Below are 56,265 nucleotides of genomic sequence, written 5' to 3' on the forward strand. Positions count from 1 at the left end.
CTAAGGCCCCCAATGCGTGGCTAAGTGGGAAACGAAGTGGGAAGGCTAAGACAGCTAGGAGGTTGGCTTAGAAGCAGCCACCCTTTAAAGAAAGCGTAATAGCTCACTAGTCGAGTCGTCCTGCGCGGAAGATGTAACGGGGCTCAAGCCACGAGCCGAAGCTGCGGATGCACACAGCAATGTGTGCGTGGTAGGGGAGCGTTCGGTAAGCCTGCGAAGGCGTGTCGAGAGGCACGCTGGAGGTATCCGAAGTGCGAATGCTGACATGAGTAGCGATAAAAGGGGTGAAAAGCCCCTTCGCCGAAAGCCCAAGGTTTCCGACGCAACGTTCATCGGCGTCGGGTTAGTCGGCCCCTAAGGCGAGGCCGAAAGGCGTAGTCGATGGGAAACGGGTCAATATTCCCGTACCACCTTGCAATGCGATGGGGGGACGAAGAAGGGTAGCGCCGCCAGGTGTTGGACGTCCTGGTCTAAGCCGGTAGTCAGGCTGGGTAGGCAAATCCGCCCGGCAACGACGAGAGGTGACGGGGCGAAGAGCTTCGGTTCTTCGCCAGGCGCGATCCCAAGCTTCCAGGAAAAGCCTCTAAGCTTCAGTTGCAAGGTGACCGTACCGCAAACCGACACAGGTGGGCTGGTGTCAAAGCACCAAGGCGCTTGAGAGAACCCAGCAGAAGGAACTCGGCAAATTGACACCGTAACTTCGGGAGAAGGTGTGCCCCTGAGCGTGTAAGGGCTTGCCCCTGAAGCGCTTGGGGGTCGCAGAGAATCGGGGGCTGCGACTGTTTACTAAAAACACAGCACTCTGCAAAGACGAAAGTCGACGTATAGGGTGTGACGCCTGCCCGGTGCCGGAAGGTTAAGTGATGGGGTGCAAGCTCCTGATCGAAGCCCCGGTAAACGGCGGCCGTAACTATAACGGTCCTAAGGTAGCGAAATTCCTTGTCGGGTAAGTTCCGACCTGCACGAATGGCGTAACGGTGGCCCCACTGTCTCCTGCTGGGACTCAGCGAAATTGAAGTGGTTGTGAAGATGCAATCTACCCGCGGCTAGACGGAAAGACCCCATGAACCTTTACTGCAGCTTTGCATTGGACTTTGATGTGGCCTGTGTAGGATAGGTGGGAGGCAAAGAAGCCGAGGCGCCAGCTTCGGTGGAGCCGTCCTTGAAATACCACCCTGGCCCCATCGAGGTTCTAACCGCGGTGGGTGCATCCCCACCCGGGACCGTGCATGGCAGGCAGTTTGACTGGGGCGGTCTCCTCCCAAAAGGTAACGGAGGAGCACGAAGGTACGCTTGGCGCGGTCGGAAATCGCGCTGTACGTGCAAGGGCATAAGCGTGCTTGACTGCAAGGCCCACAAGCCGAGCAGGTGCGAAAGCAGGTCCTAGTGATCCGGTGGTCCCGCATGGAAGGGCCATCGCTCAACGGATAAAAGGTACTCTGGGGATAACAGGCTGATACCGCCCAAGAGTTCACATCGACGGCGGTGTTTGGCACCTCGATGTCGGCTCATCTCATCCTGGGGCTGTAGTCGGTCCCAAGGGTATGGCTGTTCGCCATTTAAAGAGGTACGTGAGCTGGGTTTAAAACGTCGTGAGACAGTTTGGTCCCTATCTGCCGTGGGCGTAGGAAGTTTGAGGGGAGCTGCTCCTAGTACGAGAGGACCGGAGTGGACGCACCTCTGGTGTACCGGTTGTCACGCCAGTGGCACCGCCGGGTAGCTAAGTGCGGAAGAGATAAGCGCTGAAAGCATCTAAGCGCGAAACTCGCCCCAAGATAAGACTTCCCGATCAGGGCCGTGGAAGACCACCACGTTGATAGGCGGCATGTGTAAGCGCTGCAAGGCGTTGAGCTGAGCCGTACTAATTGCCCGACCGGCTTGATCCTATGGCCGTAACGCCACATAAACCCACACAGACATCACCCAAAACGCACCCCCTACCTAAAACCCACACGCCGTTCCAAAGCGTCACACCAGCTTCGAGTCTGACGACCATAGCGCCTTGGCACCACGCCTTCCCATCCCGAACAGGACCGTGAAACAAGGCAGCGCCGATGATACTGAGGAACACTCCTCGGGAAAGTAGGTCATCGTCAGACTCAACCCAACAACCCAAACCAGTCAAACCCAAACACCAAACGCCCATCCCAAAAGATGGGCGCTTGACGTTTACGCTTCGTGGGCCGGAAAGCCTTCACGTATAATTCATCGCGGTTTTCTTTTTGTTGTGAGGGGCTCGTGCACTACCTATCGACACGTGGTCAAGCACCACAACGACGATTTACCGATATTCTTCTCGAAGGGCTTGCCAGCGACGGTGGCCTTTACGTTCCGGAGTACTATCCGCAATTTTCCCTTGCGGCGCTCGAGCAGATGGCTGTAATGCCGTATGCGGAGTTGGCCTATACCATCCTATCGGCATTTGCGCCCGAAATTCCTTCCGATGATTTGGCGAAACTCGTTTTGGAAACCTATCACGCAGCGCGCTATCCCTATGCGCGGGAATCGGTGCGTGCTGCCCGTGTTGCGCCGCTGACTTGGTTGGAGCCCGGGCGCTTCGGGATTCTCGAGCTTTCGAATGGCCCGACCCTTGCGTTCAAGGATATGGCGATGCAGCTGTTGGGCGCGCTGTTCGAATATGTTCTGACCCAACGCGACACCTATCTCAATATTTTGGGTGCAACCTCCGGTGATACTGGTTCCGCCGCGGAACATGCAATGCGAGGGCGTGCACGCATCCGCGTCTTCATGCTTTCGCCGGCGGGGCGGATGAGCCCGTTTCAACGGGCACAGATGTATAGCCTCCAGGATGAAAACATCCACAACATTGCGATTCGCGGCGCGTTCGACGATGCGCAGGATGTGGTCAAGGCGCTGGGTGCGGATCAGGCATTCAAGTCCCAATACCGTTTGGGCGCGGTCAATTCGATCAACTGGGCACGTATTGCGGCACAGGTGGTCTATTATTTTGCCGGTTACTTCCAGGCTGTCGGTCGCGTCGGCGATCCCATGAGTTTTGCCGTTCCCAGCGGCAATTTTGGCAATATTCTGGCCGGTCATATCGCCCGGATGATGGGGTTGCCGATTGCACAACTCATTTTGGCGACAAACGAAAACAACGTTCTGGACGAATTTTTCCGCACTGGCGTTTATCGCCCCCGCCGATCGGACGAGACTTTTGTCACTTCGAGCCCGTCGATGGACATTTCGAAAGCGTCTAATTTCGAACGGTTCGTTTTCGATCTGGTCGGGCGCGATTCCCAAGCACTCACAACATTGTGGCGTCAATTGGCGGAAAAAGGGGCGTTCGATCTTAAAACGACCCCGTATTGGGCGACGAGCGGCCGCTTCGGATTTGTCTCTGGTGCCAACAGCCACGAAGGGCGTGTGGCAACGATCCGCTCGATCTGGAAGCGCTACCGTGTATTGATCGATCCGCACACAGCAGATGGGGTTCGCGTCGCGCAGCAGGTGGCCGATTCCCGCTATCCCGTCGTCGTTCTCGAAACCGCACAACCGGCGAAGTTTGCTGATACGATTCAAGAGGCGGTGGGTTTTGCGCCGCCACGGCCAGCGCCGTTCGAAGGGATCGAAGCGGCGCCGCAGCGAGTGACCGAGTTGCCTGCCGACGCGCAGGCGGTGCGGCGCTATATCGAAGCGCATGCACTGAGGGGACGCGACTAAATTTCGACGTGACGCAATGAGAAATCGATCGCGCGGATGTCTTTGGTCAGACGGCCGATCGAGATGCGATGGACACCGGTTGCGGCAATCTGACGGACGCGTTCGAGATCGACGCCGCCCGACGCTTCGAGCTCCGCGCGGTCTTGCGTGATACGGACCGCTTCTGCCATCTCTTCGAGCGACATGTTGTCGAGCAAAATCATTTTCGCGCCGCAGGCAAGCGCCTCATGAAGTTGCGCGAGCGTTTCTACTTCGATCTGAATGAAGACGTTCGACGGGGCGATTCTCTGAGCCGCTTCCAACGCTTGACGAATACCGCCTGCTGCGATGATGTGGTTTTCTTTGATGAGGATGCCATCATAGAGGCCAATGCGGTGGTTGGTGCCGCCACCTACCTGCACGGCATATTTTTGTGCAAGCCGTAACCCTGGTATGGTTTTGCGCGTATCGACGATTTTTGCCGCGGTGCCTTCCACAGCGCGGCAATAGCGGTGGACTTGCGTGGCGACGCCAGAGAGGAGCTGTAAAAAGTTGAGTGCGGTCCGTTCGGCGGTCAGCAGTGTGCGGGCCCGCGATTCGATTTCGCACACAGGCTGGTTGGGTTCGACACTTTCCCCTTCGCGAACGAACCATAGGATCATCGCTTCGGGTTCGAGCAGCCGAAAGGCGGTTTCGAACCACGCTTGGCCGCAGAGGATCGCGGGTTCACGACTGATCAACCGCCCGCGCGCCTCTTTGTCCGGATCGATCAGTTTTGCGGTCAGGTCGCCCGATCCGATGTCTTCGGTGAGTGCGGCAGCCACGTTGCGCGCGATTTCGGCTTTGAGGGTGTCTGGGTCGATCATTGCGTTTCGTTTCCTTTCGTCGGATGGTCTTTCGATTCGGATGTGGGCGGTACGGGTACGCCAAAGCGGGGCCAAACTTCGTAGGGTGCGTCCAAGCGGCGTAAGAGCAATTCGCGATTGAGATGCACCAGTTGTTCGATCGCTTCGATATCGGCTTCCAGTTTGGGGTGTTGCCAGCCTTTTCGGCCGAGGTGCCGCGCAAGTCGTGTTGCCAACAGTACGGTCCGCGTGCGCGGGTTTTCCGCGTTTTGGGGGTTCATCAGTTCTTTCAGTATGGTGGGCAGGTTGAAGCGAGCGATGGCCGCGTCGCGAAGTTCGAGATCGGTGGTGTTGAACACTTTGCGTTGCAGCACCTCGATCGGGTGGTCGGGGAAGCGCTTGCGTAGCGACAGCATCAAGAACATCAATTTGGGGGCAAAGAGCCAGAGGAGAATCTCGTTGATTTCATAAAGAAGCGCTGCAACGGTTACCTCTTCGGCATTGATGTCGCGGCGGAGTACGGCCCAATCGTGCGCATAATGCGCGGCTTTTCGCGCTCGAGCGACGCGGGAGAGTAGCCATTTGAGCGCGACCGGTTGATCGGCAAGGGCGGATTCTACTGTAGGAAGCGCGTGAATTTGGTGCAAAAAGGGTTGGATCCCGAGCATCATCAGCGCGCTGGTGATCGATGTGAGTTCTCGCGTTTCCCCTTTTTTGCTTTGTTGGAGCTGGACCAACGTGCGCAAGGTGAGGATGGGATCACCGATGACGACCTCGGCCAATTGGTGTAAGTTGATTTCGGTGGCGTGAGTCGCTTCCTCGTCGATCTTGCGTTTCGACTGGCGCAAAAGGGGCAACGTCGGGATTTGACCGCGGAACCAATCTGCCCAGCTTGCCGCGTCGGCAAGCGGTTCTTCGATGCGGGGCGTCATCACGGTTCTCCATCACTTGGATAGCGACCATTATCGCAAAAATTCTGATGAGGATGGGATTCCGGGTAAAATGCGTTGAGCAGAGGTTCACCTAAGGGGCGATGATGGTGCTTTCTGAGTGGCAGAACGATGTGGCGCTGTTGGAACATGCGATTGCCGCCAAATTGATCGCGTTAGGGGTCAACTGGGAGGATGGCGCGGCACTTCACCGCTTGGCACGGGAGATTTTTCATTGTCAGGATCGCGAAACGTTGCACCGTTGTCTCTATTCCACCAAACTGCAGGAACGGGTTTTGGCCGAGTTGGTTGGGCTGAGTCAGTTGATGTTGCACCTCATGGCGCATAGTGCCCAAGAGGGGGTTGAGCTGCACGCTGGCCCCATTTGGAAGGCGTTCGCCCGGGCGTTGTATCAGGAAGGGGAGGCAATGGGGGTATTGTCGGTTTCCCCTCGCAGTTAGTGTTCTATGATGGAGCCGACTTTCGAACGCGCTTTTTGGGCACTGGCTGCAGCGGATCTGGCGCTTTGGCAGCTCGACTTTCCTACCGAACGCGCTATGCTCGACGAGCGCTGGGCGCAATGGGTGGGTTTACCTGCGCAAAAGGGGGAGGGCATTACCCTGACTTTTGCGGCGTGGCGGGCGCGCGTCCATCCTATCGATTGGCCTCGAGTGCGCAAGAGCTTGATCGCGCTCGTCAAAGGGACGAGTGACTATTACTGCGAACGTTATCGAATTCGCACCGAACGCGGCGGGTGGTGTTGGTTGGAGGACCGCGGACGCATCACGCAGCGTGACGAACAAACGGGTCGCGCGCGCATCGGGATCGGCGTTTGTCGCAATGTCACCGATGAGATGGAGCAAGCCGCGTGGAAGGAGCTTCTTTCCGAGGCGGTGATTCGTTCTCCAGTGGCTACGGTGATTTGTGATGCCGAAGATCGGATCATTTGGGTGAATCCGGCTGCCGAGCAGTTGTTTGCACGCCAAGCTGCAGATTTGTTTGGGCAATTTATTCATCGCTTCCTCGAAACTGGTGCCGCAACTACAGGGGAGAAACGTGGGGCGCTGGTTGCGGTTCACACGCAAGACGGTACGACGAGATGGGTGGAGCGCATCGTGACCCCGTTTACGTCGTCGTTGTCGCACGAGCGTTTTTCCGTCTATGTGCTGCATGACATTACGGAGCGCATTGCGCTCGAGCAGCAGTTGCGTCAGTTGGCTTTGACCGACGTGCTCACAGGACTTCCGAACCGCCGTGCGTTCATGGAGCGGGCAGAGGCGCTGTTTGCGCGAATCGTGCGCAGCGCTTTTCACGAGCGTGCGGCGGTGGCGCTGATCGATCTCGACCATTTCAAACGGATCAACGACACCTTCGGCCACAGCGCTGGCGATGCGGTGTTGCGCGATTTCGCCGATCTGTTACGGGCCAATTTTCGCACGATGGATGAGGTGGGACGTTTGGGAGGAGAGGAGTTCGGTGTCGTGATGCCCTTGGTCGTTCTGCACGATCGCCCGACAAGCGCGTTCGAGCGGCTGTTGCGCGAGGTTCGTCTGCGTCGCGTGACGTTTTCTGGTCATCACATTCAGTACACCTGTAGCATTGGTGTCACAGAGGTGGGTCCGTCGGATCGTGCGTTCGACGACGTATTGGCCCGGGCCGATCGGGCGCTCTATCAGGCAAAAGCGGAAGGGCGTAACCGTTTGATTTGGCTGGCAGCGGACGAATGACGAAGATCCACTATCACGTTTCCTTTCCCAACCCAGACGATCATCTGATCCATGTGTCGCTCAGATTTACCGTAACGCGCAGTGGCACGGTTTCGCTGTCGTTGCCGGTCTGGATTCCTGGCTCCTACCTGGTCCGTGAGTTTGCCCGTCATCTGAGCGCCCTTTCTGTGACGGTGACGTCGAAAACAGGTAGCGTACGCCATGGATTCGCTGAAAAGGTAGCCAAAAACCGCTGGTCGATCACCCGTTTGGCTGCGGGCGATCTCGTTACCGTCCGCTATACCGTATGGGCGTACGATCTTTCGGTGCGTGAGGCGTTTTTGAGCGGTGACCGTGCGTTGCTCAACGGTACCAGTCTTTTCGTCGTCCCTGAGTCGTGTCTGGAGGAGCCGTGCCGTCTCACAGTCGAAGCGGTGGCTTCGCACCCTGATTGGTCGGTGGCGACGACTTTGCAACCGGAGGCGGTCGATGCGCGGGGTTTCGGTACGTACACGGCGCGGAATTACCACGAATTGGTCGATACGCCGGTGACCATTGGGCATATGGACCGAATCGGCTTCACGGTAGCGGGTGTTGCGCACGAGGTGGTCTGCACCGGCGCGTCGTTGCGCTTCGACGCAGCTCGACTCCTTGCCGATCTGAAGCGAATTTGTCAAACGCAGGCCGATTTTTTCGGTACCGTCCCTTTTTCGCGCTATCTTTTTCACCTCCATCTTACCGACGACGGGTATGGTGGACTGGAACACCGCGCCAGTTCGGTTTTGCTGGCCGTGCGCACTGATTTGCCCTGGCCGGGCATGACGGAACCGCATTCGGATTACCTCAAGCTCCTTGGGTTGTTCAGCCATGAGTATTTCCATGCATGGGTGGTGAAGCGGTTGCGTCCGCGGACGTACCTCAGGTACGACTATTTTCGCGAACAGCCGACGCACTTGCTCTGGCTTTTCGAGGGATGGACCGCCTATTACGACAACCTCTTTTTGCGCCGTGCCGGCGTCATCGACGAAACGGCTTACCTGCGTCTGTTGTCGGACGATCTGACGCGTGTGCTAAACAATCCGGGTAACCAGGTACAACCGCTTGCTGAGGCGTCGTTCGACGCTTGGATCAAGCTCTATCGCCCCCATGCGCACAGCGCAAGCCTTTTTGCGAATTACTATACGTTGGGTGCGATCGTAGCTTGTGCGCTCGATTGGCAATTGCGCCTTCGCGGGAGTTCGCTCGACGCGGTGCTGCTTGAGTTGTGGCACCGATACGGTCGGAACGAGCAGGGCGTTTCCCAACGTGAGATCTTTGCTGCGGTAGCGCACCATGGCGGGCCGCGGTTAGCGCGCTGGCTTGCGCAGCAGGTTGCAACCGCACAGTCCGAGCCCCTCACGGAGCTTATCCATCGCATGGGGCTTGACGTCGAGATCGAACGCGATACGCTGCCGGACCTGGGGGTGCGCTGGGACGAGCGCGAGCGCAACGCGGGGCGTCTGCTGGTCGCGCAGGTCCTTGCGGGGGGTGCTGGCGAACGGGCTGGGTTGGCGCCGCGCGATGAGGTGATCGCGTTGGAGCGCGTTCGAGTCACGCCAAGTCATTGGGAGCCACTGCTGCGACGCTACCGCCCAGGGGAGACGGTTCTACTCCATTTTTTCCGCGAAGGTGTGTTGCGCGAATGCCGCGTGACACTCGGCGAACCTGCGGTCAAAGCGGTTCGGTTGTCGATGCGGCAGCGGCTTAGCCCTTCAGTTGCGGCACGTCGCACCGCTTGGTTGTCCGCACGAGCAACAGGAAGCGACGCTAGCGACCGCCGGAATCAGGAAAGTGACGGCCGAATGACGCCGACCACGACCCCTTCGAGCGCGAATTGATGGTGTGTCGGGTCGATGCGGATCGGGGCGTAATCGGGATTTTCCGGGTGCAGTTCGATCGTTTCGGGAGCGCGGCGAACCAGACGTTTGACGGTAACCTCGTCGTCGATACGTGCGACGACGATCGCCCCTGACGGCGCTTCCGGGGTTTGCCGGACGGCGACGAGGTCGCCGGGGAGGATCCCCGCATGGATCATACTGTCACCGACCACGCGCAACAGGTAGTCGGCGCGGGGACGAAACGCGGTAGGTGCGATGGGGTGGTACGCTTCGATATGGGGTGTCGCAAGGATCGGGGCGCCGGCAGCTACCTTACCGATCACGGGCAACCCGGTTTCACCGTGGGTGTTCGCTGCTTCGCACGCTGCGGGTGAAGCAGTACCCCCGCGTTCGGAGTTCAGCACCGCGTCTGCGGCAACCAGAAGACGAATCCCGCGGGCGCAACCACGGTCGATAGCGATCAACCCTTTTTCAGCCAGTGCGTGCAAATGGCACTGCGCCGCATTGGGCGAGCGAAAGCCGAATGCCGCACACAGTTCCTGCCGTGTAGGCGGTCGCCCGTGTTCGCTGTGAAAGCGGGTGAGAAAGCGTAGGATCGCCTCTTGCCGCGGAGTGAGAAACGCTCGGCTCATGTTGGTAATTGTAGCAGAGCTGATACAATCGTTCGAATGGTTTGGGAGAAAAGCGATGCGGGTAACGAAAGATACGGTGGTCACCCTCAAATATCGGGTGCTCGATACCGACGGGAATGTGATCGACGACGGAAAGGAGCCGTTGGTCTATTTGCACGGTGGTTATGGCGGCATCTTTCCCCGGCTGGAGGAGTTGATCCACGACAAAGCCGTTGGCGAGAAATTCACGGTGAAATTGCAACCCGAAGAGGCGTTCGGTGATTATGACGAAAACCTGGTCTTGGTGGAAGATGCTTCGCTTTTCCCAGAAAACATCGAAGTGGGGATGGCATTCGAGCGGGTCACCGAAGCGGGTGAAGAAGATGTGATCTATCGGATTACCGATATCGCCGAAGGCAAGGTGGTGATCGACGGTAACCATCCCCTTGCCGGGCAGGCGCTGGTCTTCGAAGTCGAGATTGCGGCGGTGCGCCCCGCCACTGCAGAAGAGCGCGCGCACGGCCATCCGCACGAAGGCTAAGGACGCCCGCCAGAGGGGGAGGAGATGAAGGTTCTGGTGGTGGAGGATACGGCAACGACCGCAGCGGTGCTGGTCCGTCATCTCGAGGCGCTCGGTTTTGACGCGATTGTTGCCAAAAACGGGGAAGACGGGGTGGATGCGTTCGTCCGCGAGCGCCCCGATATCGTGCTCCTCGATATCCTGTTGCCGGGAATCGACGGGATCGAGGTGGCGCGCCGGATTCGCGCGCAGGAGCGCGACGGGGAGTGGACCCCGGTGATCTATCTGTCGGCGAAAAACGACGACGCTGCGATCGAAGCGGGGCTCTCTGCAGGCGGCGACGACTACCTGACGAAACCGATCTCTCCGGTTGTGCTCACCGCGAAATTACGTGCGATGCAGCGCTTGGCGCAAGCGCAAAAAAGCCTGCTGCTTTTGACGCAGCGGCTCGACGAGGCGAATCGCCGTTTGCAAGAAATGGTTCATGTCGATGGGCTCACCGGGGTGGCGAACCGGCGCGCGTTCGACGCGCGGCTTTCCGAGGAGTGGCGACGCTGCGCGCGGCTCGAAAAACCGCTGACATTGCTGCTTTTCGATATCGATTACTTCAAACGGTACAACGATTCACGGGGTCATTTGGGCGGCGACGATGCGTTGAAACGGGTCGCACAGGCGCTCTCGGGTGCGTTGCAGCGTCCTGGGGACCTTTTGGCACGGTATGGCGGGGAGGAGTTCGCTGCGGTGTTACCCGAGGTCGACGACGAAGGGGGCAAAATCGTAGCCGAGCGGATGCGGGCTGCGGTGGCCGCGCTTCGTATTCCGCACCCCGATTCCCCGATTGGGCGGTCGATCACGGTATCGGTCGGCGGCGCGAGCGCGTTGCCCGGGAAAACCGCTAGAGTCGATTCACCTGCGGTCTTGCTTGACCTTGCGGATCGTGCGCTCTATCGTGCCAAAGCGGCAGGACGCAACCGCGCCGTGGTGTTACCCGCCGCAATGCTCACTGAACCAGACTCAGAAGCGGTCGCGCCAGGCGCGTAGGAGCCGAAAGCGTTCGAGCGGCGTCGTCGCTATCGTGCCGAAGTGTTCGGACAACCGCTCGCCAATCGTTTTGCGCTCGACTCGGAAGAACGGATTGACCGCTTTTTCCCGTCCGATCGTCGAAGGGAGCGTCGGTTTGTTTGCTGCGCGCCGCGATTCGCACCACGCGCGATAGTCGCGAATCGCATCGTTGTCGGGTTCGACGCATTCGGCAAAAGCCAAGTTTTTCAAGGTATATTCGTGGGCGCTACAGACTGCGGTGTCATCCGGCAGGGCTTTGAGGCGTTCGAGCGACGCGAAAAGTTGCTCGGCCGTGCCTTCGAAGAGGCGACCGCACCCCGCGGAAAAGAGGGTGTCGCCGCAAAAGAGCCATCCGTTGCCATAATAGGCGATGTGCCCGCGGGTGTGCCCAGGCACCGCGATCACGGTGAATGCGATCGGCAAATCGCCCGGCGAATCGATGACTTCGTCACCGTGTAGCGGCATGTCGCAGCGTGGTAAAGGTTCGTTTGCCGGGCCGAAAATCGTCGCTCCCGTCTCCTTGGCCAATTCGACTGCGCCGCCAGTGTGGTCGGCGTGGTGGTGGGTGATCAATATCGCTTTCAGCGTCACGTTTCGTTCCGCCAACCAGCGGCGTACCGGTTGCGCGTCGCCCGGGTCGACCGCGAGTGCGCTTCGACCGTCATGTACAATCCAGACATAGTTGTCGGTAAATGCCGGAATGGGGACCAGTTGCAGATCGTGTGCCATGGATGAATCTCCTCAAGCGCAATTGGCGCAGTGGTTTGCGTCGCCGCCTGGCGTACGGGTCTGTGAATGGCTCCAGGCTCAGTTGCCTACGTTTTTGACCGATGCAGTGGGATTTTACGCGATTCAGCTGGGGCCGTTGCCGTTCGACGCGCTGGCGTTGTGCCGCGTGCGTTGGGGGTGGTGTGTCGCACCAGCGGGGGCGGCGGTATGCGCCGAGTACGAACAACTGCCGTTTGCCAGCGATTCGCTCGATTGTGTCCTGGCACCGTTCGTCTGGTCGGTGGCGCACGATCCTTTCGCGGTTTTGCGTGAGATCGATCGCGTGTTGGTTCCCGAAGGGCGGCTCTATTGGGTAGCGTTCAATCCCTGGTCCCCGTGGCGCTTGAGTGGGTGGTTGCCGCCGTTGCCGACGGTTTCGGTGCACCGCTTGCGCGACCACCTGCGGGTGTTGGGTTTCGAAACGCGGTTGGGGCGCTTCGGTGTCTATCTCCCACGGGCGCGGCACGCGCGTTGGGCGCAGCGCTGGGAATGGGCCGGGGATCGCTGGTTTCCTGCGCTGGGTTCGGTCTATCTCGTCGAAGCGATCAAGCGGGTGGCCGGTGTGCGTCTGATCGAACCCAATTGGCGGCAAAAGCTGCAGCTACGCGCGACACGCCTGGCGGCTCGGCGCCCCGTTTCGACCTTCAACCAGACGGGAGCACGTGATGGATGATTCCGTGATCATCTATACCGATGGTGCCTGCTCCGGTAACCCGGGGCCGGGTGGGTGGGGTGCTGTGTTGCGTTGGCGCGGGGTCGAGCGGCAACTCTCAGGGAGCGAGGCGCATACCACCAACAACCGAATGGAGTTGCAGGCGGTGATCGCCGCGCTCGAAGCGCTCAAACGCCCCGTTCCGGTGACGCTCTATACCGATAGCCAGTACGTGCAGAAAGGGGTCACCGAATGGTTACCGCGCTGGAAAGCGCGGCAGTGGCGTACGGCTTCGGGCCATACTGTAGCCAATCGCGATCTTTGGGAGCGGCTCGACCAGTTGGCAGCACAACTGCCGATCACCTGGTGCTGGGTCAAGGGACACGACGGCAACGAGGGAAACGAGTTGGCGGATTGGTTGGCGCGTCAAGCGATCGCGGCAATGCAAAAAGGCAAAACGGACGATAGAGGGTGAGGAAATGCAGCGCATCGTGACGTTGGACACGGAAACGACCGGGCTCGATTGGAAGCGCGGTGACCGGGTGATCGAGATCGGCGCGGTCGAGATCGTTGGTCGCCAGCTCACGGGGCGCCATTTCCACGAATACCTCAATCCGGAGCGGGAGATCGACGCCGGTGCGATTGCGGTCCATGGGATTACCGCCGAGTTCCTCGCGGACAAACCGAAGTTTGCGGAAGTTGCGCCCGCTTTACTCGACTTTTTGCGCGATGCGGTGGTGGTGATTCACAACGCATCGTTCGATTTGGGTTTCCTCAACGCCGAACTGCGGCGTGTGGGGTTGGAGATCACGGTCGAGACGGTTGCCGCCGAGATCGTCGATACCCTCAAGCTGGCGAAGACGAACGACCCGACGAAGCGTGCGTCACTCGACGCGTTGTGCGAACGCTACGGAATCGACAATCAGCACCGGACGCTACACGGCGCGCTCTTGGACGCAGAGCTCTTGGCCGAAGTCTATCTGGCGATGACACGGGGCCAAGAGTCGCTTTTGATCGATGCGATCGGTGGCGCGCTAGGAGGGGCGTGTGCCGTACCGCAGTGGCAGCGCCCTGCAACTCTGGCCATTGCCAGAGTGACCGTCGCACCCGACGAGTTGGCGGCGCATGAAGCGATCCTCGATGAGATCGACAAGGCGAGTAACGGTCAAACCGTGTGGCGTGCCCAATCGACACCCGTCGTCCCCGCTTCCTAACGTCAGAAATGGGGCTGTTGGGTAAGGGATAGGAGCTCGTGGAGACGCTCGAGCAGGTCCACGACTTCGGCAAGCGGGAGCGTTTTCGGGTCTTTCTCGGCCAACGGTAGGAGCCACTCCGGCCATTCCAGGGTTGGTTGCCTAGTGGGTGCGTGGCTGGTTTCGTGTGCGGTCGCGTCGCTCGTGTCAAAAAGCGAAAGCTGCCCCGGCGGCCCGTGGTGGCGTTGCCGCTCCATTGCTGCAAGCACGCGGCGCGCTGTGGTAAGCGCCTCACGGGGAACTCCGGCCAGTGCCGCGACGTGTAGTCCGTAGCTCTGGCTGGCAGGGCCTTCGCGCACTTCGTGCAAAAAGACGATTCGCTCACCATATTCAGCAGCAGCCACGTGGACGTTGGCGCACGCCGAGAGGGCTTCGGACAATTCCGTCAGTTCGAAGTAGTGGGTGGAAAAGAGCGTGAGGGAACGGTTCTTTTCATGCAGGTGCCAAGCGATCGCGTGCGCGAGCGCCATGCCGTCGAACGTCGACGTGCCACGCCCCACTTCGTCCATCAAAACGAGGCTGTTGGGTCCGGCATGGCGCAAGATGTACGCCGCTTCACTCATTTCGACCATGAAGGTGGAACGCCCCGATGCGAGATCGTCTGAGGCGCCGATGCGGGTGTAGATCGCGTCGATGGGACCGATCGTCGCCGCTTTCGCAGGGACGAAACTGCCGATGTGCGCAAGGAGCGTTGCGAGCGCAACGGCACGCATATAGGTCGATTTTCCCCCCATATTGGGGCCGGTGATCAGAAGCAGGCGGCGCGTTTCACTGTCCAACTCGAGGTCGTTGGGGATGAAGCGGTCGACTTGCCGTTCGACCACCGGATGGCGAAGCGATTCGAACGAAAGCGTGGGGGTGTCCACAAAGGTCGGCGGATGCCAATCGAAGGTTTCCGCAGCGTGGGCAAGCGAAAGCAGCGCGTCGAGCTCTGCAAGAGCCGCAGCGGCTTTTTGCAGCGCGGGCACGAACGGTTTGAGCCAGTCGATCAGCGACGCGTAGAGTGTCCGTTCACGCGCCAATGCCTGTTCTTCCGCGGCGAGTGCGCGCTCTTCGAACGCTTTCAGTTCCGGAGTAATGAAGCGTTCGGCGTTCTTGAGCGTCTGCCGCCGCCGGTACGATGGAGGGACTTTGTCGAGGTGGCTTTTGCTGACCTCGATGTAGTAGCCGTGGACTTGGTTGTATTCCACTTTCAGGTTGGGAATGCCGGTGCGTTCCCGTTCCTGGGCTTCCAACGCCAGCAAAAAGGCTCCACTGTCGGCACGCAACGCGCGCAGTTCGTCGAGTTCTGCGTCGTACCCCGGTGCGAAGATGCCGCCATCGCGCGCAAGGAGCGGCGGGTCGGCAACGAGCGCGGCATTCAGTTTCGCGACGAGTTCGTTGGGTAGTGGCAGCGCTTCGAGGGTGCGCGCAAAGATCGGGTCGGCCTCAGCAGCGGGAAGGAGCGCAACGAGGTGCGCGACTGGCTCAGCTGCGTCCCGCACCGCGGCGAGTTCTTTCGGCCGAACGGATCCCAGCGCGATGCGTGTGGCAATCCGCTCCAGGTCGGCAATCCGCCGCAGGCTTTCATTCGCCTTTTGTCGCAGTTGCGTATTGTTGCGCCAAAACGCGATCAGCGCCTGTCGTCGTAAGATTTCATTGCGGTCGCGCAATGGGTGGTGCAGCGCGTGACGCAGCCAGCGGCACCCCATCGCGGTTTGGGTGAAATCCAGCGTCGACAGCAGGGTTGGTGACGCCTCGCCCCGTAACGTCTCGGTCAATTCCAAATTGCGGCGCGTGGTGGGGTCGAGCGCGACGTACTGCTCCGTGGTTTCTCGCGCCAAGGTCGTGATGTGCAGCAACGCCGTTTTCTGGGTTTCCGCGACATAAGCGAGGGCCACCCCCGCCGCGGTGATCGCGAGCGGGGTTTCTGCAAGTGAGAAACCAAACGCGGCAAGGTCGGCGACGCCGAAATGTTCCGTCAAAGTAGCGAACGCGCGCGTGACGTGGAATCGCCACGGGGGAAGGGGGCGGACGGCAGTCGCCGGGGTGACGGGCAGTGTGCAATCGTCGGGGAACAACAATTCGGCGGGTTGCAGGCGTTCAAGGTGCGATTCCAGGGTCGCTTCCGAAGATTCGAACGCAGCGAATCGCCCGGAAGAGAGGGTAAGCACTGCAACCCCCCAACGGGATCGGTTGCGCCCTTTTCCTGGCGCGAGCGCGACCACCGGAGCGTCGCGCCGTTCGTCGAGCAAACCGGCCTCGGTCAAGGTTCCAGCGGTGACGATCCGAGTGACCGCACGGGTCATTGGCCCTTTGCCTTTCGGATCTCCGAACTGTTCGGCGATTGCGACGACGTAGCCGGCACGAACCAGACGCACCAGATAGTTTTCGAGCGCATGATAGGGAATGCCGGCCATCGGGATCGGTTCCCCTGCCGACTGACCCCGTGTCGTCAAGGTGAGATCGAGTACGCGTGCAGCGGTTGCGGCGTCCTCGTAGAAGAGCTCGTAGAAATCCCCCATGCGAAAGAGGAGCAGCGCATCCGGATGCTGCGCCTTGAGTTCGAGGTACTGCCGCATCATCGGCGTGTGTGCTGCCAATGGGGCGTCAGGACGCTTTGGCGCGGTGTTCATGGGTGAAAAAATCCCCAGTTGGCAACTCGGGTGCTTGTGCGGTGCCCGCCATGCGAACTAGCGGCCTGATCCCATGCGACTTTTTCTAAGTTATTGATTTTTATAGATTTCATAATGTGGTCAAAATTGATGCGATCTGTTCGTTGCCGCTTGCTTTCGCCTTTTGTTCGCGTTTTCGGCAAATGTTCCACAAAATTATCCACAGTTTTTGTGGACAGCGAAACCTTCCTCAGGAGCGGTGGGCAAGTTGTTTCTGGATCTCCGCAACGAGCGCCGCGAAGATCTTGGGGTTGCCCGCGACGATCGCCCCAGTTTCCAGAAAATGTTCGGTGCCTTGCCAATCGGTCACAAAACCGCCGGCCTCCTGAACGATCAGCGCTCCAGCCGCGATGTCCCACGGGCTGAGCCCGGATTCGAAGAAACCGTCGTAACGGCCGCACGCCACGTAGCAAAGATCGAGCGACGCTGCGCCCGGTCGGCGCAATCCTGCAGTTTTGCGCATCAAAGCTTTAAAGATGGCCAAATAGGTGTCGAGATCCTGTCCTTGTCGAAACGGGAAACCGGTGCCGATCAGCGCGTCGCTCAAGCGGTCAAGCCGGCTGACCCGGATGCGCCGCTCGTTGAGGTAGGCGCCGCTACCGCGCGAGGCGCAGAAGAGTTCGTTGCGGCTCGGATCGAACACGACCGCGTGTTCGAGCACGCCATGGCGACGCACCGCGATCGAGATCGCGAACTGCGGCAAGCCGTGGATGAAATTGGTAGTCCCGTCCAGCGGATCGATGATCCATTCGTTGCCTTTCGATTCCGCTCCGGAAGCGCCCGACTCCTCCGCCAAGATGCGGTCGTCCGGGAATACTTCGCGAATCGTTTCGATGATCGCGGTTTCGGCAGCGCGATCGATCTCGGTGACGAAGTCGTTCTGTGCTTTGCGTTCGATGGTCAACCGCTCCAGTTGCAAAGCGGCACGGTTGATGATTTGTGCCGCGCGGCGCGCGGCTTTGATCGCGATGTTGAGCGTCGGGTGAACGATCATGGGTGTGGCGTCCTTCTCGAAAAGCGTGAGACAATCACGGTGCAGAAACAAAAGGGGATTTTAGCAGGTGCGCGATCGCGTCGATTTCGTTCTGGTTCGACCCCAACACCCTGGCAATATCGGCGCCGCGGCGCGTGCGCTCAAAACGATGGGTTTCTCCCGATTGGTTTTGGTGGCGCCGCTCGCGGATCCGTGCGATCCCACGGCCATTGCGCGGGCAAGTGGCGCAACTGACCTTTTGGCTCAGGCACGGGTAGTCGATACGTTGGACGCAGCGCTTGCCGATACGGTGTTTGCGGCGGCATTCACGGCGCGTTCGCGCGAATACGTGGTCGATTTTCGGACGCCAGAGACACTCTCCCAAGAGGTGCGCGCCCTCTTGGAGGACAACCCAGCGGTGCGCGTCGCACTGGTTTTCGGCAACGAAGCCAACGGGCTGCGCAACGACGAAGTCTGGCGCTGTTCCGTACCGGTGGCGATTCCGGCAAATCCCGAATATTCCTCGCTCAATCTCGCAGCGGCGGTGCAAATTGCCGCCTATGTGCTGGCGCAAAGGCTATCGGATGCTGACGGCGCGCGTTCACTCCCGGTTGCCGTAGTGCCCGATCCCGATACGGTACCGTGCACCCTGGCCGAAATCGAGGGGGTTGTTGCCCATTTCTTGGAAGTTGCCGCCGCGATCGATTTTTATGATCCGAAAACACCCAAAAGACTCGAAGCGCGGCTGCGGCGCTGGTTGCAGCGTTCGCGCCTGGAGCGCGCCGAAGCCAACATCCTGCGTGGTTTTTTGAAAGCGTGTGCGCGCAGGCTGAACGAAAATCAGACGGTATAATTGACTGTTTTGGTCAACATTTGAGTGGGCGATGAGCTGGATCGACCGGATTCGTGAAGACATCGAAGCGATTTTGCAACGGGACCCTGCTGCCCGAACGCGTTGGGAGGTGCTTACCTGTTATCCCGGTTTGCATGCGGTGTGGATCCATCGGCTGGCGCATGCACTGTGGCAACGCAACTGGCGCTGGCTGGCGCGTTTTCTCAGCCACCTTTCGCGGTGGCTCACAGGGATCGAGATCCACCCTGGCGCGAAGATCGGCCGACGCGTCTTCATCGATCACGGGATGGGGGTAGTGATCGGCGAAACCGCGGAAGTGGGCGACGATTGTACGATCTACCAGGGCGCTACACTCGGGGGGACGAGTCTCTACCGCGGAGCGAAACGCCATCCGACGCTCGAGCGCGGTGTGGTGGTCGGTGCTGGCGCAAAGGTCTTGGGCGGGTTCACCGTCGGGGAAGGCGCAAAAATCGGCTCGAACGCCGTGGTGGTCAAACCGGTACCGGCAGGAGCGACCGCGGTGGGCAACCCGGCGCGGATCATTATGCCCAACGGTCGGGACGAGCGCTCTTGCGAACAAGAGGAGGCGCGGCGCCGAAAAGCCGAGGAGATCGGCTTTACCGCATACGGTGTGACGCGCGACCTCGACGATCCCTTGGTAAAAGCTTTGCACGCGATGCTCGATCATATGATCGAGTCAGACCACCGGTTCGAACGGTTGCTGAACCACCTGGCTGAAGCCGGCATCCGCTTGGATGAAAAAGCGTTCGTTGCCGATCGCGACTTCGATCCTCAACAAGTCAGTCGATGGATGGGGTAAGGAACAATTCTTGACTTTTTTAGTCAATTATTGTACGGTATCCCCATTGAGCAAACAGGGATTGACCCATCATGAAACTAACGACCAAAGGGCGTTTTGCTGTGAGTGCGATGGTCGATCTGGCGCAACAGCAAGGGGAAGGGCCCGTGCCGCTTGCAACGATCGCCGAACGACAGGAAATTTCGCTCTCTTATCTGGAGCAACTCTTTGCGCGGTTGCGCCGCGCCGGGCTGGTGACGAGTGCGCGGGGGCCAGGCGGCGGCTATCGATTGGCGCGTTCGATGGACGAAATTTCGATCGCGGAAATCGTCGATGCGGTCGACGAGGGGATCGATACCACCCGTTGCGGTGGGAAAGCAAACTGTCTGAACGATCACATCTGTTCCACCCACCACCTGTGGGAAAACCTCAACGTCAAGATCGCGGAATATCTTTCTTCGGTGTCGTTGGGTCAGGTGGTGCGTGGTGAGATCACACCGATCCGACGTGTGGAGAAATGAGCGTTACCTATCTCGACTGGAACGCATCGGCGCCGTTAAACCCTGCTGCCGAGGCGGTTATTGCCGAATGGTTCGCAGAAAAGCGGTATGGTAACGCTTCGAGTCGGCACCGCTTTGGGGAAGCGATTCGCGCAGCGATCGAAGCAGCGCGCCACCGCGTCGCCGAAACGCTTGGTGTGATGCCCAATCAGGTGGTGTTCACAAGTGGCGGTTCGGAAGCCAACAACGCGTTTCTCAAAGGGGTGGCTTGGGCGCGACCGGAACCCGGGCTGATTGCGGTGAGCGCGGTCGAACACCCGTGCGTGCGTGAACCGGCGAAGCAATTGCAGCGGTTGGGTTGGTGCGTAGCGACGATTCCCGTCGACGCCGAAGGCCGAATCGACGAAAAGGGTTGGCAATCGATTTTGGCGCAACGGCCTGCGTTGGTTTCGGTGATGTTGGCGAACAACGAAAGCGGCGTGATCCAACCGGTTGCAGAACTGGCACAAGAAGCGCGTGCCGCAGGGGCGATCGTCCATTGCGATGCCGTGCAGGCATGGGGCAAACTGCCGGTGGACTTCGCGGCGCTTGGGGTCGATGCCCTCACGCTCTCCGGCCACAAGATCGGTGCGCCGATTGGCGTCGGGGTGCTCGTTTTCGACCGCCGCATCGAATGGGCTCCGCTTATTGCCGGTGGGGGACAGGAATCGGGTTGGCGCTCGGGCACGGAAAATGGACTGGCGATCGCCGCGTTGGGCGCGGTGGCTCCTGTGGTTGTTTCCGCGCAGCGCGTGTGGGCGGCACATGCACGGGCGTTGCAACAGCAACTCGAAACCGGCTTACTGGCGCGCGGTGCCACCATCTTTTCCGCAGGGGCCGAGCGGTTACCGAATACCACCTTCTTTGCGTTCCCAGGAGAGGTGGGCGAAAGTTGGGTGATCGAGCTCGACCGCGAAGGGTTTGCGGTCGCAAGCGGCTCCGCTTGCTCCAGTGCGCATCCAGGTGCTTCGCATACGCTACGCGCGATGGGTGTTGCAGAGGCAATTGCGCGCGCGGCGGTGCGGGTGAGCACCGGTCCTACCACGCAAGCAGAGGACATTGCACGTTTGCTTGCGGCGATTGACCGCATTCGAGAGCGCCATCGCCAGGCCGTTGCCGCGGTGGCGTGGTGATACCAGAAGGAGTGTGCGATGACGAGCACAAATGACGTAGCGGCGTTGGTCGCTCGTGAGTACAAATACGGGTTCGAAACGGCGATCGAAGAAGAGGTTTTCCCGCCCGGGCTCGACGAAGCGGTGATTCGGCGGCTTTCGGCGCGCAAAGGTGAACCCGAGTTTCTGCTCGAATGGCGGCTCAACGCGTTTCGCCTCTGGCAAGAGATGGAAGAGCCGCACCATTGGGCCCACGTCGAATACCCACCGATCGATTACCAAGCGATCTCATACTTCGCGGCCCCCAAACTGGGAAAAGATCGGCCCAAGAGCCTCGACGAAGTCGACCCGAAATTGCTGGAAACGTACGAAAAATTGGGCGTGCCTCTGCACGAACGGGCGCGTCTGGCTGGCGTCGCCGTAGACGCGGTGTTCGACAGCGTTTCGGTCGCAACGACCTACCGCGAAAAGCTTGCAGAACTCGGCATCATCTTTTGCTCGTTTTCGGAAGCGGTTCGGGAACATCCGGAACTGGTGCAGAAGTACTTGGGTTCGGTCGTCCCGCCCGGTGACAACTTCTTTGCGGCACTCAATTCCGCGGTCTTTTCCGACGGTTCGTTCGTCTATATCCCGAAAGGGGTGCGGTGCCCGATGGAGCTTTCCACCTATTTTCGGATCAACGCGAGCGACACGGGGCAATTCGAGCGCACATTGATCATCGCCGACGAGGGGAGCTATGTCAGCTACCTCGAAGGGTGTACGGCGCCGATGCGCGACGAAAATCAATTGCACGCTGCGGTGGTCGAATTGATCGCGCTCGAAGGGGCAGAGATCAAATATTCGACGGTACAGAACTGGTACCCTGGCGACGAAGAGGGGCGCGGGGGCATCTACAACTTCGTCACCAAACGGGGCGAATGCCGCGGCGCACGCAGCAAAATTTCGTGGATCCAGGTCGAAGCCGGTTCGGCGATCACGTGGAAATACCCAAGCTGCATCTTGCGCGGCGACGATTCGGTCGGCGAGTTCTATTCGGTGGCGGTGGGTAACCACCGGCAGCAGATCGACAGCGGTACGAAGATGATCCACATCGGCAAACGCACCCGCAGTACCATCATCTCCAAAGGGATCAGCGCGGGCAAGGCTCAAAACTCCTACCGTGGACTCGTCAAGGTGTTGCCCACTGCCGAAGGGGCGCGCAACTACACGCAATGCGATTCGCTGTTGATCGGCGGCGAATGCGGTGCCCATACCTACCCGTACATCGAGGTGGCGAACCCTTCCGCACAGGTCGAGCATGAAGCCACGACGTCGAAAATCGCCGAAGATCAGATCTTCTACCTGCAGCAGCGGGGGCTTTCAGAAGAAGACGCGGTCAACCTCGTGGTGAATGGGTTTTGTAAAGAGGTGTTCAACAATCTGCCGATGGAATTTGCGGTCGAGGCCGAAGCGCTGATGCAGGTCAGCCTGGAAGGCGCGGTCGGCTGAACGGAACGGATGGGAGTGATACCGATGTTGGAAGTCAAAGGGTTGACCGCTGCGGTCGATGGGAAAACGATTTTGAACGGTTTGGACCTGACAGTCCGTGCCGGCGAAGTCCATGCGATCATGGGACCGAACGGTTCGGGGAAGAGTACGCTCTGTCAGGTGCTCGCCGGGCGTGACGGGTACGAAGTCACCGCGGGGTCGGTGCGCTATTTGGGGCAAGACCTGCTCGAAATGGCGCCCGAGATTCGCGCGCGCGAAGGGTTACTGCTCAGTTTCCAGTACCCTGTCGAAATTCCGGGCGTGAAGAACGTCTACCTCCTCAAAGCGGCGTACAACGCGATGCGCAAACACCGCGGCGAACCGGAAGCCGACGCGTTCGAATTCATGGCGTTGGTGCGGGAAAAAATGCGCCTGATGAAGATGGACGAATCGTTCCTGCACCGCTCGGTCAATTCCGGGTTTTCGGGTGGAGAAAAGAAACGCAACGAAATTTTGCAGATGCTCGTGCTCGAGCCGAAATTGGCGCTCTTGGACGAGATCGACTCCGGGCTCGATATCGATGCGTTGAAGATCGTCGCCGACGGGATCAACCGTTTGCGCGACCCGAACCGCGCAATCGTGATGGTAACCCATTACCAGCGGTTGCTCGACTATGTCGAACCCGACGTGATCCATGTCCTCTACCAAGGGCGGATCATCCGTTCGGGCGACAAAACCCTGGCGCATGAACTGGAGGCGAGAGGGTATCAATGGTTGATCGACGAGGTAGCGGCATGAATGCGTCGACGGTGATCGCCCAACCGCTCGTGGCCCAACTCGAAACCTACCGACCGACGCTCCCCGAAAGCGTGGCCGAACGGCAACGCGCGGCGTGCGCGCGTTTTTTGTCGCGTGGTTTTCCCGTGCGCCGCGATGAGGAGTGGAAGTACACACCGGTTCAGGGAATCGCCAATCGCGCGTTCGCGTTGCCCGATGCGGGGGAAGCGCTGCCGCAGACGACGCCGACGGAGCTCGAATGGCCGCACGGTGAAACGCGCCAATGGCGTTTCGTCGACGGTCGCTTGGTTGCCGCGCCCGACGCGCCACCCGAAGGGGTATTCGCGCTGCCATTGGCGGTGGCGTTGGCCGACCCGTTTTGGCAGGAACGGTTTGCTGCACTCGCCACCAGCGAGCATTCGTCGTTCGTCGATCTCAATACCGCGTTGGCAAGCGGCGGACTTTGCCTGCGGATTACCGCGCCCGTGGCGACGCCGCTCGAAATCGTTTGGCAAGTGAGCGCTGGCGTTGCCGGTGAAGGAGCGTCGATTCCCTTGGCGGTACACCCTCGGCTGCTCGTCGTCGTTGAAGCGGGCGCGTCGGCAACCCTCATCGAGCACGCGATCGGCGACGCCGCCAGTAGCCATTTTGTCAACGCCGTATCGGAGATTACCCTGGCGCGCAACGCACAACTGACCCATTACGTCGTTCAGGAACTCCCTGCCGCGGTGCAGCAGATAGCGACCCATGCCGTTGCGGTGGATGCGAACGCCTGTTACCGCTCGTTCAATATCCAACTGGGGGGGCGCCTTGCCCGTCACGATTTCAACGTCCATCTTCACGCACCGGAAGCAGTAGCGGAGTTGGAAGGGCTCTATTTGGTGGGTGCGCGTCAGCACATCGACACCCATACGCGCCTCTTTCACGAAGCGGCGGCCACGACCAGTCGCGAACGGTATCGCCTGATCGGTTTGGAGCGGGGTCGTGGGGTCTTCAAAGGAAAAGTGCGTGTCGCACCTGGCGCCGCGAAAAGCGACGCGCAGCAATCGGTGAAGAGTCTGCTGTTGCATCCTGGTGCTGAGATCGACGCGAAACCAGAGCTCGAAATCTATACCGACGACGTGACGTGTAGCCACGGCGCGACAGTGGGCCAGCTCGATCGCGACGCCCGCTTCTATCTCCTGAGCCGCGGGCTATCGCCTCAGGAAGCAGACGCGCTGCTGATCTTTGCCTTTGCCGAAGCGGTGGTCGAAGCGGTGACGCTTCCTGCGCTCAAAACCTATCTCACGGAGCGGCTGGTCGGCAGACTCCCGGACCGCGATATTCTGGAGGAGCAGCTATGAATGCACCGCAGCGCGTAACCACGTGGGATGTCGAAGCCGTTCGCGCCGATTTCCCGATCTTGGCGCAAACCGTGCATGGCAAACCGCTTGCCTATCTCGACAATGCCGCAACCACCCAAAAACCGAACGCGGTGATCGACGCGATCGCCCATTTCTACCGCCACGACAACGCCAACATCCACCGCGGTGTCCATGCGCTCGCGGAGCGGGCAACGATCGCGTACGAAGCGGCGCGGGAAGCAGCACGGCGGTTTCTCAACGCGCGCTCTGCGAACGAAATCGTCTTCGTGCGCGGCACCACCGAAGCGATCAACCTCGTCGCGGCCAGTTTTGGCGCGCGTTTTCAGCCTGGCGACGAAGTGATCGTTACCGCGATGGAGCACCACGCCAATATCGTGCCGTGGCAACTCGTGCAAGCCCGCACTGGGATCGTCCTCAAGGTGATCCCGATGGACGAAAGCGGTGCGTTGCAAACGGAACAGCTCGCTGCGTTGATCACGCCGCGCACCCGCTTGGTTGCGGTGACCCATGTCTCGAACGCGCTCGGCACGATCAATCCGGTGGCCGAGCTTATTGCGATCGCGCACCAGCACGGTGTCCCGGTACTGGTCGACGGCGCCCAAGCTGTGCCCCATATGCCGGTGGACGTGCAGGCGCTCGACGCCGATTTCTACTGCTTTTCCGGGCACAAACTCTTCGGTCCGACCGGTATCGGCGTGCTCTACGGCAAAGCCGAGCTGCTGGAATCGATGCCGCCCTATCAAGGGGGCGGCGACATGATCCGTACGGTTTCGTTCGAAAAAAGCACCTTTGCACCGCCGCCGCAGCGCTTCGAAGCCGGAACGCCCCACATCGCGGGTGCGATTGGACTCAAAGCAGCGATCGAATACCTCGAAAGGTTGGACCGCCTCGCGGCGCTGCGCTACGAACAGGAGTTGCTCGCCTACGCAACGGAGCGACTGCAAACGGTACCCGGACTCAAGATCGTCGGAACTGCACCCGAAAAGGCTGCGGTGGTCTCGTTCACCATCGACGGCATCCACCCCCACGATTTGGGAACGATCGTCGACCGCTACGGCGTGGCGATTCGGGTCGGGCACCATTGTGCGATGCCGGTGATGACCTTTTTCGGGGTTCCGGCCACCGCGCGGGCCTCGTTCGCGTTCTACAACACCTTTGCGGAAATCGACCAGTTGACCGACGCACTGCACCGAGCGCGTGATTTGCTGGTGTGAAAAGGAGTGGGCATGGAACAAGAGCTGCGCGACCTCTACCAGGAATTGATCCTGGATCACAAACGGCATCCGCGCAATTTTCACGAAATGGCCGATGCAACGCGCACCGTCGAAGGGCACAACCCGCTCTGCGGGGATCACCTGCGTCTTTTCGTCAAACTGGAAGCAGGGCGTATCGCGGACGTGAGCTTCGTCGGTGAAGGCTGTGCGATTTCGACCGCGTCGGCGTCGCTGCTGACCGAAGCGCTCAAAGGCAAAACGGTCGAAGAGGCCGAAACGCTGCTTTCCAAGATGGTGGAACTGCTCACGGCGTCCGAGGCGCCGACAGACCCGATGGCGTTGGGGAAACTTGGCGTGTTGGCAGGCGTGCGTGACTATCCCAGTCGCGTCAAGTGTGCGATGCTGCCGTGGCGTACGCTGCAAGCGGCGCTTTCTGATGACGCCCCTGCTGCAATTTCCACGGAGTGAGCGCGATGTTCGGCAATCAAAGCGAAACCGTGGTGCTGACCCGCGACTGTCCCGTGATTGCGGTTCCGTCCGGAGAGCCGGCGATGTTGCCCGCGGGAACCGAGGTCGAAATCGTGCAAGCATTGGGTGGCTCCTATACCATTCAGCTCGGTTGGCGCCTCTTTCGGGTCGATGGAACCGACGCCGATGCGTTGGGCAAAACCCCACGCCCCAAACCGCAACTGCCCGAAGGGGCGGACGACAAGGCGGTCGAGGCACTCGTATGGGAGCAGCTCAAGACCTGCTACGACCCGGAAATTCCGGTCAATATCGTCGACCTGGGGTTGATTTACGACTGCCAGGTGATCCCGCAGAGCAACGGCAGCCGCCATGTCCAGATCAAAATGACGCTTACCGCTCCGGCTTGCGGCATGGGGCCTGTTCTTGCCGAAGAGGTGCGGCGACGCGTGCTCGACGTTCCGACCGTCGAATCGTGTGACGTCGAACTGGTTTTCGACCCGCCGTGGGATCGCAGTCGGATGAGCGAAGCGGCACGACTCGCTACGGGAACTTACTGAACGAAACGGGGAGGTGCAATGAGCGATTGGGTAACAGTGGCAGCGGAAGACGATTTTGCGGTGGGTTCGTACCGTGTCGTGCCACTCGACGATGTCGAGGTGGTCGTGGTGCGGACCGAAACGGGGTTTTATGCCGTCGAAAATCGGTGCACCCACGCGGACGTTCCTCTGGCAGATGGCGCGCTGCGGGACGAGACGATCACCTGTCCCAAACATGGCGCGCAGTTCTGTTTGAAAACGGGTGCGGCGCTCACGCCCCCCGCGGTTGAAGCAGTCACCACTTTTCCCGTTCGCGTCGCCAACGGGTTGGTTCAAGTGCGTGACGCACGATGGGATTGAGGGAGCACGTGAATGAACGGATCCACAGCAGAAAAAACGGTCACTGCGCCGATCGCGGAAGCGCTGGCGCGGGGTGAACGCTATCCTGACCACGAACGAATCACCGTCACCCCGGCAGCTGCCACCCATATCCGGAAAATGGTCGACAAAGCGCAAGCGCTGGGGCTTCGCATCGGAACGAAAAAGAGTGGTTGTTCCGGCTGGATGTACCACGTGGCATTGGCGGAATCGATCGGTGCGGACGATTTGGCCTTTTCGGTGCCCAACGAGAGGTGGTGGGTGGTCGTCGATGCCGCGAGCTTTCCCTACCTCAAAGGGCTTACGATCGATTACCAAGGGGAGGGGTTGTCGCGTCGCTTGACCTACCACAACCCCAACGTCAGCGAATCGTGTGGTTGCGGCGAGAGTTTTGCCTTACCCCCATCTTCATGAAATCCGTTCGCGTGCTGTGGCGGGATGACCCCCTTTATCCGCGCGACCCGTCGTGCTGCAGTATGGTGATGGGAGTACACTTCACCACGGCGCGGTGAGGGCAAAGATCGCTTGCGGGTGCCCCGCGGTAGCCAGCCACGTGAGCGGTAGCGACGGTTTGCCGGGGACAGCGAGCGCTGCCTCTGCTTCACGGCGGTTGTGGCCTACCTCGACGAGAAGTTTTCCACCTGCCGTGAGGTAGCGCGGCGCGTCGGCAACGATGCGCCGCACTAGCGTCATCCCATCATCCCCTGCGGCCAGCGCCAGTTGCGGCTCGTGGCGGAATTCGTCGGGAAGATTGGCCATCGCCTCAGTAGTCACATACGGCGGGTTGGCCAGAATCAAGTCGAACGGTTCACTGGGCGCACCCAGTGCGGCGAAGAGATCGCCTTGCGCAAGCGTGATGCGTTCCGTGAGCCCGTAACTTTCCACGTTGATTTGCGCGACGGCCAACGCGTCGGGCGAAAGGTCGGTTGCAACGATTTGCGCGTTGGGAAACGCTTCGGCAGCCAGAATCGCCAAACAGCCGCTTCCCGTGCACAGTTCGAGCACGCGCGTGACTGCCGTAGGGGGTTTCTCGAGCCAGCGCGCCAGTGCTTCCGGTGCAAGGAGTTCGGCCAGGAACGAACGCGGAATGATCACCCGCTCGTCGACATAAAACGGTTTTCCCTGTAGCCACGCCTCGTTGAGGAGGTAGGCGGTGGGCACGCGTGCTTCGGTACGCGCGGCTAGGAGTTCCGCCAGGTGGCTCCGTTCGTCGGGCAGCAATCGGGCGTCGAGCAGCATATCGAGTGTGTCGAGCGGGAGGTGGAGCGCTCGTGCAACCAGCCACCGCGCTTCGCAAATCGCATCGAGACACCCTTGACCATAGGCGCATTCGGCGGATTCCATCGCGGTGACGGCAAAACGGATCCAATCACGCACCGTTGTCAGGTTTTCTATGGCCGTTTCCCATTCGGTGCCCAGCGTGAGCGAAAAAGTTTCGTCGCTGTTCATACGCCCTCCTCTCTGGCGAGCAGTTTGTGGAGCGTGGTTTCATAGATGCGCGCCAAGGGTTCGAGATCGGCGACGGCAATGCGCTCGTCGACCTGATGGATCGTTGCGTTCACGGGTCCAAATTCGACCACTTGGGGACAGATTTGGGCAATGAAGCGGCCATCCGAAGTTCCGCCGCTTGTCGAGCAGGTGGGCGTCACGCCCGTTACGGCAGTGATCGCATGGTGTAATGCCGCGACCAGCTCCGCCCGTGGGGTCAAAAACGGGCGCCCCGAAAGGGACCAGTCCAACGTGTAGCGGAGGTGGTGCCGGTTCAAAATCGCTTCGGTGCGCGCAATCAACTGCTCCGGGGTCTGTTCGGTACTGAAACGGAAATTGAAATCGACCGTGCAGGTGCCAGGAATGACATTGGTCGCCCCCGTTCCGGCATGGATATGGGCCACTTGAAACGTGGTGGGCGGAAAATCGTCGTTGCCGTGATCCCAGACCGTGCTGCACAGTTCCGCAAGCGCTGGCGCCAAACGGTGAACCGGATTGTCGGCGAGGTGGGGATAGGCAACGTGCCCCTGTTTCCCCAGCACCGTGAGGTGGCCGGTGAGGGAACCGCGCCGACCGTTTTTGAGGGTATCGCCCAACCGTTGGCTGCACGTTGGTTCGCCGACGATCGTGTAGTCGAGCGTTTCCCCCCGTTGCGCAAGGAGATCGACGACGTGGCGCGTACCATACTGGGCAGGTCCTTCTTCGTCGGAAGTGAGGAGAAACGCGATCGAGCCCCGGTGGTTGGGGTGCGACGCAACGAAGCGGCTTGCGGCGACGACCATCGCTGCGAGCGAACTTTTCATGTCAGCCGCACCGCGGCCGTAGAGATAGACTACGCCGTCATCCCCTTCGGCGACCGTCGGCGTGAAAGGGGGAAAGCGCCAGCGTGCCGAATCACCCGGCGGAACGACGTCGGTGTGGCCAGCAAAGACGACATACGGTTGCGTTGTGCCGCGCCGCGCCCAGAGATTAGCGACCCCTGCGCAATCGAACCGTTCGCAGGAAAAACCGAGCGAAGTGAGCCGATTTGCGATGAGGTCAAGGCAACCCGCGTCGTCGGGCGTGACCGACGGACGGGCGATCAACGCTTGCGCGAGTTCCAACACCGGGCTCATCATGACCGAATCGCCGTTTTGCGCGTCCAACATGGTTCATTCGATCCGAAAGTGAGAGAAATCCACGGAAGTTTCGTCCGAAGCAGTAGGAGTGCGCAGAGGATTGGGCGCTGATCGCTGCGAACCCGTTACCGGTTCCTGCTCCGACACTTCGTCTTTGACCCGGTTGCTGGGGCCGTTGTCGAGCCGCCAAGCCAGATTGCTGGGGGAATCGGCGTATTGCATCGCGACTTCGCGAGTGATCGCGCCGCTTTCCACCAGCTGCGCAAGCGCCTCTTCGAAACTTTTCATCTCGGCGGTGAGCGAGCGTTCGAGCGCTTCCCGAACGGCAAAGAGGTTTCCCTTTTCGATCGCTTCAGCGATGAGCGCAGTGTTGAGCAGGATCTCAACGGCCGGATAGCGGCGACCCCTTAGTCCAGGAACCAACCGTTGCGCAACGATCGCGCGTAACGCAACCGCCAGGTCTCCGTAGAGGAGCGCGCGGCTCTCCAACGGAAAAAAGTTGACGATGCGGTTGAGCGCGTGATAGCTGGTGTTGGCATGCAGCGACGCGAGCACCAGATGTCCCGTGAGCGCGTATTGCAGCGCTGCCTCCATCGTTTCGCGCGTGCGGATCTCGCCGATCAAGATGCAGTCCGGCGCTTGCCGCATCGCGTTCTTGAGCGACTCGGCCCAGGAGTGGGTGTCCGTACCGACGTCGCGCTGATTGACGATCGATTTCTTATGTTGAAAGAGGAACTCGATCGGGTCTTCGACCGTGAGGATATGGCCGCTGCGCTGGGCCGCGCGGGTGTCGACCATCGACGCCAGCGTGGTCGATTTGCCGCTTCCCGTGGCACCGACCACCAACACCAAACCGCGCTGCGCCAGCGCTAGGTCGCGAAGAATCGGTGGCAGATGGAGCGCTTCGAGCGCCGGGATCTCCAGCGGAATATAGCGAAAAACCGCCGCGGGCGTGCCGCGCTGCCAAAAGAGGTTGCAGCGGAAATTGCCAATACCGGGCAGTGGCAGCGAAAAGTTGAGCTCCCGTTCGCGGACGAACTGCGCCCAACGCGCTTCGTCAGCGACGAACGCCTGCAGCCACTCGGTGAGTTGGGGTGCGGTCAGTGTCTGGGCGTTCAAGGGTTGGGCGTTGCCTTCGATCCGAATCGTCACCGGCGCACCCGCACTCAAATAGACGTCGGACGCTCGTTTCGCCGCCATCAGGCGGAAGATCTTCTCGAAGGTAGGGGTGAGTTGTGCCATCGGAACTGCTCAGTCCGGTATGGGTTCAAGTGCCGCGCAAGAGTTCGTTGATCGCGGTTTTGGCGCGAGTTTGCGCATCCACCCGCTTGACGACCACGGCGCAATAGAGGCTATAACGCCCATCGGCGCTCGGCAACGACCCGGGGACGACGACCGAACCCGAAGGAACGCGTCCGTAATGGATTTCCCCCGTCTCGCGATCGAAAATTCGGGTGCTTTGTCCAATATAGACCCCCATCGAGATCACGCTGTTTTCTTCGACCACCACCCCTTCAACGATCTCTGAACGTGCGCCGATGAACACGTTGTCTTCGATGATCACCGGGCCAGCTTGAACCGGCTCCAACACGCCGCCAATCCCGACACCACCCGAAAGGTGCACGTTTTTACCGATTTGCGCGCACGAGCCGACGGTTGCCCAGGTGTCGACCATCGTGCCTTCGTCGACGTACGCACCGATATTGACGTAGCTGGGCATCAAGACCACGTTTTTGGCGATGTAACTCCCGCGGCGTACCATCGCCTGGGGAACGACGCGACACCCAGCGGCGCGAAACGCCGCTTCGTCGTACGACGCGAATTTGGGGGCGACTTTGTCGAAATAGCGCGAAACTCCGTCATCCATCACCCAGTTGTCGTAGAGGCGAAAGGAAAGGAGCACCGCTTTCTTGACCCACTGATTGACCACCCAATCACCGACGCCGCGCCGCTCCGCAACCCGAAGCTCGCCACGGTCCAACCCGGCAATCACCGCATCCACCGCGTCGCGTACGTCTTGCGGGGCTTTGGTCGGGGAAAAGCGGGTACGCTCTTCGAATGCCGCGTCGATGAGTGCTTGCGTCTCCTGCCAGTTCATTCCGCTTCCTTTCTTCCACCAGTGAATTCAAACGGCAAATGGTATCATGCGCGCCCAATGGTTGCATGAGGTGACGATGCGACTTTCCCGAATCCGACTCGCTGGCTTCAAAACCTTCGTCGAACCCACCGTGATTGCGGTCGATGCGCCGTTTGTCGCGATCGTTGGCCCCAATGGCTGCGGCAAGTCGAACGTGATCGACGCCGTGCGCTGGGTGCTTGGTGAAACGCGCGCCTCCAGTATGCGCGCGCAGACGATGAGCGACGTGATCTTCAACGGCAGCGCCGAACGCAAACCCGCAGCTCGCGCCAGCGTCGAGCTGATCTTCGACAACCTCAACGAAGCGCGAGTGGGGGCATGGGCGCGGTTTGAAACACTCTCGGTCAAAAGGATTCTGACCCGAGACGGGGAATCGAGTTACTGGCTCAACGGTCAACGGGTGCGGAGGCGAGATGTGCTCGACCTCTTTTTGGGCACCGGTCTGGGACCGCGCGCCTACGCGATCATCGAGCAGGGGATGGTGAACCGACTGATCGAAGCCAAACCGGAAGAGTTGCGCCATCTGCTCGAAGAGGCCGCAGGAGTGACCCGATATCGGGAACGCCGCAAAGAGACGGAAGCGAAGCTCCAGGAAGCCGAAGCGCACCTCGCGCGGCTTCGGGATCAGTTGGCGACGTTGCGCAGCAACGAAGCCCGACTCCAAGCCGAAGCGGAAACTGCCAAAACCTGGCGCAAATGGACCGCGCAAAAAACGCGAACCGAGCGTCTTTTGTGGGCGTTGCGTCGGGTGCGTGCAGAGCAGGTGCTCGCTGCCGCGCGGCATGCCGAAACCGAAGCGGCGGCGCAACTTGCAAAGTGGCGCGAACAGCTCGCGGCGTTGTCTCAGGAAAGGGCAGCGGCGCAAACCGCTTTCCAAGAAGCCACGCAGACGTTAGAAGCAGCACAGCAAAACTACTATCAAATCCAGGCGCAGGTGGTGGAACTGCGCCACCAAGCGCAGAACGCTGCGATACGACAAACGGCGTTGGCGCAGGAACGCGAAACGATCCTTGCTGAGCGCGCCCGTTGGGCAGCGGAACAGACGCGGGTGACCGAAGCGTTGCACGCGGCGCAGGAAGAGGTCGCGGTCTGTGAGGCGCGCTGGGAGGAGCTGCTCGAAGCCTGGGATGCCGCTCAGGAGGCGTTGCAAGCTGCCGAATGCGTTGCGCAACAAAAACACGCCGTCGAGAAACGTTTGCAGCACGAAAGGGATCAGCTCGACAGGCGTCTTGCGCAGGTGCGACTCCATCGGCAAACTGCTGAGCGGCAGCAGCAAAAGATTTTTACGCAGCGCGCGCACTTGCGCCAAGAGCTGGAATCCCACGACGACGCGCCTGCGGATTTGGCGCCGCTCCTTGCGGAACAGACGGCGGTTCAGGAACAACGCGCTAGACTGGAACGTGCGTTGGCGCAAAGCGACGTCGAATGTACAGCGCTCGACACCGAAACGCGCCAAGCGGATGAGGCCCTTCGGTCCTGGCGCGAACAACGGGCGGAAGTGGCGGGTCGCGTGCGTAGCTTGGAAAAAGCATTGTCGCGGCATCGAAACGCTGCGGCCAAAGCGCACGCTGCGGAAAATCCAGAACTCTGGCAGCAGATCGATGTGGCCCCTGAGTATGCTAATGCAGTTGCGGCCGCGCTCACACCGTGGATGCAGAGCATAGCCGCTACGCCGGATGGCGTATTGCCGAAGGGTGTAGGCTCGTGCGCCGTGCGGCGCGACGCGGTTCCCGAACGCACACCGAACGATCCGCCAAAGCCACCGGAAGGCGTCGTTGCCCTCCATTCGGTGATCACGACGTCCGATCCCGCGCTCGCATCGTGGCTGCGCGCAAAACTCGACAACGTCTGGCTGACCGAAACCCTTACTGCGGCAATCGACGCGTGGGTGGTCGCCCATCACGCCATCGTCGTGACCCGTGACGGTGGGCAACTCACCCCTTGGGGCTGGATTCCTCGGAACGAATCCGATTCGGCGGCACAGGAAGCGACCCTGCTCGAACAGCGTGCCGAGCTCGCCGAATGGCAACAACGGTTGGTCGCCATCGAAAAAGAGATCGAGTCTGCCGAGCAGCATGCGGCGCTGTGTGCGGAACGATACCAAATTGCCCGGGAAAAGGGTGAAGCGCTGCGCGCTGAGCAGCGCCAAATCACACAGCACGAGCAGAAACTTGCATTGCAATTGGCGCAACGCAAAGAGCAGTTGGCGTGGGCAAAGCGCTGGCGCGCCGAACGTTTGGCGCGCCTGGCTGAGCTCGATGCCGAATGGGCGCGATTGCATGACGAGATCGCAGAGCGAAACGACGAAGAGGAAGCGCTGCTCGAGCAGCTCGCACTGCTGGACGAAGCGTTGGAGCGAGCGCGCACCGAGGCGCGCGTTGCGCAAAGTGCCTGGCAAGAGGCGCAACAAAACGCGCGCACACTCGAGCACGAGAAGCAGGCGCTCGCAGCGCAACAGCAACAGATGACCCGGCATTGCACGCTCCTAGCAGAAAGCCTTACGCGAACGGAAACGGAACGGCAACGGCTCGAGAGCCGACTTGCGGAGCTCGACCGTGAAGCCGCTGCGCTCGATACCGGACCCGCACCAGAAACCGTGCGCACCTTGGAGGCGCAACTCGACCAGGCCGAACAAGCCGTCCGGGGAGCGCGTGAAGCCGTGAAAGCCGCGGAAGCGCACTTTCGCGCCGCAGAGCAGCAGGCGCAGGCCCACGAACAGGCACGGAACGCGCTCGAAACGGCGTGGCAACAGGCGCACGATGCACGCGTTGCCGCGGAAATGGAAGTGGCGCGGTGGCAAGAGGCCTTGGCGGCGGCGGAGGTCGACTGGGACGCGTTGCGGGTTCAGGTCCCTCATCTCGACGAACAGCAGCTCGCCAACGAATTGGAACGACTCACCCAAGCGATCGACGCGCTCGGGCCAGTGAACCACGCGGCGTTCGCTGCACTCGAAGCGCTCACCCAGGAGATCGACGCATTGCAACGCCAAGTCGATGATATCGCTGCTGCCGAACAGACCTTGCGGGAAGCGATCCGTACCATCGACAAAGAGACGCGGGAAGCGTTGCAACAGACCCACCGCGCGGTCAATCGCGCCTTTTCCGAACGCTTCTCGCAACTTTTTGGTGGCGGGCAAGCGCAATTGGCGCTGACGGGAGACGAAATCCTCGACGCCGGCGCACAGATCATCGCACAGCCACCCGGCAAAAAGAACGGCACGATCCAGCTCCTCTCTGGCGGCGAGAAAGCTTTGACTGCGATTGCGCTGGTTTTCGCCTTTTTCGACCTCAATCCCGCGCCGTTTTGCATTCTCGACGAGGTCGACGCGCCGCTGGACGACGCCAATACCCAGCGCTATGCGGCGCTGATTCGCACGATGGCAGAACGAACCCAGTTCCTCGTGATCACCCACAACAAACTGACGATGGCCGCAGCGGATCGTTTGGTCGGGGTGACGATGCGCGAGCAAGGGGTTTCCCGCACAGTGGACGTCGACGTGGAACGTGCCGTACAATTGGCGCAACCGGCCGTATAACCTTCGGCGTTAGGAACCGATTCGATGGATACCCAACTGTTGCTTGCCTTGGGGGGGGTCGCTGCACTGGCCGGCGTAGGTTTTTGGGCCTACACCGCGTGGCAGACCCACCAACACCGCAAAAAGATCGAACAGAGCTTTGCGCGTCCCGACGAGGCGCGTTCGCTGGAAGTGGAACCGGAAGGGCGGCTCAACCCGTTTGGCCCAGTGAAACGAAGCCGCGTGGTGCGCGAAAACGAACCGGAGCTGCCGGTCGAACCCCGTCCCGAACACCCGCCAGAACACCCGCGCCACCTCCACCGGCGGGTGGACCTGATGGTGGAATTCACCGCGAGCGAACCGATCGATCTCGCGCGGCTGCGTGAAGTCCTGATCGCCGAATTCCGCGACGCCGACAATTTGCCGATGCGCTGGTACTTTTTCGACGACGCCAACAACGACTGGGAACTCGTCACGATCGAAAGCAATGGCACGCCGCACAAAATCCTAGCGGCACTCCAACTCTGTGATCGTTCCGGCCCGATCGGCGAGCGGGAATACCTGCGCTTTATCGGGGGTGCCGAGCGGGTTGCCGACCAATTGGGTCTGGCGCTCGGTCGCATCGATTCGCGTACGCAGGTATTGCGCTTGGCGCAAGAACTGGATCGTTTCTGCCACGACGTCGATCTGCAAATCGCGATCAACCTCAAACCCCGTGAAGGGACGATGCGTGGCACCAAAGTTCGCGCCGCCGCCGAGGCGTACGGCATGCGGCTCGACGCCGATGGCGTTTATCGCCTCTACGACGACAATGGCGCGGTCCTCTTCGCACTCATGGACGCGACGGGAGAGCCGTTCATCGCTGCCGAAATGCGCGTCCGCCAAGTCCCCGCACTGACGCTCGTTCTCGAAACCGCGCTCATCCCGTCGGCTGCCGTCTTCGACCGGATGATCGCGTTCGCGGAAAAATTGACGAAAACGCTCGAAGCCGAAATCGTCACCGACGACGGGGCTCCGCTTTCCCCCGAAGCGCTCAAATGGCTCCGGGGACAAGTGGAGTCGAGCCACGAACGGATGCGGCAATTCGAAGTGCCACCGGGTGGCACGGTTGCGCAACGCCTCTTTGCCTAAGGGGAAGCGGCATTGTCGTTACAGCGCACCCGAACGATTCCCGACGCGGTTCGTGAACGCGTTGCAACCCTGCGCGAAACGATCCGGCGCTTGGATTACGCCTATTACGTGCGCAACGAACCCTTGGTCCCGGACGCCGAATACGATCGGCTCTTTCGGGAACTGGAAGCGCTGGAAGCGCAGTATCCGGAATTGATCACCCCCGATTCGCCCACGCAGCGCGTGGGGGGGGCGCCAGCACCCGAATTTCGTGAAGTGACCCATGAGCTCCCCATGCTGTCACTCGCGAACGCGTTTACCCCAGAAGAGGTGCTCGCGTTCGATCGCCGCTGCCGCGAAGGGTTGGGCGTCCCCGCGGTGCGGTACGCCTGTGAACCCAAATTCGACGGTGTTGCGATTTCGCTCCTCTACGAAAACCGCGTGCTGACCCGCGCGGCAACCCGCGGCGATGGGTTCAAAGGGGAAGAGGTCACCGCTAACGCCCGGACCATTCGCACGATCCCGTTGCGTTTGCCCGACGAAGCGCCAAAGCTTCTCGAAGTACGCGGCGAAGTGGTGATGACTCATGCCGATTTTGCCGCACTCAACGCACGCCAGCTTGCTGCGGGCGAAAAGACCTTCGCGAACCCACGAAACGCCGCATCGGGAAGCTTGCGCCAGCTCGACCCCAAAGTCACTGCGAAACGGCCGCTGCGCTTTTACGCTTACCAATGGGTTCGCGCCGAAGGGGTCGATGCGGCCCCGGAAACCCATTCCGAGGCGCTCGAACGTCTAGAGCGGTTCGGCTTCCCGGTTTCCGAATGGCGCCAGACCGTGGTCGGTGCCGAAGCGCTGCTCGACTACTACCAGAAGATGCTGGCGCGCCGCGACCAACTCCCTTTCGATATCGACGGCGTTGTCTATAAAGTCGATGCGTTTGCTGAGCAAGATCGCCTGGGGTTCGTCGCGCGCGCTCCGCGTTGGGCGATCGCGCACAAATTCCCCCCGCAAGAGGCAGTGACGCAACTTCTGGCAATCGATGTCCAAGTGGGGCGCACCGGTGCGCTGACTCCGGTGGCGCGCCTTGCCCCGGTTGCGGTTGGCGGCGTTACCGTTGCGAACGCGACGCTCCACAACGAAACGTTCATCCGGCAGCAAGACATTCGCATCGGCGACTGGGTCGTCGTGCGCCGTGCCGGTGACGTGATTCCCGAAATCGTCCGCTCCCTGCCCGAGCGGCGACGTGGCACGGAGCAGGTGTTCACGCTGCCATCGCACTGTCCCGTTTGTGGCTCGCACGTCGAACGGGATCCCGAAAAAGCGATCGCCTACTGTACCGGCGGACTCTACTGTCCCGCGCAACGCAAACGGGCAATCGAACATTTCGCGAGCCGCCGAGCGATGAACATCGAAGGGTTGGGCGAAAAACTGATTGCCGAACTCGTCGATCGGGAATGGGTGCGCAACCCAGCCGATCTCTACGACCCTGAGCGGATCTCCGTCGATCGGTTGGCCACTTTACCCCGGATGGGACCGAAGTCGGCCGCAAACCTCATCGCCGCGATCGAGCGCAGCCGCCATACCACGTTGCCCCGTTTCCTCTACGCCCTGGGGATTCGTAACGTGGGCGAAGCCACGGCAAAAGATCTGGCGCGCCATTTCGGTTCGCTCGATGCCCTCATCGCAGCGACCGAAGCCGATCTGATGGCGGTGCCGGAAATCGGTCCGATCGTGGCGGCGTCGATTCATCAATTTTTCCGCGAACCTCATAACCTCGAAGTGATCGCCGCGCTCAAGCGCCATGGGGTTACCTGGTTGGAAGGGGAACCCCTTGCGGCGACATCGGTTTCGTCTCAAGACGCAATGCCCGCACCAGCCGACCCGAGCGAAGCGAACCGATCCCACGCGTTGGCAGGTCTGACGTTCGTGCTCACGGGCACCTTGCCCACGCTCACGCGCGAAGCGGCCACTGCGCTCATCGAAGCGCACGGAGGCAGGGTAAGCGGATCGGTATCGAAAAAGACGAGTTACGTCGTCGCGGGCGAAGCTGCTGGGAGCAAATTGGCGAAAGCGGAAGCGCTGGGGATTCCCATCCTCGACGAAGCAGGACTCAGGCGCCTCATCGCGGAAAAAAGTAATTCAACTTCATCTATTTGACTGAATGTGGAGAAAACTATGGCCCGACCCTTGGTACGCAAAGCGGTTTTTCCCGTCGCGGGGATGGGAACGCGTTTTCTGCCCGCGACCAAGGCAAGTCCCAAAGAGATGTTGCCGATCGTCGACAAGCCGCTGATTCAATATGCAGTGGAAGAGGCGGTCGCAGCGGGGATCACCGAGCTCATTTTCATCACCGGGCGGACCAAACGCTCGATCGAAGATCACTTCGACAAGGCTTATGAGTTGGAATCGGAACTCGAACAGCGCGGCAAACACACGCTGTTGGAGGTGGTGCGTAAGACCGTCCCGCAGGGGGTGACCTGCATCTATATTCGGCAGCCAGAGGCGCTGGGGCTAGGCCACGCGGTCCTGTGCGCGCAGCCGGTGGTCGGCAACGAACCCTTTGCGGTGCTCCTTGCCGACGACCTCTGCGACAATGGCGATGGCAAACCGGTGCTCCAGCAAATGGTCGAGGTCTTCGCGTACCACCGTTGTTCGGTGTTGGGGACGATGACGGTACCGCGTGAGCAGACCAAGCAGTACGGAATCGTCAGCACCGATCCGTGTGAGCAGGGCAATACCCGGCGCATTCGCGCGATCGTCGAAAAACCCGAACCCGAAAAGGCCCCTTCGACACAAGCGGTGGTTGGCCGCTACATCCTCACCGCCGCGATCTTCGATCACCTCAAGCGCATCCAACCGGGGGCAGGGGGAGAGCTCCAGCTCACCGACGCGATCAGCTCGCTTCTCAAAGAGGAGGCGGTACTCTCCTACGCATTCGAAGGGGTGCGTCACGACTGTGGGTCGAAAGCCGGATACCTGCAAGCCACCGTCGAATTTGCACTGCGCCATCCCGAGGTGGCCGAAGCGTTCCGCGCCTATCTCAAAGAGCGTGTTGCGGCGCTTTAATCGCTGTCGCTCCGCGCGGCTTTGCGCCGTTCGTGCTCTTTGAGGAGCCGTTTGCGCAGCCGGATGCTCGTCGGCGTGATCTCGACCAGTTCGTCGTCGTCGATGAATTCGACCGCGCGTTCCAGCGTCAGTTCGATGGGCGGTGTCAGGCGCACCGCCTCGTCGGAACCCGAAGCGCGAATGTTGGTGAGCTGTTTGGTCCGCACCGGATTGACGACCAGGTCGTTTTCTCGGCTGTGAATGCCGATGATCATCCCTTCGTAGACCGGATCACCTGGTTTCACGAACATCCGCCCGCGTTCTTGCAGCTTCCAAAGCGCGTACGCGACACATTCGCCGTCTTCTTGAGAAACGAGGACGCCGTTACGTCGCCCAGGGATCGGTCCGGCGTACGGAGCATAGTCGTCAAAGATATGGCTCATCAACCCCGTGCCGCGGGTCAGCGTCAGGAACTCGCCTTGGAAACCGATCAGCCCTCGAGCCGGAATGCGGTATTCCATCCGCACCCGCCCTTTGCCGTCGATCTGCATATCGAGGAGTTCGGCGCGCCGGCGCCCCAGCTCTTCCATCACCGCGCCTTGGTGTCCCTCTTCGATATCGACGGTGAGGCGTTCGTACGGCTCACACCGCACGCCGTCGATCTCTTTGAAGACGACCCGCGGCCGTCCGACCGCCAATTCGAACCCTTCCCGTCGCATGTTTTCGAGCAAAATGGTCAAATGGAGCTCGCCGCGACCGGAGACTTCGAACTGCTCTGCCGATTCACCACCGAAGTCGACGCGCAGCGCGACGTTGCGCAAAAGCTCTTTTTCCAGCCGTTCGCGAATCTGGCGGCTGGTGACATATTTCCCTTCGCGCCCGGCAAGGGGTGAGGTATTGACCATGAAGGTCATCGTCAAGGTCGGTTCATCGACCGCGATCGGAGGTAACGGCTGGGGATCGTCCGGATCACAGAGGGTGACCCCAATCCCGATGGCGTCGATCCCGCTCACCATCACGATGTCGCCTGCGGTGGCTTCAGGAACCGGGATCCGCTCCAAGCCGCGAAAACCGAGGATTTGCCCAACCTTGCCCTTGCCTAGGAACGTTTCACCGCGATAGACCGCAACCTCTTGATTGGGGCGCAACACCCCTTGTTTGATGCGACCGATCCCCATCTGCCCCAGATAGTTGGAGTGGTCGAGCGACGCGATCAAGAGTTGGAGGGGCGCGTCACGGTCTACGGCGGGGGGCGGGACATGGGTGAGAATCGCCTCGAAAAGGGGGCGCATGTCGCTCGAAGGGGTCTTGAGGTCGAGCGTCGCGTAACCGTTGAGCGCAGAGGCATAGACGACGGGGAAATCGAGTTGTTCGTCACTGGCGTCGAGTTCGGCGAAGAGGTCGAACGTGGCGTTGATCACCCAATCGGGGCGCGCTCCCGGGCGGTCGATTTTGTTGATCACGACGATCGGTTTCAACCCCAGAGCGAGCGCCTTCTGCGTAACGAAACGCGTTTGCGGCATCGGCCCTTCGACCGCGTCGACCAAGAGCAAGACGCCATCGACCATCGAAAGCACCCGTTCGACCTCACCACCGAAATCGGCGTGACCGGGGGTGTCGATGATGTTGATCAGCGTTCCTTCATAGGTGATCGCGCAGTTTTTCGCCAAAATGGTGATGCCGCGCTCACGCTCCAGTTCGTTGCTGTCGAGGATCCGTTCTCCGACGGTCTGATGGTTGGCAAAGGTTCCTGACTGTTTCAACAGTTGGTCGACCAATGTCGTTTTGCCATGGTCGACGTGGGCGATGATCGCGATGTTGCGAATCGCAGGGTGGGTTTGGGTCGTCATAAACAAACGCTTTCGTACGATTCGTTGCCAAAGGTGCGCATTATACGGGGAAGGGCACCGTTCCCCCACGGCACCGTCGTATTGAACACATATGACTTGCAGGTTCGCTACAAGCCGGTGCAGTTGGCACGGGTCTTTGCCCATTCCGGCGCGTTGCCGTTGTCGCAGCGGCCAAAATGCCGTCTCGACTGATTGGTCCTGGCGATTTCCCCGAACAACCGGATGCCTGCGATCATCGACCATGCGCCTGCCGATGGCGGTGCGCCGATCTCCGTTTTCGAATCGGGCGCGATTCTGGTCTATTTGGCAGAAAAGATGGACGCTTTCTGCCTACGGCGCCACGGCCGCGCAAGACGGTACTCGAATGGCTGTTTTGGCAAGTGGGCGGGCTTGGCCCGATGGCGGGACAAAACCACCATTTCGTCCAATACGCCCCCGAATCGATCCCGTACGCGATCGACCGCTATGTGCGCGAAACGAGCCGCCTCTACGCCGTGCTCGACCGTCGTCTTGCCGAAGTCGAGTGGGTCGCCGGGGACTACTCCATTGCGGATATGGCGATCTATCCGTGGATCGTCCCGCACGAACGGCAACGGCAAAACCTCGACGATTTCCCCAACCTCAAGCGTTGGTTCCAGCAGATGCAGGCACGACCGGCGGTCGCCCGTGCCTACGCCCGCGGAGAACCGTGGGCGAAACGGGGCGCGGTGACCGAGGAAGGGAAAGCGATCCTTTTCGGTCAGTCTGCGGAACAGCTGAAAGCGGTCACCCCCCCGAAGCGCTCCGAGACCGGGTAAAATCGCAGCTTTCGGACATCAGGGGGCAGGCCCATGCTGGCAGTGATTGGCGGTAGTGGTCTTTCGAATCTGACGAATCTCGAACGGCTTGGGCAGCGGGTCGTACGAACCCCCTACGGCGAACCGTCCGGCGTCCTCACCTTCGGCCGTCTGGGCTGTGAAGAGATCGTTTTCATTGCCCGCCACGGCTACGGCCATACGATCGCCCCCCACCAGATCAACTACCGCGCCAACCTGTGGGCGTTGAAACACGTTGGGGTGACGCGCGTGATCGCAGTGGCGTCCGTGGGGGGCATCGCACCACATCTGCCCCCAGGAACGCTGGTCGTGCCGCATCAGATCATCGACTATACGTGGGGGCGGGTGTGCACCTTTTACGACGGCCCCGACGACCCCGTGGTCCATATCGACTTCACCCAACCCTTTACGCCGTCACTTCGCACGGCGCTCTTACAAGCGGCAACCGAATGTCAAGAGCCGGTTGTCGATGGCGCCGTCTATGCCTGTACGCAAGGGCCACGGCTGGAAACCGCAGCGGAAATCGAGCGGTTGGCGCGGGATGGTGCCGAGCTCGTTGGAATGACCCTGATGCCAGAGGCGGTGCTTGCCCGTGAAATCGGACTCGAATACGCGGCGTTGAACGTCGTCGCCAATTGGGCAGCCGGGCGGGGCGACGCGAAAGAACGGATCGCGTTCGACGCGTTGGAGCGCGAACTCGAACGAGCGATTGGTCGCGCGAAACGCATTCTCGAAGCGTTTTGTCATCTGTGCTCCACACCAAACGGTTAGCATTTGCGAACTGAGCGCCTGCGGTTTAGAGCAAAACATCGTATCCGGAATAAACCCGTCGCTTTAGCGCAAGCTCGCGCGGAATCGCTTGAGTGCTATCGTGAAAAAGAACGCGCCCAGCAGCAGTGTCATCGCAAGGTCCAGCCAAACACTGCTTAGCGGCACGTTCCGATAAAGCAACCCTTGCGCCAAGCGGACGAAGTAGGTGTTGGGCGCGGCGAGCATGATCTGCTGCACCAATTCCGGCATGCTTTCGCGCGGCGTGACCGCACCGGAAAGCAGTTGTAACGGAATCACCACCAAGATCACCAAGAGCCCGAACTGCGGCATCGAACGGGCAATGGTTGCCAACAAAACGCCCAATGAAGCGGCGGCAAACTGGAAAAACGCAGCGGCGACGAGAAAGCGCAGCACACTCGCCGCGGTGATGGGAACCCCCAGCACCCCCTGAACGACCAGCCACAGCGAAATCGAAACACCGATCAGCACCACGATGCCGTTTGCGACGATCTTCGCCACCAGGATCTGCCACGGGTGGAGCGGCAGCACCAAGAGGTGTTCGATCGTACCGTGTTCCCGTTCGCGGATCAGCGCCGCCCCCACCAGGACCACGGTGAGGATCGTCACCATGTTGATGATCTCCATCACACCGCCGAACCACAGGCCGGTCAGATTGGGGTTGAAACGAACCCGCACCACCAAGTCGACCGGTTGCGGCGGCAGCAGCGCCTGTCCCTCGGCCCATTGGCGAATCGTCTCGCTGACGATTTGTGTGAGATAGGTCTGCCCCAGAAATGCTTGGGTCATCACCGTCGCGTCGATCCACAGGGCGATTTCGGTGGGACGGCGGGCAATGAGATCGGCCTGGAAATCAGGAGGAATGACCAGCACGAAACTGACCTCGCCGCGATCCAGGAGCAAATCGACCTCGTCCCAGTTGATAAACCGCGGAGGAAGAAACTGGGGCAGGCGTATCGCTGCAGCGATGCGCGCCGAGAGCGCAGAGTGGTCGTGGTCGACGATCGCGATCGGCGCGTTGTGCAACTCTTTGGAAACGCCAGTAGCGGCAGCGTAGATTGCGCCGGTGAAGGCCCAAACGATGAGCACGAGCAGTACGCGGTCTCGCCCCAGACTTTGCAGCTCTTTGGCGATCAGCGCAAGGACCGGTCGGAGGAGGGAAACCGTTTCGTCGTTCGCCATCGTTTACGCTTCCTGCTTGGGCAGGCGCCAGATCGCCACAGCACTGGTGACGAGCGTAAAGAGCGCCAACCAGATGAGTTCGTGGGCCAATGTCTCGCCGTCGAGCGCTTTGGTGATCACCCCACGACTGATCGTCAAATAGTGGCTGACCGGAAAGCCTTCTCCGATCCACCGCGCAATTCCTTCACTTGCCGAAACTGGCGTGGTCAGGCCGGAAAACTCGATGCTGGGGAGCATCGTCAAGATGGCGGTGCCAAAGAGCGCGGCCACCTGCGTGCGCGTCACTGTCGAGATCAGCAAGCCAAAGCTGGTCGTCGCCAGAAGGTAAAGGAGCGTCGCTGCGGCCAGGAAGAGGAGGTCTCCTTTGAGGGGAACCCCATACCCCCAACGGGTCTGCACCAGGAGCAGCAAAAAGGCGACGAACGAGACAGCTATGTACGGCAGCTGTTTGCCCACAAGGAACTCGGCGCGCCGCAGCGGTGTGACGTAGAGATTCACGATACTGCCCAATTCCTTTTCGCGGACGACGGCCAGCGCGGTGAGGATCGCGGGAATGAAGATGAGCAGCAAGGGGATCACTGCGGGCGCCATCGCATTCACCGAACGCAGTTCGGGGTTGTAGCGATAGCGTACGGCTAGCTGAATCGGAAGTGTGGCATCGACACCGCGGCTCAGTTGTTGCCATTGCGCGAGGATGGCCTGATGAACCGCGAGGGCATACCCTCGCGCGGTCTCGCCCCGAAAAGGCATCGAACCGTCGATCCACACGCCCAGTTCGACGCGCCTGCCGCGATGAAGATCTGCGCCGAACCCTGGGGGAAAGGCATAACCCACTGCAGCGCTGCCGTTCTGAAGCGCAGCCTGGAGCGCATCAAGGGTGGGAGCGGTGCCGATCACTTCGAATTCCCGTGTCGCGTCGAGTTGCGCGATGTAATCGTGGCTTTCTGTACTCTGATCGGCGTCATAAACTACGACGGGGAGGCGATCGACATCGAGGGAAATGCCACTGGCCAAAACGAACATCAATACGACCGCACCCAAAAGAGCGAAGAGCAGCCGGATGGGGTCCCGCATCAGTTCCCGCGACTCTCGCTTGGCCACGCTCGCCAGTCGCCGGAGGGAAAAACGTGGCTGGCGACGACGCATAGAGTCCGAATCGGTCGATTGCCGCTGAGGCTCGATCCGGTTTGGGGCCTGCTCTGCCATACGCGCCGGGGATGGGTTCTCGTTCTGTACCCGAGCCGTAGGTGGCGCCGCTTCGCCCCGTTGCGCCTCTTCTGCTTCGAGCGCCCGGATGAACGCCGTTTCCAACGAATCTGCCTGATAGTGCGCGATGATCCGATCTGGCGTATCCTGAATCAAAACCTTGCCAGCGTGCATCAAGGAGATGCGGTCGCATCGCATCGCTTCGTTCATGAAGTGGGTGGAGAGAAAGATCGTTACCCGTTCACGACGCGAAAGGGTGTAGAGCAACGCCCAAAATTGGTCCCGCGCAACGGGGTCGACGCCCGAGGTCGGTTCGTCGAGGATCAGGATTTTGGGTCGGTGGAGCACCGCGACGGCGAGCGACAAGCGCTGTTTGACGCCCAAAGGGAGCGACTCAGCCGTGTGATCCCGATAGCGGGTCAGGTCGAATTGACTGAGGAGGGATTCGATCCGTTCGTGCGCCTCATGTTCCGGCATTTGGAAAATGCGCGCGTGCAGCCACAGGTTGGGCTCGACGCTCAATTCCTGATAGAGGGAAAATTGTTGCGTCATGTAGCCGACCAGGCGCCGCGTGGCCAAATCATTGGGTGCGAGCGGCTTGCCAAAAAGGCGAGACTCCCCCTCGGTGGGCGGCAAGAGCCCAGTGAGCATCTTCATCGTGGTGGTCTTGCCGCAGCCGTTCGAACCCAGAAAACCAAAGATTTCGCCTTCGCGAATGGCGAATGAGACGTGATCGACTGCGGTGAAGTCGCCGAACCGTTGGGTGAGCCCTTCGGCGGCGATGACGATGGGGCGTTCGTCTGCAGTGCTTGGGGCCTCTTCGTGCGCTTCACGCGGTGTGATGGATGCGGTTTCGGACGAAGGGGTGCGCGACACCGTGCGGTCGTCGTGCGCATGGGTCATCAATCGGGCAAATGCGGCCTCGAGCGACTGTGTGTGTGTCGCCTGCTTGAGCGCTTCCGCGTCTCCTTGACCGATGATCCGACCGCCATAAAGCGCCAACAGGTGCGCAAACCGTTCTGCCTCTTCCATGTACGCGGTGGCGACGATCACGCGCAGTTGCGGCCGTTCTGCCTGAAACTGTGTGATCAAGTTCCAGAAACGGCGGCGGGAGAGGGGGTCGACCCCGGTGGTGGGTTCGTCGAGGATCAGCCAATCGGGATCGTTGATGAGCGCACAACAGAGCGAGAGCTTCTGCTTCATCCCGCCGGAGAGTTTTCCCGCGGGGCGGTCGCGAAAGCGCCAGAGATCAGTGGCGGTGAGCAGGCGTTCGATCGTTTGTGAGCGGTACGGCTCCGTGAGCGCGAAGAGATCGGCAAAATGGGTGACGTTTTCCCAAACGGAGAGGGTGGGGTAGAGATTTTTACCGAGCCCCTGAGGCATGTACGCGATGCGTTCTTGAAGACGCTGCCGATCCTGCCGCACGTGCAGATCGTAACCGTCGAAGCGAATGGTCCCGTGTTGCAGCCGCTTTGCCGTTGCCAAAAGTCCCAACAGGGTCGATTTGCCCACCCCGTCGGGTCCGATCACGCCATAGGTGCGTGCAGGAGGGAGCGTCAGCTCGGGAACGGACAGGGCGACCGTCTCACCGTAGCGGTGCGTGACGTTGCGCAGAACGATGAGAGGTTGGTCGGTAGCTGCCTCAGCGTGCATCGTCGTCGTGTCGCGGTTTCGCCGTTCCTTCGGTGACCAGAATGCGGGCGACCGCCGGAAGCCCCCCGAAAAGGGCATCCCGATGCTGCGCAAGCCACTGCGCGTCGGCCGCTACCCGCACGCGGAAGCTCAGTTTGGCGCGTTCGTCTGCGGTTTCGACAAATTTGGGGGTGAATTGCGCTTCGGGAGAGACGAACACGACACGCGCGGGGATGACGCGATCGGCTGGCCAACCTTCGGGTGCGATCTCTGCGGGCTGCCCCAGCGCGACATCGCGCATTTGGGCGGGGGTCAAAAAGATGTCGATGTAGAGATCGAGCGGGTCTACGAGGGAAATCAGGGTAGCACCGGCGGGAACCACCTCACCAGGGAGCACGTAGCGCTTGAGCACCCGCCCCGCGATCGGGCTCAACACTTGGGTGTCGGCCAGCTTGCTGTCGATGACGTTGAGCTGCGCTTTGGCCGCGTCGACCTGCGCGGCAGCAAGTGCCACCCGTTTCTCTGCGAGGTCGAGCGCGGTTTGGGCGTTGATCCACGCGGTACGGGCACGGTCGAGCTGATCTGCCGAGGCGAATTTCTGTTGCCGTAACTCTTGTGTACGTTGGTAGCTTGCGCGCGCCAGTTCCAAATCGGCTGCTGCTTTGCGGCGTGCTGCTTGGGCTTCGGCGTAGGCGCGTTCGGCAACGGTCACTTGCGCTTCCAGAGCTTCGCGTTGCGCTTTCAGTTCGTTGCTATCGAGCGTGACCAGAAGTTGATCTTTCTCGACCCAGTCGCCTTCGCGTACGGTCACCGAAATAACTTTTCCGGGAATTTTGCTCGCCAGGTCATACTGGCGCAGTTCGAGCCGGCCGTTTCCTATGGGTACATGCTCAGCGGTTTGACCGCGCAGCCAGCCGCGTTCGATCAGTCGCGCTTTGAGCCGTTGCCATGGGGTCGGAGTCTCAGTGGTATCGGCGGCTACGGAAGAACCGAGCCAAGAAGCACAGAACACCGCCGCGACCAGCGCGGCACGGAACCGGATGCGCGGGCCGGTTTGATGTTGCGCCAAGAGGGGTTGACCGAACATGAAGTGCTGGACTCGATTATGAACCTGCGGTCATTATAGCGCTGATATTGGCAGATGAAAAACGGGCTGGGTCACCTGGAATCATTTGGGCGTGTAACGTGATAATATGTATTATGTAAAATTAGAACAGTAGGAAAGCACGGAGCAGTCCGGCATGGGTATAAGGATTGCACGGCCCGATTACGCGGTTCGGTACATCGTTGGCTCTCCGCATCACCGGAGCGCCCCTACATCCCCCACACGCCGATCGTTTGCCCCGGTTTTCCGGGCCACGGGTATTCGCGCTGCCAGATGCGCGCTTCCCACGGGATGCCGTCGCGGCGGTCGAATACCACCAGATAGGCTTCCTCGGCCCCCGAACGGTCGGCGTAGTCGGCTACTTGGGCAATTCCCTCGGTCACGACTGCCTCCGGGTTTTTGCCGTTGCGTACGAGTTTGCATTCGATCACCCCTTTTTGTTTCGGTCCCAACAACCCTTGGTCAGGGTCGAGCGGCCATTCGATCAAGAGGTCGGTGCGTTTGCGTCCCAGCCCGTATTCGCGGTTGATACGCCCGCCGCCATTGACGATGCGTTGCAAGAAGGCTTGCAACAGGAGTTGCGGGCCTGCTTCGCGATAGGAGAAGCCTTGCAGCCACGCGTCGGAGTGTTCGCGGAAAAACTCTTGGAACGCGGTGAGGAGTTTCGGGATCTGCAGGCGGTGGGTGGCTGGGTCGACGTACCACGCCGTTTCGTGGGTGATATAGACCTGTTTGGTCCAGGTGAGTTCGCGTGGGATCACTTCGCGGTAGATGCGGTTGCTGATGCGCACCATCGGCCGCACCGCAATCAGCCCCAGGTCATAGACGTATTGCAGATCGTCCGGGGCGATCTCTTCCGAGAGCGCCGCCGGGTCGGCTTCGCTTTCGAGGATCGCCGCGATCACCCGATGAACCCGCGGCTCGGAGAGTTTGTCGGCGAGCTGGTCGAGGTGGGTCGCGCGCGATTGGATGAGCCGTTCGCGTGCCAGTTGGTAGCGTTCGAGCGTCACCGGCGCCGTCCGGTCGGCGCGTAGCGTTTTGTCTTTCCAGGTGCATTCGTGCCCGAGCGCATTGACGAGCCACGGTTGCCCTTCGGTGTCGAGCCAGAGGGGCTCCCAGATCGCGTCGTCGAAGCGTTGCCCGGTGGCCTCGGTGTGTTGCAACCACAGCGCTTTGGTTTCGTCGAAGGTGAAGTTTCCCAAACGCAGCGATTCGGCTTTGATGTTGAACGCCGAACCGCCGGTGATCACCTCTTGGCCGGGGGTGTGGATGCGGTAGTCGCGCACGTCGCGCACGCCGCACAGGATCACCGATTGCGGAAACGCCCGTGGCCGCTGGGTGTAACCAGCACGCAGTTGCCTGAGGAGCGAAACCAGGGTGTCGCCAACGAGGGCGTCGACTTCGTCCAACAAGAGTACGGCCGGCCGCTCTGGCTCTTGCACACTCCAGTAAGTGAGCAGACGAGTCACCAGTTCTTCGGGTGCGACGCCCTGCCCTTCTCCGTGCAGCAGCCATTGGTCGAGGGTGGCGTTGCCCAAAGCGATCGACGCTGAGCGGGCGATGGCGCTCGCCACCGCGGTGATGCCGCGCGCCACATCGTTGCGTGCCGCTTGCGCGGTTTCGATGTTGGCGTAGAGCGCGCGATAGCGTCCTGTGCGGTTGAGATGATCCGTAAGCGCCAAAAGGCAGGTGGTCTTGCCGGTTTGCCGCGGCGCGTGCAGCACAAAGTAGCGCTCCTGCGCGATCAGCATCTCCACCTCAGGGAGGTCAATCCGCTTGAGGGGGTCGATCATGTAGTGCAAGTGCGGCTTCGACGGGCCAGCGGTGTTGAACTGTTTTTCCATTTTGTGATGGCGTTGCGTTTTCGTATGGATTCCTTCATTATGCCGTAAAGCACGCTTGTGGTGATCACACCACCGGCAACGCACGCCAATCGGTGGTGTAATTGGGCGAGCGTCGGGTTTGCCGCATCTGCCAGCCACGCTGGTACGCTGCGGCAAGGGTCACGGTGTTGCGGCCGAAGCGGCGGTTGATCGCATCAAGCGCTGCCATCGTTTGTTGCCGCTCAGCCCAACGCGGAAGGAGTTCAGCGGTGAAGAGGTCGGGTTGCCACGTTCCGTTGGGGATGAGTTCGAACAGGACCACGCCTGCTTTTTTGTAGCGGTAACCGGGGCGAAAAAGGCGCGCCGCAAGCCGGTTGGCGGTTTTGGCGAGCGTGATCGCATCGTCACACGGCAGCGGCAACGGTTCGCTCGAGAACGGATGGTAATAGTGCCCGGGATCGAACGGATTGGTCTCGAGGAAACACCCCACTTCCCGAGCCAACCAGCCGTGGGCGCGGAGCTTTTCACTGGCTGCGGTCGCGAACGCGGTGAGTGCGGATCCTAGCGTTTCGAGTGAGGTCACGCGCGTACCGAACGAGCGGGAAACGACCAGTTGCTTCTGGACGATCGGGGCCTCTGCCCATTCGAGCGCCGGTTCACCGCGTAGTTCCTGGGCGGTGCGCGCCAGGACCACGGAAAAGCGGCGCCGCACCCAAGTTGGGTCCGCAGCGGCGAGCGCGCCGGCTGTGGTGATTCCCACTGCAGCCAATTGCCGGGCCAGACGCTTGCCAACGCCCCAGACTTCGTCGACCGGGATCGTGTTGAGAAGCGCATCGCGGGCGGCGTTTCCCCACGTGCTCAGGTCACAAACACCGCCCTCGCCTGCCCAGCCCTTTTTCGCACAGGCGTTGGCGAGTTTCGCAAGGGTCTTCGTAGGACCGATGCCGACGCAAACCGGTAGCCCAAGCTGACGGCGGATTTCGCGTCGGATTCGTTTGCCGTGCGCGATGCGCGCTTCGGGTGGAAACAGGGAAAAGTCGAGAAAGCATTCGTCGATCGAATAGACCTCTTGCCGTGGCGCGAGCGTTGCTAAGAGCGCCATCACGCGATTCGACAGGTCGCCATAGAGGGTGTAATTCGACGACAGCGCTACGATGCCCAGCTGCGCCGCGCTGGGTTCCAATTCGAACCACGGCTGCCCCATGTGAACGCCGAGCGCTTTGGCTTCGTTGCTGCGGGCGACCACGCAGCCGTCGTTGTTCGACAATACCACGACTGGCCGCCCTTCGAGTTTCGGGTTGAAGAGGCGTTCACAGGAGACGTAGAAGTTGTTGCAATCGACGAGCGCCCAGATGGTTGGTTGCGTCATCAATGCCTCCCAGTGCCTCACACTACGCTTGTAGTTGCGCCGCTAGCGAAGCTTGCGTGCGATGCCGACCACCACGCCCCAGACCATGAGGGGTTGTCCCCGTTCGACACAGCGTACGGCAAACGACCCCGCTTCCACTGCGATCACCCAATCGCCGACCTTGGGTGTCACGGCGCGATCGACGATCAAGATGTCGCCTGGGTGGATTCCGTGCGCGATCAGGGAATCTCCCCCGACACGCATGAAAAAGGTTGCCAGCGGATGCGCGATCAGGTAACGATCGAGACTGAGGGGTTTTTCCCACTCGTGCTCCGCAGGCGATGGAAAACCGGTACTGTACATAATTACAGTATTATACGCCGAAAAAAGCGGACTGTGTGCATACCAGCCCGTTTCTATGCCGCTTGCTGCGTGGGCAGTCGCTACAGCGAAGCGGCACAGGGAGGGAAATTACGTTTTCTTACCGTCAATTTTCTCCAGCTGATCGAGTTCGCGATCCAAGTCGGCCTCCGTTGGTGCTTGATAGGTTGGAACCGGGAGGCCCTCTTCCGTTTCGCTTTCTTGTTGGCGTTTCGCGGTGAAACGCACGTAGAGGAGCCCCAGTTCGTAGAGCAAAATGATGGGCACGGCGAGCATGAGTTGCGAGATCACGTCGGGTGGCGTGACGATCGCGGCGATCACGAACGCGCCGACGATCACGTAGGGTCGTGCGGCAACCAGTTGCTCATGCTCGACGACGCCCATGCGCGCCAGAAGTGCGACGGCAACCGGCACTTCGAACGCGACGCCGAACGCGACGAACATCGTCATCACAAAGCTCAGGTACTGTTCGATGTCCGGCGCAAGCTGGACGCTTTGCGGTGCGAAATCGGCGATGAAGCGAAAAACCGTTTTGAAGACGAAGAAGTAACAAAACGCCATGCCCAAAAGGAAGAGCAGCGACGAGGTTACGATAAGCGGTAGGATCAACCGCTTTTCGTGCGCGTAGAGCCCTGGCGCGACGAACGCCCAGATCTGATAGAGCACATAAGGCAACGAAACGAGGAACGCCAACAAGAGCGTGACTTTTACGGGGACGAAGAACGGCGTGACAACACCGGTTGCGATCATCGTCGTTCCCTGCGGCAGCGTTTGGATCATCGGCAATGCCAACAGGTCGTACCAGAAATTCGCCCATGGCAACAGCACGACAGCCGTAAGGATCACAGCGAGCGCAGCGCGCAGCAGCCGGTCGCGCAACTCGACGAGATGCGAAATGAAAGTTTCTTGTTGCTCGTTCATCGACGCAACCCGTTATTGAGCAACGTCTTCGCGGATTCGACAGACGGGGGTTCGAGGGAAGTGGGCGAAGCCTCGACTTCGGCAGACGAGTCGTTGGGAGGCGATGTTGACGCTTTCGGCGTGGGTGCTGCTGTGTTTCGGTTGAGGGCTTCTGCCGGGGGGATGGGCACCTCGGTTGCGGCCGTTACGGGTGGCGGCTCCGGCAAGGAACCGGTTGCGGTGATCTGGGTAGCAGCAAGAGCGGAAGCCGGTGCGCTTTTTGCGGTCGTAGCGTCCGACTTCACAGTGGAGACGTCCGGTTCCCCGGCAAGCGCTGTCATCTCTGCTTCGTCGAGCGTTTTTTTGGCATCCTGCACGCTCGACTGCACTTGCGCAAGCTGTTGCTGCATTTCGCTTTCGAAAGCACGCGCTTGCGCCTGGATCTGTGTTTCCAGTTTTTTGAGTTCTTCGAGTTGGATTTCGCGTTCGATGTCCGCTTTGACGCTGGATGCATAGCGCTGCATCCGCCCCAACAGGTGGCCGACGGTGCGCGCCACCTTGGGCAGACGCTCTGGCCCCAGCACGATCAACGCGACCAGCGCAATGAGAACGAGCTCGGAGAAGCCGATATCGAACATCGGGTGTTAGCCCATTCCGTCAGGAAGAGCTTTTTTCGCGAATCTGGCCTTCGATGACCGTTGCGTCTTTCTCAGCAGCAGAACTGCCTGCCGCGTTCGCGGTGCTTGAGGGGTGCGCGGAAGACGCAGTTGCAGAGGGTTGCGCCTCTGTTTTCGCGACGACTGTGCCACCTTTTTCTTCGGCTTCGGCTTCGCCGCTCTTCATTCCCTCTTTGAAACCGCGAATCGCGCTACCCAAATCGTGGCCGATATTGCGCAACTTCTTGGTGCCAAACACCAAGATGACGATGAGCAGAACGACCAGCCAGTGCCAAATGCTGAAGGAACCCATTGTGTGTCTCCGCAAAAAAGGGTGTTCCGTGGATTATCCCACAAGCGTTACCATTTGACCATCGCTGGCAATACCTTGCTGCCGCCCAAAATATGGACGTGCAGGTGCATCACCTCTTGCCGCCCGATGCGACCCGTATTGATGATCGTACGCCAACCGTCGTCGAGTCCCAACGCGAGCGCCGCTTTGGTGGCGGCCACCATCACGCGACCGATCGTTTCGGTCTCGGCGTCGGTGAGTTCTTTGGTCGAGACGATGTGGCGTTTCGGAATCGCCAAGAGGTGCACTTCGGCTTGCGGGTTGATGTCGTGAAAAACGACGGCGTAGTCGTCCTCATAGACCTTTTTCGCGGGAATTTCCCCTTTGACGATCTTACAGAAGATGCAATTGGCGTCGAACTGCGTATCGCTCATCACGGAAGTCCTCCTTGGTTGCGCTCATTCTTTGGATGGGACCACGCTTTCCGCCGCCTGGGCTTGGGCAAGGCGTGCCCGTTTTTCGTCGATGCCGGAAACCCCTTCCCGGCGGCGGAATTCGGCCAGAATGTCCTCGACCGAAAGCCCCATGTGGGCAAGGAGCACCATCGTATGAAACCAGAGATCGGTCACCTCCCAAACCAGATGGAGGCGGTCGCCATCTTTCGCCGCCATGATGACTTCGGCAGCCTCTTCGGCGACTTTTTTGAGAATCGCGTCCGTGCCCTTTTGGTAGAGCTGGGAGACGTACGATTGAGTAGGTGGCGCTGCTTTGCGTTCCGCAAGGGTCTGGGAAACGCGCAGCAGCACTTCGTGATCGATCATCGGTAGATCTCCTTGGGATCTTTCAAAACCGGTAGTGTCGCACACCATCCGTGTTGTGGTGACCATTCGCGGTAAAAACAGCTTTTGCGCCCGGTGTGGCATGCGATGCCGCCTTGTTGGCGCACGCGCAAAAGCACGGCGTCGCCGTCGCAATCGAGGTGGACCGAGACGACCTGCTGTTCATGGCCCGACGATTCCCCTTTGCGCCACAGTTGCTGCCGCGAACGGGACCAATAGACCGCGCGCCCCGAATGCAGGGTTTCGGCAAGCGCTTCGCGGTTCATCCAGGCAACCATGAGCACCGTGCCGTCGTCTGCGTCCTGAGCGATCGCTGCGATCAGGCCATCTGCGCCCCATCGGACCGCGGCAAGTGCCGCTTCGATTGCCGCACTGTCGGCTTTTGCGGCGGGATTCGTGCCAACGGTTCCTTGGCGGTCGTTTGCTTCTGCCGCTACCATCGTACGGTCACCCCTGCTTCGGCCATCGCGGCTTTCGCTTGCTGAATCGTGTATTCGCCGAAATGGAAGATCGACGCGGCAAGGACCGCATCGGCGTGCCCTTCGGTTACCCCTTCCACCAGGTGGTGCAGCGTGCCGACGCCACCCGACGCGATCACCGGAACCGGTACTGCGTCCGAAACGGTTCGCGTGAGTTCGAGGTCGAAGCCCTGCTTGGTGCCGTCACGATCCATGCTGGTCAGCAGAATTTCGCCTGCGCCGAGTTCGCAAACGCGCACGGCCCATTCGACCGCGTCGAGTCCCGTGTCGCGGCGACCACCGTGGGTAAATACGTTCCAGCGCCCAGGGGCGACCGCTTTGGCGTCGATCGCGACGACGATCGCTTGCGAACCGACGCGATCCGCTGCACGGGCAATGAGCGTGGGATCTTGCACCGCAGCGGTGTTGATGCTGACCTTATCAGCACCGGCAAGGAGCAACCGCCGCACGTCTTCGACGCTGCGCACCCCACCGCCCACGGTGAAGGGGATAAAGACACATTCGGCAACCCGGGCGACGATGTCGAGCATGATCGCGCGCTCATCGCTCGATGCGGTGATGTCGAGGAAAGTGAGTTCGTCGGCGCCTTCCGCGTCGTAGCGCTGCGCGATCGCAACCGGGTCGCCCGCGTCACGCAGCCCAACGAAATTGACCCCTTTGACGACACGCCCAGCATGCACGTCCAGGCAAGGAATCACGCGTTTGGCAAGCGTCACCGTGGCTGCTCCGCGTTCCCGTTCTTGCGTGCCTCGCACAGCAGATCGGCCCGTTTTTGCGCGGCGGCGAAATCGAGCGTCCCTTCGTAGATCGCGCGTCCGGTGATCGCGCCTAGAATCCCTTCGTCGGCAACCGCGCACAAGGCTTCGACGTCAGCGAGTGACGCCACGCCCCCAGAGGCGATGATCCACGTTTTTTCCAGCGCTTGTGCCAGTCGAATCGTGGCGTCCACATTGACGCCGGTCAGCATTCCGTCGCGACCGATATCGGTATAGACGATCGCCTCGACGCCATAATCTTCGAATTTGCGCGCCAGATCGACGACGTCGTGCCCTGTGACCTTCGACCATCCGTCGGTGGCGACTTTTCCGGCTTTCGCGTCCAATCCAACCAGGATGTGTCCGGGAAACGCGACGCAAGCGTCTTGCACCAAGCCAGGATTTTTGACCGCAGCGGTGCCAATGATGACGTAGTCGACCCCCATGTCGAGATAGCGTTCGATGGTGTCGAGATCGCGAATGCCGCCGCCCAACTGAACCGGGACTTCGTCCTCGGCCAGCTCTTCGAGAATGGCTTCGATCGCCTCAAGGTTTTTCGGGCGCCCTGCAAACGCGCCGTCGAGGTCGACCAAGTGAAGGCGCCGCGCGCCTTGGTCGACCCAATGGCGTGCCATCGCAGCAGGATCGTCGCTATAGACGGTGGCGTCACTCATGCGCCCTTGTTTCAGACGCACACATTGTCCATTTTTGAGGTCGATCGCCGGAATCAACAACATGGCGTGTAGTCCTACTGGGTGGATGAAACGGAAAAGGTTTGGGC

52 protein-coding genes, 2 rRNA genes and 1 pseudogene (2 of these 55 cut by a window edge) are annotated in these 56,265 nt (G+C 60.5%); 29 read left to right on the forward strand and 26 right to left on the reverse strand.

From position 1 onward, the window contains the following. The 3 genes from HPTL_RS05340 to thrC form a co-directional block, all read left to right on the forward strand. Positions 1-1,886 (forward strand): 23S ribosomal RNA (locus tag HPTL_RS05340) (it extends 988 nt beyond the left edge of the window). Between the two features lie 98 nt (positions 1,887-1,984). Continuing rightward, positions 1,985-2,099 (forward strand): 5S ribosomal RNA (rrf, locus tag HPTL_RS05345). A gap of 139 nt (positions 2,100-2,238) precedes the next feature. Next, complete coding sequence (thrC, locus tag HPTL_RS05350) at positions 2,239-3,684, forward strand: threonine synthase (protein ID WP_119335047.1); 1,446 nt, start codon at positions 2,239-2,241, stop codon at positions 3,682-3,684. On the opposite strand, the gene nadC is transcribed toward thrC, so the two are convergent. Both nadC and HPTL_RS05360 read right to left on the reverse strand, forming a co-directional pair. Beyond that, positions 3,681-4,529, reverse strand: coding sequence for a carboxylating nicotinate-nucleotide diphosphorylase (nadC, locus tag HPTL_RS05355; RefSeq protein ID WP_179949086.1), 849 nt, complete (start codon positions 4,527-4,529; stop codon positions 3,681-3,683). The genes thrC and nadC overlap by 4 nt on opposite strands. Beyond that, positions 4,526-5,440 carry an HDOD domain-containing protein gene (locus HPTL_RS05360; protein ID WP_119335048.1) on the reverse strand — a complete coding sequence of 305 codons (915 nt, stop codon included), beginning with the start codon at positions 5,438-5,440 and terminating at the stop codon, positions 4,526-4,528. The genes nadC and HPTL_RS05360 overlap by 4 nt, the downstream gene beginning before the upstream one ends. A gap of 101 nt (positions 5,441-5,541) precedes the next feature. Here HPTL_RS05360 and HPTL_RS05365 point away from each other — a divergent pair, with 101 nt between their 5' ends. The 3 genes from HPTL_RS05365 to HPTL_RS05375 are packed head-to-tail and all read left to right on the forward strand — an operon-like array spanning position 5,542 to position 9,020. After that, positions 5,542-5,898, forward strand: a complete 357-nt coding sequence (locus tag HPTL_RS05365; protein ID WP_145981791.1) for a hypothetical protein — start codon at positions 5,542-5,544, stop codon at positions 5,896-5,898. A 6-nt stretch (positions 5,899-5,904) separates the two neighbouring features. After that, positions 5,905-7,164, forward strand: coding sequence for a sensor domain-containing diguanylate cyclase (locus tag HPTL_RS05370; protein ID WP_119335050.1), 1,260 nt, complete (start codon positions 5,905-5,907; stop codon positions 7,162-7,164). Continuing rightward, entirely contained in the window at positions 7,161-9,020 is a 1,860-nt protein-coding gene (locus HPTL_RS05375; protein ID WP_119335051.1) for a M61 family metallopeptidase, read from the forward strand. Before HPTL_RS05370 ends, HPTL_RS05375 begins: the two co-directional genes overlap by 4 nt. Here the strand turns inward: HPTL_RS05375 and lexA are convergent. Then, positions 8,966-9,652, reverse strand: a complete 687-nt coding sequence (gene lexA, locus HPTL_RS05380; RefSeq protein ID WP_119335052.1) for a transcriptional repressor LexA — start codon at positions 9,650-9,652, stop codon at positions 8,966-8,968. The two genes, HPTL_RS05375 and lexA, sit on opposite strands and share 55 nt — an antisense overlap. A gap of 55 nt (positions 9,653-9,707) precedes the next feature. On the opposite strand from lexA, the gene HPTL_RS05385 reads away from it, so the two are divergent. Both HPTL_RS05385 and HPTL_RS05390 read left to right on the forward strand, forming a co-directional pair. Further along, positions 9,708-10,172: an FKBP-type peptidyl-prolyl cis-trans isomerase gene (locus HPTL_RS05385; protein WP_119336095.1), complete on the forward strand. Its 465-nt coding sequence runs from the start codon at positions 9,708-9,710 to the stop codon at positions 10,170-10,172. Between the two features lie 24 nt (positions 10,173-10,196). Beyond that, positions 10,197-11,192, forward strand: coding sequence for a diguanylate cyclase domain-containing protein (locus HPTL_RS05390; protein WP_119335053.1), 996 nt, complete (start codon positions 10,197-10,199; stop codon positions 11,190-11,192). On the opposite strand, the gene gloB is transcribed toward HPTL_RS05390, so the two are convergent. Continuing rightward, positions 11,166-11,942 (reverse strand): hydroxyacylglutathione hydrolase, encoded by a 777-nt coding sequence (gloB, locus tag HPTL_RS05395; protein ID WP_119335054.1) that lies wholly within the window; start codon positions 11,940-11,942, stop codon positions 11,166-11,168. The two genes, HPTL_RS05390 and gloB, sit on opposite strands and share 27 nt — an antisense overlap. On the opposite strand from gloB, the gene HPTL_RS05400 reads away from it, so the two are divergent. Genes HPTL_RS05400 through dnaQ form a run of 3 tightly spaced genes read left to right on the forward strand, consistent with a single transcriptional unit; the run spans position 11,941 to position 13,847 of the window. Further along, on the forward strand, positions 11,941-12,654 hold the full coding sequence (locus HPTL_RS05400) for a class I SAM-dependent methyltransferase (RefSeq protein WP_170141283.1): 714 nt from the start codon (positions 11,941-11,943) through the stop codon (positions 12,652-12,654). The genes gloB and HPTL_RS05400 overlap by 2 nt on opposite strands. Next, on the forward strand, positions 12,647-13,108 hold the full coding sequence (rnhA, locus tag HPTL_RS05405; protein WP_119335055.1) for a ribonuclease HI: 462 nt from the start codon (positions 12,647-12,649) through the stop codon (positions 13,106-13,108). Before HPTL_RS05400 ends, rnhA begins: the two co-directional genes overlap by 8 nt. Before the next feature lie 4 nt (positions 13,109-13,112). Further along, positions 13,113-13,847, forward strand: a complete 735-nt coding sequence (dnaQ, locus tag HPTL_RS05410) for a DNA polymerase III subunit epsilon (protein WP_119335056.1) — start codon at positions 13,113-13,115, stop codon at positions 13,845-13,847. 2 nt (positions 13,848-13,849) lie between these two features. Here the strand turns inward: dnaQ and mutS are convergent, their stop codons facing one another. Both mutS and HPTL_RS05420 read right to left on the reverse strand, forming a co-directional pair. After that, a complete protein-coding gene (gene mutS / locus HPTL_RS05415) occupies positions 13,850-16,501 on the reverse strand; it encodes a DNA mismatch repair protein MutS (protein WP_119335057.1) in 2,652 nt (883 codons plus the stop codon). Positions 16,502-16,730: 229 nt separating this feature from the next. Continuing rightward, positions 16,731-17,534, reverse strand: a complete 804-nt coding sequence (locus HPTL_RS05420; protein WP_119336097.1) for an inositol monophosphatase family protein — start codon at positions 17,532-17,534, stop codon at positions 16,731-16,733. A 67-nt stretch (positions 17,535-17,601) separates the two neighbouring features. Here HPTL_RS05420 and HPTL_RS05425 point away from each other — a divergent pair, with 67 nt between their 5' ends. From HPTL_RS05425 to HPTL_RS05480, 12 genes are all read left to right on the forward strand, one after another. After that, entirely contained in the window at positions 17,602-18,366 is a 765-nt protein-coding gene (locus HPTL_RS05425; RefSeq protein WP_119335058.1) for an RNA methyltransferase, read from the forward strand. Between the two features lie 31 nt (positions 18,367-18,397). Then, positions 18,398-19,186 (forward strand): serine O-acetyltransferase, encoded by a 789-nt coding sequence (cysE, locus tag HPTL_RS05430; protein ID WP_119335059.1) that lies wholly within the window; start codon positions 18,398-18,400, stop codon positions 19,184-19,186. 71 nt (positions 19,187-19,257) lie between these two features. After that, a complete protein-coding gene (locus HPTL_RS05435) occupies positions 19,258-19,686 on the forward strand; it encodes an Rrf2 family transcriptional regulator (RefSeq protein WP_119335060.1) in 429 nt (142 codons plus the stop codon). Further along, complete coding sequence (locus tag HPTL_RS05440) at positions 19,683-20,837, forward strand: cysteine desulfurase family protein (RefSeq protein WP_119335061.1); 1,155 nt, start codon at positions 19,683-19,685, stop codon at positions 20,835-20,837. The genes HPTL_RS05435 and HPTL_RS05440 overlap by 4 nt, the downstream gene beginning before the upstream one ends. 18 nt (positions 20,838-20,855) lie before the next feature. Beyond that, positions 20,856-22,304: a Fe-S cluster assembly protein SufB gene (sufB, locus tag HPTL_RS05445; protein WP_119335062.1), complete on the forward strand. Its 1,449-nt coding sequence runs from the start codon at positions 20,856-20,858 to the stop codon at positions 22,302-22,304. Positions 22,305-22,328: 24 nt separating this feature from the next. Then, entirely contained in the window at positions 22,329-23,081 is a 753-nt protein-coding gene (gene sufC / locus HPTL_RS05450; protein ID WP_119336098.1) for a Fe-S cluster assembly ATPase SufC, read from the forward strand. Next, positions 23,078-24,403 carry a Fe-S cluster assembly protein SufD gene (sufD, locus tag HPTL_RS05455; protein ID WP_170141284.1) on the forward strand — a complete coding sequence of 442 codons (1,326 nt, stop codon included), beginning with the start codon at positions 23,078-23,080 and terminating at the stop codon, positions 24,401-24,403. Before sufC ends, sufD begins: the two co-directional genes overlap by 4 nt. After that, a complete protein-coding gene (locus HPTL_RS05460) occupies positions 24,400-25,638 on the forward strand; it encodes a cysteine desulfurase (protein ID WP_119335064.1) in 1,239 nt (412 codons plus the stop codon). The genes sufD and HPTL_RS05460 overlap by 4 nt, the downstream gene beginning before the upstream one ends. A gap of 12 nt (positions 25,639-25,650) precedes the next feature. Continuing rightward, positions 25,651-26,106, forward strand: coding sequence for a Fe-S cluster assembly sulfur transfer protein SufU (gene sufU, locus HPTL_RS05465; protein ID WP_119335065.1), 456 nt, complete (start codon positions 25,651-25,653; stop codon positions 26,104-26,106). Positions 26,107-26,111: 5 nt separating this feature from the next. Further along, positions 26,112-26,663 (forward strand): putative Fe-S cluster assembly protein SufT, encoded by a 552-nt coding sequence (gene sufT / locus HPTL_RS05470; RefSeq protein WP_119335066.1) that lies wholly within the window; start codon positions 26,112-26,114, stop codon positions 26,661-26,663. Positions 26,664-26,681: 18 nt separating this feature from the next. After that, a complete protein-coding gene (locus HPTL_RS05475) occupies positions 26,682-27,002 on the forward strand; it encodes a non-heme iron oxygenase ferredoxin subunit (RefSeq protein ID WP_119335067.1) in 321 nt (106 codons plus the stop codon). Between the two features lie 12 nt (positions 27,003-27,014). Then, the gene (locus HPTL_RS05480) at positions 27,015-27,434 is read left to right on the forward strand and encodes a HesB/IscA family protein (RefSeq protein ID WP_119335068.1); all 420 of its coding nucleotides are present in this window, start codon (positions 27,015-27,017) and stop codon (positions 27,432-27,434) included. Positions 27,435-27,515: 81 nt separating this feature from the next. Here HPTL_RS05480 and prmB read toward each other — a convergent pair whose 3' ends face one another. The 4 genes from prmB to dapD are packed head-to-tail and all read right to left on the reverse strand — an operon-like array spanning position 27,516 to position 31,724. Continuing rightward, positions 27,516-28,469: a 50S ribosomal protein L3 N(5)-glutamine methyltransferase gene (gene prmB, locus HPTL_RS05485; RefSeq protein ID WP_119335069.1), complete on the reverse strand. Its 954-nt coding sequence runs from the start codon at positions 28,467-28,469 to the stop codon at positions 27,516-27,518. Next, positions 28,466-29,623, reverse strand: coding sequence for a succinyl-diaminopimelate desuccinylase (dapE, locus tag HPTL_RS05490; RefSeq protein WP_119336099.1), 1,158 nt, complete (start codon positions 29,621-29,623; stop codon positions 28,466-28,468). Before dapE ends, prmB begins: the two co-directional genes overlap by 4 nt. Positions 29,624-29,659: 36 nt before the next feature. After that, entirely contained in the window at positions 29,660-30,868 is a 1,209-nt protein-coding gene (locus HPTL_RS05495) for a PilT/PilU family type 4a pilus ATPase (protein ID WP_119335070.1), read from the reverse strand. A 25-nt stretch (positions 30,869-30,893) separates the two neighbouring features. Further along, positions 30,894-31,724, reverse strand: coding sequence for a 2,3,4,5-tetrahydropyridine-2,6-dicarboxylate N-succinyltransferase (gene dapD, locus HPTL_RS05500; RefSeq protein WP_119335071.1), 831 nt, complete (start codon positions 31,722-31,724; stop codon positions 30,894-30,896). A gap of 46 nt (positions 31,725-31,770) precedes the next feature. On the opposite strand from dapD, the gene smc reads away from it, so the two are divergent. From smc to galU, 4 genes are read left to right on the forward strand one after another with little or no spacing between them, the layout of a single operon-like run. Then, the gene (gene smc / locus HPTL_RS05505) at positions 31,771-35,298 is read left to right on the forward strand and encodes a chromosome segregation protein SMC (protein ID WP_119335072.1); all 3,528 of its coding nucleotides are present in this window, start codon (positions 31,771-31,773) and stop codon (positions 35,296-35,298) included. A 24-nt stretch (positions 35,299-35,322) separates the two neighbouring features. Then, the gene (locus HPTL_RS05510; RefSeq protein WP_119335073.1) at positions 35,323-36,408 is read left to right on the forward strand and encodes a cell division protein ZipA C-terminal FtsZ-binding domain-containing protein; all 1,086 of its coding nucleotides are present in this window, start codon (positions 35,323-35,325) and stop codon (positions 36,406-36,408) included. Between the two features lie 12 nt (positions 36,409-36,420). After that, positions 36,421-38,544, forward strand: a complete 2,124-nt coding sequence (gene ligA / locus HPTL_RS05515) for an NAD-dependent DNA ligase LigA (RefSeq protein ID WP_119335074.1) — start codon at positions 36,421-36,423, stop codon at positions 38,542-38,544. Between the two features lie 18 nt (positions 38,545-38,562). Beyond that, a complete protein-coding gene (galU, locus tag HPTL_RS05520; protein ID WP_119335075.1) occupies positions 38,563-39,453 on the forward strand; it encodes a UTP--glucose-1-phosphate uridylyltransferase GalU in 891 nt (296 codons plus the stop codon). Here galU and typA read toward each other — a convergent pair. Beyond that, positions 39,450-41,282 (reverse strand): translational GTPase TypA, encoded by a 1,833-nt coding sequence (typA, locus tag HPTL_RS05525; protein ID WP_119335076.1) that lies wholly within the window; start codon positions 41,280-41,282, stop codon positions 39,450-39,452. The genes galU and typA overlap by 4 nt on opposite strands. A 198-nt stretch (positions 41,283-41,480) precedes the next feature. Here typA and HPTL_RS05530 point away from each other — a divergent pair. Both HPTL_RS05530 and HPTL_RS05535 read left to right on the forward strand, forming a co-directional pair. Continuing rightward, a pseudogene (locus HPTL_RS05530) lies at positions 41,481-42,079 on the forward strand (glutathione binding-like protein); the annotation flags it as partial. Between the two features lie 33 nt (positions 42,080-42,112). After that, positions 42,113-42,868 (forward strand): S-methyl-5'-thioinosine phosphorylase, encoded by a 756-nt coding sequence (locus HPTL_RS05535; protein WP_119335077.1) that lies wholly within the window; start codon positions 42,113-42,115, stop codon positions 42,866-42,868. Between the two features lie 63 nt (positions 42,869-42,931). Here the strand turns inward: HPTL_RS05535 and HPTL_RS05540 are convergent, their stop codons facing one another. From HPTL_RS05540 to hisH, 15 genes are all read right to left on the reverse strand, one after another. Beyond that, positions 42,932-44,068 (reverse strand): ABC transporter permease, encoded by a 1,137-nt coding sequence (locus tag HPTL_RS05540; RefSeq protein WP_119335078.1) that lies wholly within the window; start codon positions 44,066-44,068, stop codon positions 42,932-42,934. A gap of 3 nt (positions 44,069-44,071) precedes the next feature. Further along, positions 44,072-46,927, reverse strand: coding sequence for a ribosome-associated ATPase/putative transporter RbbA (gene rbbA / locus HPTL_RS05545; RefSeq protein WP_119335079.1), 2,856 nt, complete (start codon positions 46,925-46,927; stop codon positions 44,072-44,074). Continuing rightward, on the reverse strand, positions 46,917-47,993 hold the full coding sequence (locus tag HPTL_RS05550; protein ID WP_119335080.1) for an HlyD family secretion protein: 1,077 nt from the start codon (positions 47,991-47,993) through the stop codon (positions 46,917-46,919). Before HPTL_RS05550 ends, rbbA begins: the two co-directional genes overlap by 11 nt. A gap of 227 nt (positions 47,994-48,220) precedes the next feature. Then, positions 48,221-49,855 carry an AAA family ATPase gene (locus tag HPTL_RS05555; RefSeq protein ID WP_119335081.1) on the reverse strand — a complete coding sequence of 545 codons (1,635 nt, stop codon included), beginning with the start codon at positions 49,853-49,855 and terminating at the stop codon, positions 48,221-48,223. Positions 49,856-49,919: 64 nt separating this feature from the next. Continuing rightward, positions 49,920-51,203 carry a Y-family DNA polymerase gene (locus tag HPTL_RS05560; RefSeq protein ID WP_119335082.1) on the reverse strand — a complete coding sequence of 428 codons (1,284 nt, stop codon included), beginning with the start codon at positions 51,201-51,203 and terminating at the stop codon, positions 49,920-49,922. Between the two features lie 42 nt (positions 51,204-51,245). Continuing rightward, entirely contained in the window at positions 51,246-51,545 is a 300-nt protein-coding gene (locus HPTL_RS05565) for a LexA family protein (protein ID WP_119335083.1), read from the reverse strand. A gap of 108 nt (positions 51,546-51,653) precedes the next feature. Then, positions 51,654-52,484, reverse strand: a complete 831-nt coding sequence (tatC, locus tag HPTL_RS05570) for a twin-arginine translocase subunit TatC (RefSeq protein ID WP_119335084.1) — start codon at positions 52,482-52,484, stop codon at positions 51,654-51,656. Next, positions 52,481-53,101: a Sec-independent protein translocase protein TatB gene (gene tatB, locus HPTL_RS05575; protein ID WP_119335085.1), complete on the reverse strand. Its 621-nt coding sequence runs from the start codon at positions 53,099-53,101 to the stop codon at positions 52,481-52,483. The genes tatC and tatB overlap by 4 nt, the downstream gene beginning before the upstream one ends. Positions 53,102-53,120: 19 nt before the next feature. Beyond that, on the reverse strand, positions 53,121-53,432 hold the full coding sequence (tatA, locus tag HPTL_RS05580) for a Sec-independent protein translocase subunit TatA (protein WP_119335086.1): 312 nt from the start codon (positions 53,430-53,432) through the stop codon (positions 53,121-53,123). A 47-nt stretch (positions 53,433-53,479) separates the two neighbouring features. After that, on the reverse strand, positions 53,480-53,845 hold the full coding sequence (locus tag HPTL_RS05585; RefSeq protein WP_119335087.1) for a histidine triad nucleotide-binding protein: 366 nt from the start codon (positions 53,843-53,845) through the stop codon (positions 53,480-53,482). Positions 53,846-53,869: 24 nt separating this feature from the next. Beyond that, positions 53,870-54,232 (reverse strand): phosphoribosyl-ATP diphosphatase, encoded by a 363-nt coding sequence (locus tag HPTL_RS05590; RefSeq protein WP_119335088.1) that lies wholly within the window; start codon positions 54,230-54,232, stop codon positions 53,870-53,872. Continuing rightward, entirely contained in the window at positions 54,229-54,690 is a 462-nt protein-coding gene (gene hisI / locus HPTL_RS05595; protein WP_119335089.1) for a phosphoribosyl-AMP cyclohydrolase, read from the reverse strand. Before hisI ends, HPTL_RS05590 begins: the two co-directional genes overlap by 4 nt. Beyond that, positions 54,684-55,445 carry an imidazole glycerol phosphate synthase subunit HisF gene (gene hisF, locus HPTL_RS05600; RefSeq protein ID WP_119335090.1) on the reverse strand — a complete coding sequence of 254 codons (762 nt, stop codon included), beginning with the start codon at positions 55,443-55,445 and terminating at the stop codon, positions 54,684-54,686. The genes hisI and hisF overlap by 7 nt, the downstream gene beginning before the upstream one ends. Next, positions 55,442-56,221, reverse strand: coding sequence for a 1-(5-phosphoribosyl)-5-[(5-phosphoribosylamino)methylideneamino]imidazole-4-carboxamide isomerase (gene hisA / locus HPTL_RS05605; RefSeq protein WP_119335091.1), 780 nt, complete (start codon positions 56,219-56,221; stop codon positions 55,442-55,444). The genes hisF and hisA overlap by 4 nt, the downstream gene beginning before the upstream one ends. A gap of 11 nt (positions 56,222-56,232) precedes the next feature. Further along, a protein-coding gene (gene hisH / locus HPTL_RS05610) for an imidazole glycerol phosphate synthase subunit HisH (protein WP_119335092.1) crosses the window boundary here: on the reverse strand, positions 56,233-56,265 show its 3' portion. It continues 627 nt past the right edge of the window; 33 of the gene's 660 nt are visible here — the last part of the coding sequence; its start codon lies off the right edge, out of view; its stop codon occupies positions 56,233-56,235.

The sequence above is a fragment of the Hydrogenophilus thermoluteolus genome, from assembly GCF_003574215.1.
Lineage (GTDB): Bacteria > Pseudomonadota > Gammaproteobacteria > Burkholderiales > Rhodocyclaceae > Hydrogenophilus > Hydrogenophilus thermoluteolus.

Bases quoted from the DNA above. Each gene is read 5' to 3' on its own strand.
- nadC (WP_179949086.1), bottom strand. From the start codon at position 4,529: ATGATCGACCCAGACACCCTCAAAGCCGAAATCGCGCGCAACGTGGCT.
- HPTL_RS05360 (WP_119335048.1), bottom strand. From the start codon at position 5,440: ATGACGCCCCGCATCGAAGAACCGCTTGCCGACGCGGCAAGCTGGGCA.
- HPTL_RS05365 (WP_145981791.1), top strand. From the start codon at position 5,542: ATGATGGTGCTTTCTGAGTGGCAGAACGATGTGGCGCTGTTGGAACAT.
- HPTL_RS05370 (WP_119335050.1), top strand. From the start codon at position 5,905: ATGATGGAGCCGACTTTCGAACGCGCTTTTTGGGCACTGGCTGCAGCG.
- HPTL_RS05375 (WP_119335051.1), top strand. From the start codon at position 7,161: ATGACGAAGATCCACTATCACGTTTCCTTTCCCAACCCAGACGATCAT.
- lexA (WP_119335052.1), bottom strand. From the start codon at position 9,652: ATGAGCCGAGCGTTTCTCACTCCGCGGCAAGAGGCGATCCTACGCTTT.
- HPTL_RS05385 (WP_119336095.1), top strand. From the start codon at position 9,708: ATGCGGGTAACGAAAGATACGGTGGTCACCCTCAAATATCGGGTGCTC.
- HPTL_RS05390 (WP_119335053.1), top strand. From the start codon at position 10,197: ATGAAGGTTCTGGTGGTGGAGGATACGGCAACGACCGCAGCGGTGCTG.
- HPTL_RS05400 (WP_170141283.1), top strand. From the start codon at position 11,941: ATGGATGAATCTCCTCAAGCGCAATTGGCGCAGTGGTTTGCGTCGCCG.
- gloB (WP_119335054.1), bottom strand. From the start codon at position 11,942: ATGGCACACGATCTGCAACTGGTCCCCATTCCGGCATTTACCGACAAC.
- rnhA (WP_119335055.1), top strand. From the start codon at position 12,647: ATGGATGATTCCGTGATCATCTATACCGATGGTGCCTGCTCCGGTAAC.
- dnaQ (WP_119335056.1), top strand. From the start codon at position 13,113: ATGCAGCGCATCGTGACGTTGGACACGGAAACGACCGGGCTCGATTGG.
- mutS (WP_119335057.1), bottom strand. From the start codon at position 16,501: ATGAACACCGCGCCAAAGCGTCCTGACGCCCCATTGGCAGCACACACG.
- HPTL_RS05420 (WP_119336097.1), bottom strand. From the start codon at position 17,534: ATGATCGTTCACCCGACGCTCAACATCGCGATCAAAGCCGCGCGCCGC.
- cysE (WP_119335059.1), top strand. From the start codon at position 18,398: ATGAGCTGGATCGACCGGATTCGTGAAGACATCGAAGCGATTTTGCAA.
- HPTL_RS05435 (WP_119335060.1), top strand. From the start codon at position 19,258: ATGAAACTAACGACCAAAGGGCGTTTTGCTGTGAGTGCGATGGTCGAT.
- HPTL_RS05440 (WP_119335061.1), top strand. From the start codon at position 19,683: ATGAGCGTTACCTATCTCGACTGGAACGCATCGGCGCCGTTAAACCCT.
- sufB (WP_119335062.1), top strand. From the start codon at position 20,856: ATGACGAGCACAAATGACGTAGCGGCGTTGGTCGCTCGTGAGTACAAA.
- sufC (WP_119336098.1), top strand. From the start codon at position 22,329: ATGTTGGAAGTCAAAGGGTTGACCGCTGCGGTCGATGGGAAAACGATT.
- sufD (WP_170141284.1), top strand. From the start codon at position 23,078: ATGAATGCGTCGACGGTGATCGCCCAACCGCTCGTGGCCCAACTCGAA.
- HPTL_RS05460 (WP_119335064.1), top strand. From the start codon at position 24,400: ATGAATGCACCGCAGCGCGTAACCACGTGGGATGTCGAAGCCGTTCGC.
- sufU (WP_119335065.1), top strand. From the start codon at position 25,651: ATGGAACAAGAGCTGCGCGACCTCTACCAGGAATTGATCCTGGATCAC.
- sufT (WP_119335066.1), top strand. From the start codon at position 26,112: ATGTTCGGCAATCAAAGCGAAACCGTGGTGCTGACCCGCGACTGTCCC.
- HPTL_RS05475 (WP_119335067.1), top strand. From the start codon at position 26,682: ATGAGCGATTGGGTAACAGTGGCAGCGGAAGACGATTTTGCGGTGGGT.
- HPTL_RS05480 (WP_119335068.1), top strand. From the start codon at position 27,015: ATGAACGGATCCACAGCAGAAAAAACGGTCACTGCGCCGATCGCGGAA.
- prmB (WP_119335069.1), bottom strand. From the start codon at position 28,469: ATGAACAGCGACGAAACTTTTTCGCTCACGCTGGGCACCGAATGGGAA.
- dapE (WP_119336099.1), bottom strand. From the start codon at position 29,623: ATGAGCCCGGTGTTGGAACTCGCGCAAGCGTTGATCGCCCGTCCGTCG.
- HPTL_RS05495 (WP_119335070.1), bottom strand. From the start codon at position 30,868: ATGGCACAACTCACCCCTACCTTCGAGAAGATCTTCCGCCTGATGGCG.
- dapD (WP_119335071.1), bottom strand. From the start codon at position 31,724: ATGAACTGGCAGGAGACGCAAGCACTCATCGACGCGGCATTCGAAGAG.
- smc (WP_119335072.1), top strand. From the start codon at position 31,771: ATGCGCGCCCAATGGTTGCATGAGGTGACGATGCGACTTTCCCGAATC.
- HPTL_RS05510 (WP_119335073.1), top strand. From the start codon at position 35,323: ATGGATACCCAACTGTTGCTTGCCTTGGGGGGGGTCGCTGCACTGGCC.
- galU (WP_119335075.1), top strand. From the start codon at position 38,563: ATGGCCCGACCCTTGGTACGCAAAGCGGTTTTTCCCGTCGCGGGGATG.
- typA (WP_119335076.1), bottom strand. From the start codon at position 41,282: ATGACGACCCAAACCCACCCTGCGATTCGCAACATCGCGATCATCGCC.
- HPTL_RS05535 (WP_119335077.1), top strand. From the start codon at position 42,113: ATGCTGGCAGTGATTGGCGGTAGTGGTCTTTCGAATCTGACGAATCTC.
- HPTL_RS05540 (WP_119335078.1), bottom strand. From the start codon at position 44,068: ATGGCGAACGACGAAACGGTTTCCCTCCTCCGACCGGTCCTTGCGCTG.
- rbbA (WP_119335079.1), bottom strand. From the start codon at position 46,927: ATGCACGCTGAGGCAGCTACCGACCAACCTCTCATCGTTCTGCGCAAC.
- HPTL_RS05550 (WP_119335080.1), bottom strand. From the start codon at position 47,993: ATGTTCGGTCAACCCCTCTTGGCGCAACATCAAACCGGCCCGCGCATC.
- HPTL_RS05555 (WP_119335081.1), bottom strand. From the start codon at position 49,855: ATGGAAAAACAGTTCAACACCGCTGGCCCGTCGAAGCCGCACTTGCAC.
- HPTL_RS05560 (WP_119335082.1), bottom strand. From the start codon at position 51,203: ATGACGCAACCAACCATCTGGGCGCTCGTCGATTGCAACAACTTCTAC.
- HPTL_RS05565 (WP_119335083.1), bottom strand. From the start codon at position 51,545: ATGTACAGTACCGGTTTTCCATCGCCTGCGGAGCACGAGTGGGAAAAA.
- tatC (WP_119335084.1), bottom strand. From the start codon at position 52,484: ATGAACGAGCAACAAGAAACTTTCATTTCGCATCTCGTCGAGTTGCGC.
- tatB (WP_119335085.1), bottom strand. From the start codon at position 53,101: ATGTTCGATATCGGCTTCTCCGAGCTCGTTCTCATTGCGCTGGTCGCG.
- tatA (WP_119335086.1), bottom strand. From the start codon at position 53,432: ATGGGTTCCTTCAGCATTTGGCACTGGCTGGTCGTTCTGCTCATCGTC.
- HPTL_RS05585 (WP_119335087.1), bottom strand. From the start codon at position 53,845: ATGAGCGATACGCAGTTCGACGCCAATTGCATCTTCTGTAAGATCGTC.
- HPTL_RS05590 (WP_119335088.1), bottom strand. From the start codon at position 54,232: ATGATCGATCACGAAGTGCTGCTGCGCGTTTCCCAGACCCTTGCGGAA.
- hisI (WP_119335089.1), bottom strand. From the start codon at position 54,690: ATGGTAGCGGCAGAAGCAAACGACCGCCAAGGAACCGTTGGCACGAAT.
- hisA (WP_119335091.1), bottom strand. From the start codon at position 56,221: ATGTTGTTGATTCCGGCGATCGACCTCAAAAATGGACAATGTGTGCGT.